General features: G+C 67.4%; 59 protein-coding genes and 3 pseudogenes (2 of these 62 only partly in view). 25 read left to right on the plus strand and 37 right to left on the minus strand.

Annotation, left to right across the window (positions count from 1 at the left end):
• Both ADBZ6K_RS06540 and ADBZ6K_RS06545 read right to left on the minus strand, forming a co-directional pair.
• Positions 1 to 1,366, minus strand: partial view of a putative bifunctional diguanylate cyclase/phosphodiesterase gene (locus ADBZ6K_RS06540; protein WP_526345270.1) — the 5' portion only. 467 nt of this gene lie to the left of the window's left edge; 1,366 of the gene's 1,833 nt are visible here — the first part of the coding sequence; the start codon lies at positions 1,364 to 1,366; the stop codon falls past the left edge of the window.
• Positions 1,367 to 1,677: 311 nt separating this feature from the next.
• Complete coding sequence (locus tag ADBZ6K_RS06545; RefSeq protein WP_526345072.1) at positions 1,678 to 2,286, minus strand: cysteine hydrolase family protein; 609 nt, start codon at positions 2,284 to 2,286, stop codon at positions 1,678 to 1,680.
• Between the two features lie 91 nt (positions 2,287 to 2,377).
• On the opposite strand from ADBZ6K_RS06545, the gene ADBZ6K_RS06550 reads away from it, so the two are divergent.
• The 6 genes from ADBZ6K_RS06550 (at position 2,378) to ADBZ6K_RS06575 (ending at position 6,090) form a co-directional block, all read left to right on the plus strand.
• Positions 2,378 to 2,602 carry a hypothetical protein gene (locus tag ADBZ6K_RS06550; RefSeq protein WP_526345073.1) on the plus strand — a complete coding sequence of 75 codons (225 nt, stop codon included), beginning with the start codon at positions 2,378 to 2,380 and terminating at the stop codon, positions 2,600 to 2,602.
• A gap of 60 nt (positions 2,603 to 2,662) precedes the next feature.
• Positions 2,663 to 4,045 (plus strand): pyridoxal phosphate-dependent decarboxylase family protein, encoded by a 1,383-nt coding sequence (locus ADBZ6K_RS06555; RefSeq protein WP_526345074.1) that lies wholly within the window; start codon positions 2,663 to 2,665, stop codon positions 4,043 to 4,045.
• Positions 4,046 to 4,095: 50 nt separating this feature from the next.
• Positions 4,096 to 4,347, plus strand: coding sequence for a hypothetical protein (locus ADBZ6K_RS06560; RefSeq protein ID WP_526345075.1), 252 nt, complete (start codon positions 4,096 to 4,098; stop codon positions 4,345 to 4,347).
• A gap of 118 nt (positions 4,348 to 4,465) precedes the next feature.
• A complete protein-coding gene (locus ADBZ6K_RS06565; protein WP_526345076.1) occupies positions 4,466 to 5,122 on the plus strand; it encodes an MBL fold metallo-hydrolase in 657 nt (218 codons plus the stop codon).
• An 84-nt stretch (positions 5,123 to 5,206) separates the two neighbouring features.
• A complete protein-coding gene (locus tag ADBZ6K_RS06570; protein WP_526345077.1) occupies positions 5,207 to 5,578 on the plus strand; it encodes an ACT domain-containing protein in 372 nt (123 codons plus the stop codon).
• Between the two features lie 35 nt (positions 5,579 to 5,613).
• Entirely contained in the window at positions 5,614 to 6,090 is a 477-nt protein-coding gene (locus ADBZ6K_RS06575) for a macro domain-containing protein (protein ID WP_526345271.1), read from the plus strand.
• Positions 6,091 to 6,123: 33 nt separating this feature from the next.
• On the opposite strand, the gene ADBZ6K_RS06580 is transcribed toward ADBZ6K_RS06575, so the two are convergent.
• The 13 genes from ADBZ6K_RS06580 to acuR form a co-directional block, all read right to left on the minus strand.
• Positions 6,124 to 7,467 carry a pyridoxal phosphate-dependent decarboxylase family protein gene (locus tag ADBZ6K_RS06580; RefSeq protein WP_526345078.1) on the minus strand — a complete coding sequence of 448 codons (1,344 nt, stop codon included), beginning with the start codon at positions 7,465 to 7,467 and terminating at the stop codon, positions 6,124 to 6,126.
• Positions 7,468 to 7,623: 156 nt separating this feature from the next.
• Positions 7,624 to 8,892, minus strand: coding sequence for a competence/damage-inducible protein A (locus ADBZ6K_RS06585; protein WP_526345079.1), 1,269 nt, complete (start codon positions 8,890 to 8,892; stop codon positions 7,624 to 7,626).
• A 56-nt stretch (positions 8,893 to 8,948) separates the two neighbouring features.
• Positions 8,949 to 10,160, minus strand: a complete 1,212-nt coding sequence (locus tag ADBZ6K_RS06590) for an enhanced intracellular survival protein Eis (protein WP_526345080.1) — start codon at positions 10,158 to 10,160, stop codon at positions 8,949 to 8,951.
• Between the two features lie 65 nt (positions 10,161 to 10,225).
• Positions 10,226 to 10,450: a hypothetical protein gene (locus tag ADBZ6K_RS06595; RefSeq protein WP_526345081.1), complete on the minus strand. Its 225-nt coding sequence runs from the start codon at positions 10,448 to 10,450 to the stop codon at positions 10,226 to 10,228.
• A gap of 90 nt (positions 10,451 to 10,540) precedes the next feature.
• Complete coding sequence (locus ADBZ6K_RS06600; protein WP_526345082.1) at positions 10,541 to 12,130, minus strand: hypothetical protein; 1,590 nt, start codon at positions 12,128 to 12,130, stop codon at positions 10,541 to 10,543.
• A gap of 35 nt (positions 12,131 to 12,165) precedes the next feature.
• Positions 12,166 to 12,456 carry a hypothetical protein gene (locus tag ADBZ6K_RS06605; RefSeq protein WP_526345083.1) on the minus strand — a complete coding sequence of 97 codons (291 nt, stop codon included), beginning with the start codon at positions 12,454 to 12,456 and terminating at the stop codon, positions 12,166 to 12,168.
• 52 nt (positions 12,457 to 12,508) lie between these two features.
• The gene (locus tag ADBZ6K_RS06610; RefSeq protein WP_526345084.1) at positions 12,509 to 13,003 is read right to left on the minus strand and encodes an ATP-binding protein; all 495 of its coding nucleotides are present in this window, start codon (positions 13,001 to 13,003) and stop codon (positions 12,509 to 12,511) included.
• A 75-nt stretch (positions 13,004 to 13,078) separates the two neighbouring features.
• Positions 13,079 to 13,420, minus strand: coding sequence for an STAS domain-containing protein (locus ADBZ6K_RS06615; protein ID WP_526345085.1), 342 nt, complete (start codon positions 13,418 to 13,420; stop codon positions 13,079 to 13,081).
• A gap of 282 nt (positions 13,421 to 13,702) precedes the next feature.
• Positions 13,703 to 14,446: an HAD family hydrolase gene (locus ADBZ6K_RS06620; RefSeq protein WP_526345272.1), complete on the minus strand. Its 744-nt coding sequence runs from the start codon at positions 14,444 to 14,446 to the stop codon at positions 13,703 to 13,705.
• A gap of 156 nt (positions 14,447 to 14,602) precedes the next feature.
• Positions 14,603 to 14,947 carry a ferredoxin gene (gene fdxA / locus ADBZ6K_RS06625; protein ID WP_526345086.1) on the minus strand — a complete coding sequence of 115 codons (345 nt, stop codon included), beginning with the start codon at positions 14,945 to 14,947 and terminating at the stop codon, positions 14,603 to 14,605.
• A 710-nt stretch (positions 14,948 to 15,657) separates the two neighbouring features.
• Entirely contained in the window at positions 15,658 to 15,870 is a 213-nt protein-coding gene (locus ADBZ6K_RS06630; RefSeq protein WP_526345087.1) for a hypothetical protein, read from the minus strand.
• A gap of 10 nt (positions 15,871 to 15,880) precedes the next feature.
• Positions 15,881 to 16,864, minus strand: coding sequence for an acrylyl-CoA reductase (NADPH) (acuI, locus tag ADBZ6K_RS06635; RefSeq protein ID WP_526345088.1), 984 nt, complete (start codon positions 16,862 to 16,864; stop codon positions 15,881 to 15,883).
• Between the two features lie 48 nt (positions 16,865 to 16,912).
• Positions 16,913 to 17,545 (minus strand): acrylate utilization transcriptional regulator AcuR, encoded by a 633-nt coding sequence (gene acuR / locus ADBZ6K_RS06640; protein ID WP_526345089.1) that lies wholly within the window; start codon positions 17,543 to 17,545, stop codon positions 16,913 to 16,915.
• Between the two features lie 371 nt (positions 17,546 to 17,916).
• Between acuR and ADBZ6K_RS06645 the strand changes: the two genes are divergently transcribed.
• Positions 17,917 to 18,255, plus strand: coding sequence for a transposase (locus ADBZ6K_RS06645; RefSeq protein ID WP_526345090.1), 339 nt, complete (start codon positions 17,917 to 17,919; stop codon positions 18,253 to 18,255).
• Between the two features lie 304 nt (positions 18,256 to 18,559).
• On the opposite strand, the gene ADBZ6K_RS06650 is transcribed toward ADBZ6K_RS06645, so the two are convergent.
• From ADBZ6K_RS06650 to ADBZ6K_RS06665, 4 genes and pseudogenes are all read right to left on the minus strand, one after another.
• Positions 18,560 to 18,820, minus strand: coding sequence for a hypothetical protein (locus ADBZ6K_RS06650; protein WP_526345292.1), 261 nt, complete (start codon positions 18,818 to 18,820; stop codon positions 18,560 to 18,562).
• Between the two features lie 13 nt (positions 18,821 to 18,833).
• Positions 18,834 to 19,031, minus strand: a pseudogene (locus ADBZ6K_RS06655) (transposase); the annotation flags it as partial.
• 280 nt (positions 19,032 to 19,311) lie between these two features.
• The gene (locus ADBZ6K_RS06660) at positions 19,312 to 19,476 is read right to left on the minus strand and encodes a hypothetical protein (protein WP_526345091.1); all 165 of its coding nucleotides are present in this window, start codon (positions 19,474 to 19,476) and stop codon (positions 19,312 to 19,314) included.
• Positions 19,477 to 19,553: 77 nt separating this feature from the next.
• Complete coding sequence (locus tag ADBZ6K_RS06665) at positions 19,554 to 20,198, minus strand: TetR/AcrR family transcriptional regulator (protein WP_526345092.1); 645 nt, start codon at positions 20,196 to 20,198, stop codon at positions 19,554 to 19,556.
• 196 nt (positions 20,199 to 20,394) lie between these two features.
• On the opposite strand from ADBZ6K_RS06665, the gene ADBZ6K_RS06670 reads away from it, so the two are divergent.
• The 3 genes from ADBZ6K_RS06670 (at position 20,395) to ADBZ6K_RS06680 (ending at position 25,727) form a co-directional block, all read left to right on the plus strand.
• Complete coding sequence (locus tag ADBZ6K_RS06670) at positions 20,395 to 21,555, plus strand: iron-containing alcohol dehydrogenase (protein ID WP_526345093.1); 1,161 nt, start codon at positions 20,395 to 20,397, stop codon at positions 21,553 to 21,555.
• 20 nt (positions 21,556 to 21,575) lie between these two features.
• Positions 21,576 to 23,123 (plus strand): CoA-acylating methylmalonate-semialdehyde dehydrogenase, encoded by a 1,548-nt coding sequence (locus ADBZ6K_RS06675; RefSeq protein WP_526345094.1) that lies wholly within the window; start codon positions 21,576 to 21,578, stop codon positions 23,121 to 23,123.
• A 174-nt stretch (positions 23,124 to 23,297) separates the two neighbouring features.
• Positions 23,298 to 25,727: a CoA transferase gene (locus ADBZ6K_RS06680; RefSeq protein WP_526345273.1), complete on the plus strand. Its 2,430-nt coding sequence runs from the start codon at positions 23,298 to 23,300 to the stop codon at positions 25,725 to 25,727.
• 169 nt (positions 25,728 to 25,896) lie between these two features.
• On the opposite strand, the pseudogene ADBZ6K_RS06685 reads toward ADBZ6K_RS06680, so the two are convergent.
• Positions 25,897 to 27,586 (minus strand): annotated as a pseudogene (locus ADBZ6K_RS06685) (IS1634 family transposase).
• A 136-nt stretch (positions 27,587 to 27,722) separates the two neighbouring features.
• Positions 27,723 to 28,628, minus strand: coding sequence for a LysR family transcriptional regulator (locus ADBZ6K_RS06690; protein ID WP_526345095.1), 906 nt, complete (start codon positions 28,626 to 28,628; stop codon positions 27,723 to 27,725).
• Between the two features lie 195 nt (positions 28,629 to 28,823).
• Between ADBZ6K_RS06690 and ADBZ6K_RS06695 the strand changes: the two genes are divergently transcribed.
• Genes ADBZ6K_RS06695 through ADBZ6K_RS06710 form a run of 4 tightly spaced genes read left to right on the plus strand, consistent with a single transcriptional unit; the run spans position 28,824 to position 31,557 of the window.
• Positions 28,824 to 30,653: an amino acid permease gene (locus ADBZ6K_RS06695; RefSeq protein WP_526345096.1), complete on the plus strand. Its 1,830-nt coding sequence runs from the start codon at positions 28,824 to 28,826 to the stop codon at positions 30,651 to 30,653.
• Complete coding sequence (locus tag ADBZ6K_RS06700; RefSeq protein ID WP_526345293.1) at positions 30,650 to 31,054, plus strand: putative universal stress family protein; 405 nt, start codon at positions 30,650 to 30,652, stop codon at positions 31,052 to 31,054. The genes ADBZ6K_RS06695 and ADBZ6K_RS06700 overlap by 4 nt, the downstream gene beginning before the upstream one ends.
• Positions 31,018 to 31,287 (plus strand): universal stress protein, encoded by a 270-nt coding sequence (locus ADBZ6K_RS06705; RefSeq protein WP_526345274.1) that lies wholly within the window; start codon positions 31,018 to 31,020, stop codon positions 31,285 to 31,287. Before ADBZ6K_RS06700 ends, ADBZ6K_RS06705 begins: the two co-directional genes overlap by 37 nt.
• 60 nt (positions 31,288 to 31,347) lie before the next feature.
• Complete coding sequence (locus tag ADBZ6K_RS06710) at positions 31,348 to 31,557, plus strand: hypothetical protein (RefSeq protein WP_526345097.1); 210 nt, start codon at positions 31,348 to 31,350, stop codon at positions 31,555 to 31,557.
• Positions 31,558 to 31,614: 57 nt separating this feature from the next.
• On the opposite strand, the gene ADBZ6K_RS06715 is transcribed toward ADBZ6K_RS06710, so the two are convergent.
• Positions 31,615 to 31,839 (minus strand): hypothetical protein, encoded by a 225-nt coding sequence (locus ADBZ6K_RS06715; protein WP_526345098.1) that lies wholly within the window; start codon positions 31,837 to 31,839, stop codon positions 31,615 to 31,617.
• A gap of 148 nt (positions 31,840 to 31,987) precedes the next feature.
• On the opposite strand from ADBZ6K_RS06715, the gene ADBZ6K_RS06720 reads away from it, so the two are divergent.
• The 3 genes from ADBZ6K_RS06720 (at position 31,988) to ADBZ6K_RS06730 (ending at position 35,512) form a co-directional block, all read left to right on the plus strand.
• A complete protein-coding gene (locus ADBZ6K_RS06720) occupies positions 31,988 to 32,284 on the plus strand; it encodes a hypothetical protein (protein ID WP_526345099.1) in 297 nt (98 codons plus the stop codon).
• A 401-nt stretch (positions 32,285 to 32,685) separates the two neighbouring features.
• Positions 32,686 to 33,288, plus strand: coding sequence for a TetR/AcrR family transcriptional regulator (locus ADBZ6K_RS06725; RefSeq protein ID WP_526345100.1), 603 nt, complete (start codon positions 32,686 to 32,688; stop codon positions 33,286 to 33,288).
• The gene (locus ADBZ6K_RS06730) at positions 33,272 to 35,512 is read left to right on the plus strand and encodes a molybdopterin-dependent oxidoreductase (RefSeq protein ID WP_526345101.1); all 2,241 of its coding nucleotides are present in this window, start codon (positions 33,272 to 33,274) and stop codon (positions 35,510 to 35,512) included. Before ADBZ6K_RS06725 ends, ADBZ6K_RS06730 begins: the two co-directional genes overlap by 17 nt.
• A 7-nt stretch (positions 35,513 to 35,519) precedes the next feature.
• Here ADBZ6K_RS06730 and ADBZ6K_RS06735 read toward each other — a convergent pair whose 3' ends face one another.
• Positions 35,520 to 36,008 (minus strand): hypothetical protein, encoded by a 489-nt coding sequence (locus ADBZ6K_RS06735; RefSeq protein WP_526345102.1) that lies wholly within the window; start codon positions 36,006 to 36,008, stop codon positions 35,520 to 35,522.
• 147 nt (positions 36,009 to 36,155) lie between these two features.
• Complete coding sequence (locus tag ADBZ6K_RS06740) at positions 36,156 to 36,449, minus strand: hypothetical protein (RefSeq protein ID WP_526345103.1); 294 nt, start codon at positions 36,447 to 36,449, stop codon at positions 36,156 to 36,158.
• A gap of 147 nt (positions 36,450 to 36,596) precedes the next feature.
• Between ADBZ6K_RS06740 and ADBZ6K_RS06745 the strand changes: the two genes are divergently transcribed.
• On the plus strand, positions 36,597 to 37,331 hold the full coding sequence (locus tag ADBZ6K_RS06745) for a helix-turn-helix transcriptional regulator (protein WP_526345275.1): 735 nt from the start codon (positions 36,597 to 36,599) through the stop codon (positions 37,329 to 37,331).
• 85 nt (positions 37,332 to 37,416) lie between these two features.
• A complete protein-coding gene (locus tag ADBZ6K_RS06750) occupies positions 37,417 to 37,860 on the plus strand; it encodes a lipoprotein LpqH (RefSeq protein WP_526345104.1) in 444 nt (147 codons plus the stop codon).
• Between the two features lie 157 nt (positions 37,861 to 38,017).
• Here ADBZ6K_RS06750 and ADBZ6K_RS06755 read toward each other — a convergent pair whose 3' ends face one another.
• From ADBZ6K_RS06755 to ADBZ6K_RS06765, 3 genes are all read right to left on the minus strand, one after another.
• Positions 38,018 to 38,773 carry a L,D-transpeptidase gene (locus ADBZ6K_RS06755; RefSeq protein WP_526345105.1) on the minus strand — a complete coding sequence of 252 codons (756 nt, stop codon included), beginning with the start codon at positions 38,771 to 38,773 and terminating at the stop codon, positions 38,018 to 38,020.
• A 148-nt stretch (positions 38,774 to 38,921) separates the two neighbouring features.
• On the minus strand, positions 38,922 to 39,536 hold the full coding sequence (locus ADBZ6K_RS06760; protein WP_526345106.1) for a Pr6Pr family membrane protein: 615 nt from the start codon (positions 39,534 to 39,536) through the stop codon (positions 38,922 to 38,924).
• A gap of 320 nt (positions 39,537 to 39,856) precedes the next feature.
• Positions 39,857 to 40,804 (minus strand): threonine ammonia-lyase, encoded by a 948-nt coding sequence (locus tag ADBZ6K_RS06765; protein ID WP_526345107.1) that lies wholly within the window; start codon positions 40,802 to 40,804, stop codon positions 39,857 to 39,859.
• A gap of 71 nt (positions 40,805 to 40,875) precedes the next feature.
• Between ADBZ6K_RS06765 and ADBZ6K_RS06770 the strand changes: the two genes are divergently transcribed.
• Together ADBZ6K_RS06770 and speB are read left to right on the plus strand one after the other, a co-directional pair.
• Entirely contained in the window at positions 40,876 to 41,331 is a 456-nt protein-coding gene (locus ADBZ6K_RS06770) for an acyl-CoA thioesterase (protein ID WP_526345108.1), read from the plus strand.
• Between the two features lie 11 nt (positions 41,332 to 41,342).
• On the plus strand, positions 41,343 to 42,380 hold the full coding sequence (speB, locus tag ADBZ6K_RS06775; RefSeq protein ID WP_526345109.1) for an agmatinase: 1,038 nt from the start codon (positions 41,343 to 41,345) through the stop codon (positions 42,378 to 42,380).
• A 9-nt stretch (positions 42,381 to 42,389) separates the two neighbouring features.
• Here the strand turns inward: speB and ADBZ6K_RS06780 are convergent, their stop codons facing one another.
• Both ADBZ6K_RS06780 and ADBZ6K_RS06785 read right to left on the minus strand, forming a co-directional pair.
• Positions 42,390 to 43,274 carry a cyclopropane mycolic acid synthase family methyltransferase gene (locus tag ADBZ6K_RS06780; protein WP_526345110.1) on the minus strand — a complete coding sequence of 295 codons (885 nt, stop codon included), beginning with the start codon at positions 43,272 to 43,274 and terminating at the stop codon, positions 42,390 to 42,392.
• A 140-nt stretch (positions 43,275 to 43,414) separates the two neighbouring features.
• Positions 43,415 to 44,398, minus strand: a complete 984-nt coding sequence (locus ADBZ6K_RS06785; RefSeq protein ID WP_526345111.1) for an alpha/beta hydrolase — start codon at positions 44,396 to 44,398, stop codon at positions 43,415 to 43,417.
• Between the two features lie 184 nt (positions 44,399 to 44,582).
• Between ADBZ6K_RS06785 and ADBZ6K_RS06790 the strand changes: the two genes are divergently transcribed.
• Positions 44,583 to 44,780: an Rv3202a family protein gene (locus ADBZ6K_RS06790; RefSeq protein WP_526345112.1), complete on the plus strand. Its 198-nt coding sequence runs from the start codon at positions 44,583 to 44,585 to the stop codon at positions 44,778 to 44,780.
• Positions 44,781 to 44,783: 3 nt separating this feature from the next.
• On the opposite strand, the gene ADBZ6K_RS06795 is transcribed toward ADBZ6K_RS06790, so the two are convergent.
• Together ADBZ6K_RS06795 and dsbE are read right to left on the minus strand one after the other, a co-directional pair.
• On the minus strand, positions 44,784 to 45,662 hold the full coding sequence (locus tag ADBZ6K_RS06795) for a cytochrome c biogenesis CcdA family protein (protein WP_526345113.1): 879 nt from the start codon (positions 45,660 to 45,662) through the stop codon (positions 44,784 to 44,786).
• A 7-nt stretch (positions 45,663 to 45,669) separates the two neighbouring features.
• On the minus strand, positions 45,670 to 46,143 hold the full coding sequence (gene dsbE / locus ADBZ6K_RS06800; RefSeq protein ID WP_526345276.1) for a disulfide bond-forming protein DsbE: 474 nt from the start codon (positions 46,141 to 46,143) through the stop codon (positions 45,670 to 45,672).
• Between the two features lie 182 nt (positions 46,144 to 46,325).
• Here dsbE and ADBZ6K_RS06805 point away from each other — a divergent pair, with 182 nt between their 5' ends.
• Entirely contained in the window at positions 46,326 to 47,591 is a 1,266-nt protein-coding gene (locus ADBZ6K_RS06805) for a serine hydrolase domain-containing protein (RefSeq protein WP_526345114.1), read from the plus strand.
• A gap of 44 nt (positions 47,592 to 47,635) precedes the next feature.
• Here the strand turns inward: ADBZ6K_RS06805 and ADBZ6K_RS06810 are convergent, their stop codons facing one another.
• On the minus strand, positions 47,636 to 48,943 hold the full coding sequence (locus ADBZ6K_RS06810; RefSeq protein ID WP_526345115.1) for an FAD-dependent oxidoreductase: 1,308 nt from the start codon (positions 48,941 to 48,943) through the stop codon (positions 47,636 to 47,638).
• Between the two features lie 58 nt (positions 48,944 to 49,001).
• Here ADBZ6K_RS06810 and ADBZ6K_RS06815 point away from each other — a divergent pair, with 58 nt between their 5' ends.
• Complete coding sequence (locus ADBZ6K_RS06815) at positions 49,002 to 49,646, plus strand: TetR/AcrR family transcriptional regulator (protein WP_526345116.1); 645 nt, start codon at positions 49,002 to 49,004, stop codon at positions 49,644 to 49,646.
• Here ADBZ6K_RS06815 and ADBZ6K_RS06820 read toward each other — a convergent pair.
• The 4 genes from ADBZ6K_RS06820 to ADBZ6K_RS06835 form a co-directional block, all read right to left on the minus strand.
• Positions 49,643 to 50,104: a hypothetical protein gene (locus ADBZ6K_RS06820; protein WP_526345117.1), complete on the minus strand. Its 462-nt coding sequence runs from the start codon at positions 50,102 to 50,104 to the stop codon at positions 49,643 to 49,645. The two genes, ADBZ6K_RS06815 and ADBZ6K_RS06820, sit on opposite strands and share 4 nt — an antisense overlap.
• A gap of 150 nt (positions 50,105 to 50,254) precedes the next feature.
• The gene (locus tag ADBZ6K_RS06825; RefSeq protein ID WP_526345118.1) at positions 50,255 to 50,941 is read right to left on the minus strand and encodes a YoaK family protein; all 687 of its coding nucleotides are present in this window, start codon (positions 50,939 to 50,941) and stop codon (positions 50,255 to 50,257) included.
• A 23-nt stretch (positions 50,942 to 50,964) separates the two neighbouring features.
• Entirely contained in the window at positions 50,965 to 52,071 is a 1,107-nt protein-coding gene (locus ADBZ6K_RS06830) for a glycosyltransferase (RefSeq protein ID WP_526345119.1), read from the minus strand.
• 106 nt (positions 52,072 to 52,177) lie between these two features.
• Complete coding sequence (locus tag ADBZ6K_RS06835) at positions 52,178 to 53,128, minus strand: dienelactone hydrolase family protein (RefSeq protein ID WP_526345120.1); 951 nt, start codon at positions 53,126 to 53,128, stop codon at positions 52,178 to 52,180.
• A gap of 66 nt (positions 53,129 to 53,194) precedes the next feature.
• On the opposite strand from ADBZ6K_RS06835, the gene ADBZ6K_RS06840 reads away from it, so the two are divergent.
• Positions 53,195 to 54,112 carry an SDR family oxidoreductase gene (locus tag ADBZ6K_RS06840; protein ID WP_526345121.1) on the plus strand — a complete coding sequence of 306 codons (918 nt, stop codon included), beginning with the start codon at positions 53,195 to 53,197 and terminating at the stop codon, positions 54,110 to 54,112.
• Between the two features lie 50 nt (positions 54,113 to 54,162).
• Here the strand turns inward: ADBZ6K_RS06840 and ADBZ6K_RS06845 are convergent.
• Positions 54,163 to 54,826, minus strand: a pseudogene (locus tag ADBZ6K_RS06845) (LacI family DNA-binding transcriptional regulator); it runs 530 nt beyond the window's last position.

The following is a 54,826-nucleotide window of genomic DNA, read 5'->3' on the forward strand; positions in this document are numbered from 1 at the left end:
CGAAGCTGGTCGACAGCAGCTGCACCGGCGAGACGTTGATGGACAACGTGATGTCGTGCCCGACGCCGGTGGAACGCCATTTCCTGAAGTCCGCGCACGCGGTGCGTATCACCAGTCTGCCAAGGGTGGCGGCCCGGTTGATCGACTCCGCGACGCCCATGAAGGACGCGGGCAGCAACAGGCCACGGGTCGGGTGGTGCCAGCGGGCCAGGGCCTCGACGCCGAGAATCCGCCCGGTGCGCATGTCGACCTCGGGTAGGTAATGCAGGACCAGTGCGCCGTCATTGCTGTCGAGGGTGTCCGCGAGATGCAGCGCGACGTCGTCGCGCGCGGCGTTCTCCGGCGATGCATCCAGGGTGAGCACCGCGATCTTGGAGCGGCCCGCCTGCTTGGCTGCCAGGCCCGCCTGGTCCGCCCGGCGCAGGAGGTCCGACGTGGTGTCGTGGCCGGGCACCCCCACTGCGACACCGATGCTGACGGTTCGGGCCAGCACGGCGGAGTCGATGACGACGTGCTCGTGCAGGCGCGTCTGCAGCCGGTGGGCGAATTCGCGGGCCGCTTCCACCCCCATCGCCGCGGCAGGCACGACGACGAACTCATCACCCCCGACGCGGGCGGCGAGCGCCTCCGTCGCGATGTCCTCGCGCAACCGCTGGGCGAACACCTTGATGAACCAGTCACCCGCGTCGTGGCCGAGATAGTCGTTGATCGCCTTCAACCGGTCCAGGTCGAGATAGAGCACCGACACCGGTCCGGGCTCGCCCTCGCGCAGCCGGTCGTCGAGGTGGGTGATCAACGCCCTGCGGTGCAGCAGGCCGGTGAGGTCATCGGTGATGAACCCGAGTTGCTCCTCGGCGGCGATGCGCGCCTGCAACTGGGCGAACAGCGCCGCGATGGTCTGTAGTGGATTCAGTTCGGCGGCGGTCCAGTCCCGGTCGCCGTATTTGACGAAGCCGAGCGTTCCGGTGGTGACATTTCCCGACAGCAGGGGCACGCAAGCCAGTGAGACCGCGATGACGCCGGTGGCCGCGTGGATGCGCCGCTGGAACCGTTCGTTCTCCGGGCCCGGGCGCAGCACCGTCGGTGCCTTGAGATGTTCGGCCATGGCGAAGACCTGGTCGGCTTCGGCGAAGTGCACGACGCCGATCGGATCCGGATCCGGCACATGATCCCGTGGAGGCCACTGCGCCACCAGCGTCGTCGTGCGCGTGACGTGGTCGTTGTAGCGGAGGAACCCGGTGTCGATGCCCAGCTGGTCAACGAGGTGAGCAAGCACCCGCTCGCAGACGGCGCTCGAATCCGCCTTCGTGGCCGCCATGAGCTCGGCGGCGGCCGCCATGACGACCGAGTCCAGGCTGGGTTCCATGGATGTGCTGTCCACCACCGTCACGCGCACCGACAGTGGTTCGCCGCGGCCACGGGTTGACCGACGCTACCCCCGTCGCACACCACTGCCGCCCGCATCGTCCACCCATCCCTGTCTTCGACGTAGCCGTCGTAATCATCCCTGCGAACGAACACCTGCCGAGCGCTGCTTCGACGACCTCTAGCTACCCGTGCTAAGCACACGCCACACCCATCAAACACCACCGGCGCGTGGCGCGCGCACACTTGGCAGTTTGCTGCCTCACAGAGCGGACGTGCCCTCGTCAACCATCGTGACGCGATGAGCGAGTGCTACGGCGACAGTTCGCGCACGAACTCGCCCGCTGTCATCGGGCGGGAGAACATCGGGTAGTCGTATTTCAGCGCGTTGTCGTGCTCCTCGATGGAGGTTGCCGCGACGCAATCGCTCAGGGTGATGACCTGGTAGCCGTTCTCGTATGCGCTGCGCATGGTCGATTCGACACAGCAGTTGGTGAGAAAACCGCCGAGGGCGATCGTCGTGATCCCCTTGCTGCGAAGAATGAAGTCGAGGTTGGTGCTGGCGAATGCATCGAGACCGCGCTTGCCCTCGATGACGATGTCGCCCTCGGCAGGCGTGAGGTCGTCGACGATGGCGGCGCCCCACGACCCCTTCACGAAAGCGTTGCCGTCGACGACGCCCTTGAGGATGCCGTACGGATGGCGGGTGATCTCCGCGTAGCCCTCGGCGAACGTGATCGGGGTGTGCATGACCGTCGCTCCGGCGTCGCGCGCCGCGTCGACGACCCCACGGGTGTTGGCCAGCATGTCGGTCTTGTCCATCACCTCCGACACCGCTTCATGCAGAACGCCGCCTTCGGTGGTGAAATCGTTCTGGTACTCGATGAGCACCACTGCCGTGGTCTTGGGGTCGATCGTCATGAGCGCAGGCTAGCCCCGCCCATCGGCCCGGGCAACGGTCCCGGCGCGAGTTGGGCTGACGGCCGATCGGAGCGGTTTGGGGACGGGGAGAATGTCGAGGTTCAAGCGGTATGTACGCATCCAGCTGATGACGTTCGCATTCGGCGCCGTCGGTCCGATCTTCCTGATCATTTTCTTTGCCGCCCAACCCGATCCGACGATCAAGTGGATGTACTGGTGGGGGCTGTTCATCACCGCGGCCGACGTGCTGATCGCTCTCGCGCTGACCGGTGACAGCGCACCCCCCGATGGGGAGGCCGAACGCCCTTCTAGCTGAGCGCGCCGCCCGGCTCCGACGGCCGGGTGCGCCCTCGACGTGCGGCGTAGGGTCGCGACCATGCCGGACCGCACCGCAGGCCTTCGCACCGCCGCTGACCATGCGGAGGCCTTCCTGGCCACTCTGCCCAGCCGACGCGTGGGGGCCGTCGTCGCGGCCGGCGTCGTCCTCGATGCCCTCGGCGGCACGCAGCCCGAGCACCGCGAGGACCCCGCCGCCGTCAGCGACGCGCTCGCGGCCGGCGCCGAACACGGACTGGTCGCCAGCGCGGGCCCGCGTCACTTCGGATTCGTGGTCGGTGGCGCACTGCCAGCGGCGCTGGCGGCGGACTGGCTGGTCTCGGCGTGGGACCAATGCGCGGCTTTTCACTCCCTGTCCCCCGCCGCGGCAGCGATCGAGGACGCCACCGCCGCGTGGGTCCTGGAGCTGCTCGGCCTGCCGGGCACGGCCAGCGTGGGGTTCGTCACCGGTGGGCAGGGCGCCAACACCACGTGTCTGGCCGCCGCCCGTCACGCCGTGCTGGCGCGGGCGGGCTGGGATGTCGGAACCGACGGCCTCGTCGGGGCTCCCCGACCGCGGATCTTCTGTGGCGCACAGGCACACGCGACGATCTACACGGCGTTGCGTCTCCTCGGCCTCGGTACGGGGACGGCGGTTCGGGTGCCCGCCGACGCTCAGGGCCGAATGGACCCCGGCGCACTGAGCGCGGCGATGGCCGTGGGCGACGGCCCGGCGATTGTGTGCGCCCAGGCGGGCAACGTGGCCACCGGCGCATTCGACGACCTCGAATCGGTCGCCGACGTGTGTGCGGCCCACGCCGCGTGGCTGCACGTCGACGGTGCCTTCGGCCTGTGGGCCGCGGCGGCGCCGGCCACCCGCCACCTCACCCGCGGCGTGCAGCGCGCCGACTCGTGGGCGGTGGACGCCCACAAGTGGCTCAACGTGCCCTACGACAGCGCGATGGCGATCGTCGCCGACCCACAAGCCCACCTCGCCGCCATGAGCCTGGCCGGTCCGTACCTCGTCGCCGATCCCGGACAGCGGGACAACACGAACTATGTGCCGGAAAGCTCGCGCCGGGCCAGGGCGGTACCCGTATACGCGGCGATCCGCTCCCTCGGGCGAGTCGGTGTCGCCTCGTTGATCGAACGCAACTGTGCGCAGGCCCGGCGAATGGCGGCCCTGCTGGTCGCCATCCCCGGCGCGGAGATCCTCAACGACGTCGTGCTCAACCAGGTACTGGTCCGGTTGCCCGGCGGCGACGACGCCAATCGGCGGGTGGTCGACGCCGTCCAGCGCGACGGCACCTGCTGGTTGGGCGGGACGACCTGGAACGACGAGTACGTGCTGCGGATCTCCGTGTCCAACTGGGCGACCATCGACGAGGACATCGACAGGTCGGCGGCGGCGATCGCGGCGGCAGCCCGAACGGGGTCGCAGTGAGCGAGCCAAACCAGCCCTCCGCAGGGCCGATATGGCCTACCGTTTGCGGCGTGGAGACGCACCAGGGCACGTCCAGTCAACATCCCCACGAACTCGTGCCGGTGGAATCACTGCGGTCGGGCGACCCGATCACCGACGTCAACGGCGGCGGCGAGCACTACATCGTGCTGGAGTCCAAGGCCGTCGGGGACACCTGCGTGGTGCTGGAACTGGAGTCCAAGGCGCACGACGTGCTCCGGGTGATCGAGAAATCCTTCCCGGCCGGCTACGAGGTGGGCAGGTCGGCCCGCCGGGTGGTGTGATGCTCGGTCGCTGACTGCGGCCGCGCGCATGCGACAGCTCGGCGCGGTGTGGAACCGCGACTCGGAGGTCTGAAAGCGTCCTTGACCTCAACCATGGTTGAGGCAGAACACTGCGGACATGACGAACTCCATTCGACAGATCCGCCCCGACCTCTGGGAAACCCGCACTGACAGCCCCTTTCCTGGATTGACCACCCATGCCTACTTGTGGACGCGACCGGGCGGCAACCTCCTTTTCTACTGCCCCGCCACCGATGCGGACTTCGACGCCATCGCCGCCCTCGGCGGTGTGGGAGATCAGTATCTGTCGCACCAGGACGAGGCAGGCCCGATGCTGACCCGCATCGCCGAGACGTTCGGATCGACGCTGCACGCGGGCGCCGCGGAACTGTTGACCATCGGTCGCCACGCCCACATCGATGTGCCGCTGGGCGGCAGACACGTCGACGCCAACGGGGTGGAGGTGATCCCGACACCGGGACATTCGCCGGGCAGCACGTCCTACCTGGTCGCGGGATCCGGCGGCGAAACCTACCTGTTCGTCGGCGACACCATGTTCGTCGGCGATGACGGGCGCTGGTCGACGTTCGTCATCCCCGGCGTCGGTGATCCGGCGCAGCTGACCGCCAGCCTGGAGGAACTGGCCACCCTGGATCCCGACCTGGTGATCTCCAGCGCATACGCCGGCGACTCCGCGGTGCACGGGGTCGGCGGCGGCCGCGGGTGGTCGGCCTGCATCGCGGAGGCCATGTCGAGTGTGCCGGTGAGCCGCTGAACCGTCGGGTCCGTCGCGGATTCCCGGCGGATACGCCCCGCAAAGCCGATACCGTGAGTGGGAGCGGCACGGAAGGGGCTCGCGATGGCCACCGATCTGACCCTGTACCTCGATGACGAGCCCGGTGAGTTGGCCCGGGTCGGTGACGTTCTTGGCCGCGCCGGAGCCAACATCTCGGGGCTCTGTGCGCTCAGCGCGGGCGGGCAGGCCGAGGTGCACATCCTCGTCGACGATCCGACCGCTGCGTTCGAAGCGCTGCAGGGCGCGGGCATCGCCATCGCCGCGGAGCAGGAGGTCATCGTGCTCCCCATCGCGGACAAGCCCGGAGCGCTCGGCGAGGTGGCCCACCGGCTCGGCGCGGCGAATGTCAATCTGACCACCGCCTACCTGGCCACCAGCACCCGTCTGGTACTGGCCGCCGACAATCTCGCCGCCGCGAAGGAGGCGCTGGCGTGAGCGGCGTTCAGATCGGCGGACTTCAGATCGAGGTGATGCAGGCCGACGTGACCCGGCTCGACGTCGACGCGATCACCAACGCGGCCAACACCGAGTTGCGCCACGGCGGCGGGGTCGCGGCAGCCATCGCCCGGGCGGGCGGGTCTGCGCTGCAACGCGAATCGGTGCAGAAGGCGCCGATCGGCCTCGGCGACGCGGTGGAGACGACGGCAGGCGACATGCCGGCGCGGTACGTGATCCACGCCGCGACGATGGAGTTGGGTGGGCCGACGTCGGGTGCGATCATCGAGCGCGCCACCCGGTCTGCCCTGCGCAAAGCCGACGACCTGGGTTGCCGATCGCTGGCGCTGGTGGCGTTCGGCACCGGCGTCGGCGGGTTTCCGCTCGATGAGGCGGCGGCGCTGATGGTCGCCGCGGTGCGCGATCATCGGCCGCGGACGTTGCAGCGCGTGGTGTTCGCGGTGCACGGCGACGCCGCCGAGCGGGCGTTCGCGGCGGCGCTCACGCCCTGACGCGGCAGGCGTGCGCTGGACGATCCCTGGCGGTCACTCCGTCCTGGCCAGCACTTCCTGCACCACGTCGAACGAGGTGTCCGGATGCAGGAACGCGAACCTGCCCACGGTTTCGCCCTCCCATTTGGTGGGCGGGATGAACGCGACCTGGTCCTCGTGCAGACGGGTGGCCCAGGCGTCGTAGTCCTCCGGCTTCCAGCCCAGCCTGCGGAACAGCACCACACCGAGGTCGGGTTCGCGGATGAGCTCCAGGTGGTGGCTGTCCTTGATCACCTCGGCGGTGCGTACGGCCAGTGACGCGGCCACCTCGATGGCCATCCGGTAGGCCTCCAGCCCGTACACCGCCAGCGAGAACCACAATGGCAGGCCACGTGCCCGCCGGGTCAGGTGGTAGGCGTAGTCGGACGGGTTCCACTCGCCGTCGGAGGTGTGGATGACGTCGAGGTACGACGCGTCCTGGGTGTGGGTCGTCCTGGCCAGCTGCGGATCGCGGTAGAGCAGCGCGCAACAGTCGAACGGCGTGAACAGCCACTTGTGTGGGTCCAGGATGAAGGAGTCGGCAAGTTCCAGCCCGTTGTACTTCGGCCGCAGCGACGGCGCGAAGATCCCGGACCCGCCGTAGGCCCCGTCGACGTGGAACCACCAGCCGCGCTCGCGGGCCAGCGCCCCGACGCCGGCCAGATCATCGATGATGCCGGCGTTCGTCGTCCCCGAGGTGCACACCACCGCGGCGATGTCGGGCTCCCCCTCCGGCACGGCCGCGCGGACGGTGTCGGCCGTCAGCCGGTGGTCGGGCGTCTCGACGACGATCGCGTCCATCTCCAGCAGCCGCATCGTGTTCACGATGGACGAGTGCGCGTCGGATCCCACCACCACCCGCTGGCGCCCGGTGGCGCCGCGCGCCTTGGCCGTCTCACGGGCCACCGCCAGCGCGGACAGATTGCCCGCCGAGCCCCCCGCCACGAAACATCCCCCCGCGGTGGGCGGCAACCCCGCCTCGTCGGCGATGACCCGCAGCACACTGTTCTCCGCGGCGATCGCGCCGGAGGCCTCCAACCAGGAGATGCCCTGGATCGAGGCGCAGGACACCAGCATGTCGAACAGGAGGGCGGCCTTGGTCGGTGCGGCCGGGATGAAACCGAGGAATCTCGGGCTGTCGGCCGAGATCACGCTGGGCGCGATCACCGACGTGTACACCCCGAGCACTTCGTCGGGCGGCCGCGGCGTTTCCCGGATCAGTCCGTCGAGGCGTTCGTGCAGATCCTCGGCGCTCAGGGTGCCCTTATCAAGCGGGACGGGGTTCATCCGCAGCCGGTTCTCCGCGTAGGCGAGCACACTGCGGACCATCTGCTCGGTGGTCTGGTCTACCTCATGCATGGCACGTCCCTTCCTCGGCGGTACCGGCCTCTTCGAGTCTGGCAGCACCGACCGCCGGGTTTTGGTGTTTTTAGGGTGTTTCGAGCCGGCGTTTCCAGCGGTGTTCGGCAGGCGTGTTCATCGGCAAACACCCTGCGGGACAGGGTCGTTGCGCAGCTATCCGACAGCGCCGAGAACCCGCCGCACCAGGTGCATCGCGACCGTCGTGGAGCGCTCACGAATGTCGGCGCGTTCGCCGGGCAGCCGGACGGTTCGCGTCAGTGGCGGACCGTCGGCGCGGGTGACGCAGAAGCACACAGTTCCCACCGGTTTTTCCTCCGAGCCCCCGCCGGGACCCGCGACGCCGGTGATCGCGACCGCCGTATCGGCGCCGAACCTGCGCATGGCGCCCTGCGCCATCGCCAGGGCCACTCGCTCGGACACCGCGCCGTTGGCGGCGATGAGCTCCGGCTCCACGCCAAGCAGATCGGTTTTCGCATCGTTGGCGTAGGCGACCACCCCGCCGGCGACATACGCCGAGGCCCCTGCGCGCTCGGTCAGCCGAGCCGCCAGCAAGCCCCCCGTGCACGACTCCGCGGTCGCGATCCGGCGCCCGGTCAACAGCCCGGCGACCTGGTCGTCGACGAGCGCACCATCCTCCGAGAAGAGTTCAGGTCCGTGCCGGTCGCGCAGCAGATCGACCAGCCGGGTGTAGACCTCCTCGGCGTGCGGCTCGTAGCGGGTCACCACCTCGAGCTCCCCGCGCCGAAGGCACGTGGTGATCTCGAGGCGGTCAAAGCCCTCGATCTGCTTTTCGGCGGTCCGCAAGGTGTCGGCCAGCCCCGACTCGGGCAGACCGAATATCCGCACCGTGTCCTGCCGGTAGATCGTGCGCCCGGCCAGCGCCTCCACGACCGGCTCCGTCGCGACCGCCGCCGACCACATCGGCTGCAGTTCGCGCGGCGGGCCGGGCAGGACGACCACGGTCGGACGTCCGGGGATGACGACACCCGGTGCGGTGCCGACGGGTTCGAGGACCACCGCGCCGTCTGGCACCAGGGCCTGCTTGCGGTTGGCGGCGCGCACCGTCTCGAAATCGACCCCGCTGAAGCGCGCCATCAGGCGCCGCAGGATGGCCGCGATCCGATCCTCGAGCGCGGTGTCAAGGATCAGCTCACGGCCGCAGAACCGCGCGACGGTGGCTACGGTCATATCGTCGGCGGTCGGGCCGAGACCACCGCTGGTGATGATGAGGTCCATGCCCTGGGCGGCCAGGAAGTGCAGCTGCGCTTCGATGTCGGCGGCCCGATCGGCGCACATGGTGATGTGCGCGAGCTCGACGCCCAGTTCGAGCAGCCGGTCGGCCAGCCACGGACCATTGCGGTCCTGGACCCGGCCGGTCAGCACTTCGGTTCCCGTGACCACGATGCCCGCGCGCGCACTCACGACGTGAAGCCTACGGCCCGCGCGGCACCACCCGCGGTGGTGCCGGGCGGGCCGGGTCAGAACCCGAAGCCCAGCTCCGCGGGCACCTCAGTGGCGAAGGCCGCGTCCAGCACACCCAGGAGCTCCGCGTCCGCGCCGCGGATCCGGCCCGCGGCCGCCATGACGGATGCGCGATGCCCACCCAGGTAGAGGCTGCCGAGGACGTCGATGCCCATGCGCAGGCGGGCGGGCGCGTCGGTCGGCGCGCACCGCGCCCGCCCTTCGCGCACGTCCAGCGCGAATCGTCCACCGTCCCTGCGGAACCCGTCGGTGATCTCGACGACGGTGGACAGGTCGCAGCGATAGCGGCGGGCCTGCAGCGCAGTGGGGACGTCGAGGATCCGCAACCACAGGTCATCGCGGCTCGACGTGGTGCGGACGACCCTTGCGTCGGTCAGCAGGTATGGCAGCGGATCGGCAGGGTGGGTGGCGATGACCACCTTCTCGATCAGGTCGAGGCCGAGGATCGCCCGCCACAGCGCGGCGTGGGCATCCGCGGTTGCGGCGGTGAGTTCGTCGATCCGCACCGTTCGCACGTCGTCGCGGTGCACCCGGTACACGACGAACCCGTCGGGGTGCAACAGGGCGTGCAGTGCGCTACCGCCGCCGCGCTGGCTCTCCCGGTCGGCCAGGTGATCGTCGAGCAGCGCCCGGGGACGCAGCAGCCCGCCCGGCGTACTCCGTCGCCACTGGTCGTAGATGGCGGCGAAGTCCTCGTGGTGCGCAGCCGCGGCCACCATCCGCACCCCGCCGGGATCGGGCGCGTCGGCGTGGAATCGCGCGAATCGACGATCGATCTCCAGCTGGTGCTCGACGGTCGCCGGGCCGTAGCCGAAACGCCCGTAGATGCCGCCTTCGCTCGCGGTCAGCGCCGCCACCGGGTAGGCGCCGCCGGCGATCCGCGCATGCAGCTCGGTGAACATCGCGCGTAGCAGCCCGCGTCTGCGGTGTGTCGGTGCCACGGCCACCAGCGTCACACCCGCAACGGGCAGTACCGCGCCGCCCGGGACCGTCATCTGCAGGTCCAGGAACATCGCCACACCCACGATGTCGTCGCCGTCGCGGGCCACCACCCCGCTGCCGGGCGGCATCATCGTGCGCAGTGCGGGCAGCGCCTCCGAAAGTTCGAAGGAGCCGAAACAGGTGGCGTCGAGTAACTCGACCGCAGGCCAGTCGTCGTCGTCGACGCCGCGTACGTCCGGAATTCGTGGGGTGACCGGCGCGCTCACGGGATCGAGGCTGCCACAGCACCCCGGCCGTGCGCACCCGGTTTTCTCACGGGTGCGCGGGGCGGTCAGCGCCGCAGCCAGCCGGTCACGGTCGAGATGTCCCGGGTGTAGGACGCGAGGATGTCGTCGGTGTACATCGACGCTCCGCTGATGGCTTCGCTCCCGCGCCAGATCACCCTGATGCGGCTGGCGCCGCGGGCGAAGACGTCGACGCGATCGAGGTCTCGGCGCTCCCACCCGGACTCCTCGGCGGCCTGGTTCAGACCCTGCCGCTCGTCGACTGTGTCCATGCGGATTACCTCCTGTGATGAAGCCGCTGCGACAGTACCAACCGCCGCGCAACCTCGCGGCGCCCGCGGGGGTCTCCCCGGGCCGGCCGGTCAGCGGACCCCGGGATCGATCGGGACCGTGACCGGTGCTGTGTTGTACCCCGTGACCCGCACGAAGTGCGGTGCCATCGGTGAGTCGGCCAGGTCGGCCTCGAGGTCGACGGTCTCACCGGGGAACACGGTGACGTAGTTGTCGGTGTATTCGATCGGCAGGATCTCGTCGCCGTCGCGTGTGGCGGTGACCTCGGCTCGTGTGAAGAAGGCGATGGCGCGAGTGGTGTTGTGCAGGCCGATCGTGACGCGGTCGCGATCGGCGGTGACGCGGGCGCTGACTTGCAGCGCCGCCGGGCGCATGCTGTTCAGCGCCGTAACGTCGGCCCAGCTGACCTGCCTGAGTTCGAATGCTGTGTCGTTGAGCGGATCGCCGACATCGTCGCGGCGCTGCGACTGCCAGTAGACGTTGTCGGCGAGGAGGCGTCCCGCGCCGTCGTACAGGTCGCAGCGCACGAAGAAGACCGGCGAATCGTCGGCCGGCCGCGGCACGGTCATCGCCTGGACCGCTCCCCCGGCGGGAACGCTGATCGCGTCAGCGGTGTGGTCGTCGCGTAGCCTTCCGCGCAGGTCATAGGCACGCACGCGGACCCGCAGATCCCTTGTGTCCGAAGGGGTCTGGTTCACCACCGTGACGTAGGCCCGCTGATGGTCGCCCGTCGCGTAGCTGTCGAATACGACCGACACAGGGCGCAGGCCCTTTTTGGCGCCGACGTAGGCCCCGCCGGGTCGCAGGTAGTAGTCGAAGAGGTGGCCGAAGAACGACGGCCAGTGGTTGTTGAGCATCCAGTAGATGGTCATCTTGTGCGTGGGCCAACCCAGTGCCGCGAACGCTTCGAACTGCGCCCGGGTCGATTCGTAGTGCGCCAGTTGGGCTTTGCGCGCGAACTGCTCGGCGCTTCCGGACGGACCGTAGCGGCGGTCGACGGCCCGGCGGATGCTGATGAGCGCCGCGTTGCTTGCGTTCGAACCGGCGTGGAAGGACCAGTCATCGTTGATCGGCCACAGTTTGTCGGGCGGAATGAACTGGCGCAGGCTGGCGAACGGGGGGATGTGCTCGTTGTCGCCCTGCTCGGCCGTCGACCCCTGCGCGGCACCGTAGCGTCCGCTGAACCAGTAGCTAGGCGGTCGCCAGCTGTACGGGCCTGCCATGTGGATGCCGTCCCAGTCGGGGCGGCCTTCGGCATCACGGGCAAAGGAGGAGACGGTGTCGACGACGGCGTTCTGCCAGCGCAGTTCGGACAGGATCGCGCGGTACGCGCCGAGCACTGCGGGCGGCGGTTTGCCGTCGCTGGCGTTGGCCCAGATGAAGGCCGACGGGTGGGACCGTAGCGCCAGGATCTGCGAGCGCAGGCTGTCCTGCGCAACGCGGTTGTCCTCGTCGTCCCACTGCGTCCACTTCTCCCACTGGTTGCAGCACATCCAGCCGTACATCAGCGGGATGCCGACCGCGTCGGCCTCCTCGACGAGGTGGTCGCCGGGGAACTTGCCCTCCAGTCGCACCATGTTCAGCCCGAGATCCCTGACATAGTGCAGGATCGTGCTCTCGCGTTCGGGGTCATAGCGATACAGCAGATCCGGTGTGTACACCGCGCCACGGACCGGAAAGTTCCTGCCGTTGACCGTCAGGTAGAAGTTGCCGCCGGTGCCCAGATACGGGAACCGGTCGTCGTCGTCGCGGTGCGCGGTGACGGAGCGGATCCCGAACCGGAGAGATCGGTGGCCGCCGTCACCCGATTGAACTCCAGGAACTCCAGACTCAGGTGGTACAGGTCGGATCCGCCGTCGGGCACGTCCCGCGCCGAGCTCAGCCGCCACCCGTCGGCCAGTTCGACGGTGGCAGGCCGCGGCTCGGGGCGAGCGGGTCCGGCGATGTCCCCTGCGCCCACCGCGACGAGCAGCAGTGTCGACAGCACGACGGCGACCGCCGCTCTGGCCCGTCCGCCGATCGAGATGGGTGGCCCCCTTCTATCGGTCTATCGGTCCGGCAAACGCGGATTGCATCGAGCCATCATCGTGCCGGCGCGGCACATCCGACCACTCCAGGCACACCCGCGTCCCCTCGGGTGTCCGCTCGATCGTCGTCCGGTCGGTCAGTGCCTGCATCAGCGGAATCCCCCGCCCGCGCAAACGGGTGGCCGGGTTGGGGTCGGGCACCCGCCACGCCCCCTGATCGACGATCGTCACCGTCAGAGTCCCGTCCTGGGCGCGATAGTGTGCCAGCAGGTCCATGGTCCCAGGCCGGTCGGCCGAGACGTACGCGAACTCCGCCGCGTTGGCCAGCGCCTCGTTGGTTGCCAGGACTAGATCGCTGGACCGGGTCGGGTCGAGGACGAAGAAGTCCGCCAGCCACCGGGCGAATGCCTCACGTGTGCGTCCGGCGCCCTCCGCGTCCGCGGCTACCCCGGTCCGCTCGAAACGCTCCGGATCGGCGACGTCGGTGGAGGGCACGGAATCGATCATGGCATCTCGCGGCATACCCCATCACGCCGCTTCCCATGCCCTTTTCCTGCGCCTTCCCGCGGCCTTCTGCCGGTCTTACGCGCGCAGCGCGGCGACGGCCTCATCGACGGTGGAGTACAGCGGAATGATGTCCGCGATACCCAACAGCTTCAGCGGGCGGCTGGTCGCCGGTCCCTCGGCGACGACGGCCAGCCTGACCTCCGGGCTGACCTCGTCGTGGACGGCCACCAGGATGCCCATACCCGCGGAGGCCAGGAACTCGACCTCGCTGAGGTCGATGACAAGACCCACCGGATCCTTGCCGAGCGCAGTGCGGATGGCGTCTTCCAGCACCGGGGCGGTGAGCATGTCTACGACACCGGTCACCGCGACGACGCCGACCCGGTCGCTCCACTGCTCACTCGTCACACAGGTCATCGCCCCGGCGCCCGACGGGGTCGTAGTCGAGCCATCGCTCTGTTCCTCCAAGGTGCACCTCCCGCGTGGGCAGCAATCATGTGATGCGCAGCCCAACGCCAGCTCGTGCTCGCTAGGCTGCAGGCTGAACCTGGCAAGACTTCCCACGGCGACCGATTCTCACATTCTTGAGTCGCCGGGCAGCGCCGATGATGACCTCAGCGTACGCAACCGGGAACCCATTAAACCAGGTCCGGTGGACAGGCGGACGCGTGGCGAACGCAGCGAGTCGCTCAGGGGCAGTCAGGGTCCGCGCGTGCCGCGGCCCGCGCCGCTGACCTGCAGCACCGGCCAGCCCCGTTCAGCGGCGACGGCGGCCAGCCCGGACCGGGGATTGACCGGCCGCGGATACCCGACCAGCCGCATCAGGGCGGCGTCCTCGTCTCCGTCGGCATAGAAATAACTGCCGCCCAGCGCCACGTCGTGGGCCAGGCAGAATTCCTGCACCGCCGCAGCCTTCTGCGGGCCCCAGACGACGGGCTTCACGACGCTTCCGGTCAGCCGGCCCACGTCGTCGAGCTCGAAGCGATTGCACAGCACATGGTCGATGCCGAGAAATCTGGCGACGGGTTCGGCGTGAATGGTCAGCGCCGACGAGCTGAGCGCCACCGTGTGGCCGCGGTCCTGATGGGCTCGCACGACGTCGCGCATGCGTGGGTACACGCGAGCCGCTACCCGCTCCACGAACAGGCGCTCGCCCAGCTCGTCGAGTTCGGTCAGCGATTCGCCCGCAAGATATCCGGCGGCGCGGCCGATGAGCCGTTCAAACTGCATGCGGCCGAGCCGATATCGCACCGAGGCCTCGACCACGCCGAGGATCTCGCCGATCCCGGCCTGCCTGCGGCGGATCCGGTCGCCGGCATGTGCGGTGGCGGTAAACCCGTCCACCAGCGTGCCGTCGAGGTCGAAGAACGCCCCGACGCCGGGCCCGCCTGCACCCGATCCGATCTCGTCGACCGAATCGCCGGGTGTGCGCAGCCGACTGATCCGCCTCCACCCACGATCGCCGGCCGCAGTCCCCACCGCTGCGATGCTATCCGTGACGCCGCCCGCATCGCACACCGAGGAAACCCTGGTTTGGGCTTCGGAGCGCGAACCCCTCGCTACGCGACGGCGTCAGGGACGCCACCAGGACGTTGGGGGTCAGGCCGTTCTGAGCGGCATCGCAGCTACCAGCGGCGTGTCCACGCCGACCGGTCCGAGACCGGCGGCGCCGCCCGGCTCCCCCAAGGGAGCGTCGTGACCGGGGAGGATGCCGGTGAAGAACGCGGCGTTGTCGGCCAGATGCCGCAGCTCGTCGTCGGGCAGGTCGGTCTCGTAGTAGATGGCGTCGACCTTGCAGATCAGCCTGCACGCGCCGCAATCAACGCATTCGTCGGGATTGATGTACAGCGACCGACGGCCCTCGTAGATGCAGTCCACCGGGCACTCCTGGACACAGGACTTGTCGACGACGTCGACACACCCGCTACCGATCACATAGGTCATGGGCGCAGCGTATTGGCCTGGCGAGTCCTGGGATGGGGCCGAAAGTCCCCTCGGCGGGGGCCGTTGGCCACGTTACGGGTGCGCGGAAATGCCCCTGGCCATGACCGCCGCTGACTATGTAGAGTGACATACATAACCCCTGGCGACCGGCCCGAAGGAGCAAGGCATGGTCAGTTGTCGGTTCCCATTGAAGGTGGCGGCACGGATAGCCTTGGACTTGGGTCGCGCCTGATCGGTCGGTGTTCTCACCGGCCGTCGTGTCTCAATGAAAGTGGCGGTTTGTTGGCGCCATGGCCCGCACCCAGGCCGCGCCTGGCGCTGCAAGTGTCAAAAAGCAATTCGGATGTGCGGCAGCGGAATTCTCATTTGAAGAGCGGGACCAGCATCATCCGCGATTTCAGATGAGTAGCCGCCCACGTGTCGTGTCGAGCGTGGTGGCATTCAGGCGTCGCCCCCGCGGTGCGTAGCCGGCAGTACTACGCTTTGCCGACCCGGCCAGGCGCCACAGCGCGGCGCCTGGCGATAAGACGCGTACCGGTCGCGTCCATACGCCAGCGCGCCATATCAAGGCGCTACCCGTGCCCGCCGAGAAGCGCACCTACCTTTCAGAGCACGGCGCACCACTGCTCGTCGACGGCAGCTACGCCGACGGTGCGATGCCGACCGACTGACCCCAGGACTCCTGACATAGCTCGGTTATCGGTGTGCGGTCATCGGTGGGATTTGATGCTGTAGCGCAGGGTCAGTCCGGTGCCGGGGTTGCTCCGTAGGTCTTCCGGCGGCACAGTGTCGGTGTTGGTCAGGAAGCGAAGCGTGCATCCTGTGCGCCGCAGCTCCGCGACCGCCGACGGGGCACCGTCGACTACTTCGTCACCGATGCAGAGAGTCCCGTCCACGTCGCTGAATACCGTTGGCATCGCCATGACAACCCGCTCACCGGTTGACGTCGACCACAATGCGGCCTCGGACGCTGCCGGCCAGCAGGTCGAGTGCCGCCGGGATCGCCGCACTCAAGCCGATGGACTGGCTGATCTCCCGCAGCTGCGCGAGGTCGAGTTCGTCGCACAGCCGTTTCCAGGCCGTCACCCGCTTGGCATAGGGCTGGGTCACGCTGTTGATGCCGAGCAGACTCACACCGCGCAGGATGAACGGCGCCACCGTGGCCGGTAGGTCCATGCCTTGAGCCAGACCACATGCCGCCACGGCGCCTTCCGACTTGGTGGCGGCGCACACGTTGGCCAGCGTATGGCTGCCCACAGAATCGACGGCCCCGGCCCAGCGTTCCTTGGCTAGCGGACGCCCTGGTTCGGACAGCTCGGAGCGATGGATGATGGACTGTGCCCCTAGGTGTTTCAGATAGTCGGCTTCGTCCGTCCGCCCGGTGGCCGCAATCACCGAATAGCCGCGTCCGGCCAGCAGTGAGATCGCGAAGCTCCCGACACCGCCGCTGGCTCCGGTCACCAGGACGTCGCCCTGCCCGGGTGTCAGACCGTGATCCTCCAGGGCCATCAGGCACAGCATGGCCGTGTAGCCCGCGGTGCCGATCGCCATGGCTTGGTCTTCGCTCATGCCGGCCGGTAGGGGAATAAGCCAATCGCCCCGCAACCGGGCACGTTGCGCCAATCCGCCCCAATGGGTTTCGCCGACACCCCATCCGTTGAGCAGCACGCGGTCGCCGACTGCGTAGGCGGGATGGCTGCTAGATTCCACGGTTCCGGACAGGTCGATCCCGGGCACCATCGGGAACTTGCGCACGACGGGGCTCTTCCCGCTGATGGCCAGACCGTCTTTGTAGTTGAGGGTGCTGTAGGCGACACGCACGGTGACGTCACCCTCTGGCAGTTGGGACTCATCGAGTTCACGGACCTCCGCGTGATAGCCGGCGGCGTCGTCGTCGATCAGGATCGCATTGAACATTTCACTCCCTTAATTTAGACCGATCGTCTAGCGATCGGCACAACAAAATCACGCTGCGACACGTGCGATAAATCCATCGAAGAAGACATCGAGGGGCTGCAGGTCGCGCACCAGCTTGGTCCGCAGAACGGCGCCCTCCCAGCCGATCCAGAAAAATGCGGCGACGGCGTCGCAATCCGTTTTGGCCGGCAGCTGCCCCGATTCCACGGCGAGGCGGAGGCAGGCCGCCAACCGGCGCTCCCAATCGAGCAGCACCTCCTCGAGGCGCAGCCGAAAACTCTCGGGCAGCACCACGATCTCCTGGCCGAGATTGCCGGCCAAGCAACCTCGCCGGAACTCATATTTGACCATGCCGTCCTTGGCATCCTCGACGAAATTGCTCACGCGCTGTAACGGCAACGTGTGCTCATCGAGCAACCAGCGATCCAGCTTGCGTGCGAAATAGACTGCGTAGCAATCCAATACCGCGAGACCGAAGTCTTCCTTGCTGTCGAAGTAGTGGTAGAAGGACCCCTTGGGGACGCCGACTCGCTTGAGTACCGTGTCAATGCCCGTGGCGCTGAAACCCTGTTCGGTCAGGATCTCCATGCCGCAGGAAAGTAACGCGGCCCGGGTGTCCGAGTACCCACGGTCAGCCCTCGGCGGGCGCCCCCGACGGGCTGGGCGCCGGGTACTGGTCATGGAACGATAATTTAGACCGATCGTCTAGTGAAGTCAATCGGTGCGGCTTGACTCACGAAAACTGCCCGCGAAACTCCCTCGGTGCCTCAGATAAGAATGCCCGCGAAATGGTGACCGAGGGTCAGGCATGGGAAGTTGGCTGTCGATGGGGTCACGGGCCGAGATCACGACGAGGTTCGCCAAGGCGTATGTGAAGGCGTCGACGAAAGACAAGGGCGGGCAAGGGTATCTACTTCACCCGCTCACGCCCGTACAAGAAGAACGACCAGGACCAGGCCACTATCGAGTCCAAGAACCACCACCACCTGGTCTGCAATTACGCGTTCTACTACCGCTACGACACCGCCGAGGAACGGGCCGCGCTCAATCGAATGTGGAAACTGGTCAACGACCGGCTCAACTACCTCACCCCGACCATCAAACCGATCGGGTATGCCAAGCAGTGCCGACGGCCGGCGCCGGCGCCTCTACGACGCCCCACAAACCCGTTACAACGACTGCTGGCCGCCCGGGTACTGGCCGCCACACAGCAGGGCGATCTCATCACCTACCGAGACAGCCTCAACCCCGCCAAGATCGGCCGTGAAATCGCCGACCTGCAGAACAGGCTCCTGCTGCTGGCCAAGGAGAAAACCGAACAGCTCTACCTCGCCAGCATCCCGACCGCCCTCCCCGACGTCCGCAAAGGCATCCGGACCAAGACCGTCTGACCCGGGGCCCGTTTCGCGGGCGTCCCTACTTGAGGCATCGATCACCTTTCGCGGGCATCTTGACTTGAGGCATTACGACGGTCGTACCGTTCAGATCTGTGCGTGCAGTGCTTCCAAGAAGGCGGAGATGTACTCCTCGTGACGGTTGTAGTAGTTCCATGGACCGATACGTTGCGAAGTGACCACTTGGGCTCGTTGCAATGCCGCCAGGTACAGCGGAACTGTCGATTGCGACAGGCCCGCGCGCCTGAATGATGCTGACCTGACGAGAAGGTTGACGTTAGGTGCCTTCGGTGTTGAGCGGTCAGGACCGCTCCTCGAGGGTGACGTGGTAGCCCATGGCTTCGAGTTGGCGGACGGCGTCGTTTCGCGCTTTCTGGGGCTTGAGCCGGGTGAAGTAGTCCCTGCCGGGATCGCGGTAGCCGGTGTTGGTGGTGGCGATGTTCCAGATCGCGACCAGGAGGGCGCGTTGCACGGCGGCGTTGGCCCGCAGGGGGCCGCGGCGGGCAACGATGCGGCAATACTTGGCCGCCAGGTAGGTGTCGCGGGTGTGCGAGATCGACATCACCGCAGTGCCCCAGTGCTCCTTGGAGGTAGGGATTGCCGGGTCGGGTGCGCCGCGATTTCACCTTGCCGGCCGATTCGTTGTTGCCCGGCGTCGTGCCCGCCCACGACGCAAGATGTTGGGCGGTAGGAAATTTGGTCATGTCGGCTCCGGTCTCGGCGACCACTACGCCGGCGGTGAATCCGCCGATGCCGGGGATGGTGGAGATCACATGCGGTACTGGATTCGCAGCTTATTGGTCACCTGCCGCACGGCAGCCATGTCGATCTTGCCTTCCACATCCGGCAAGCCTTCCGGGCCACGCGCTCAAAATAGGCGAGGCACCACCACCGGCCACGCGCTCAAAGTAGGTGAGGCACGTCGGACACTTTCACCTGTGATGCAACCGCGATATTCTTCACTGGCGAAGTGCCTTCCCGTAGGAATATTTGAACCCTAGAGAAGTCCAATTATCCCTTGCAGGACAGGCACTTTCGCTTATCTACACGCCATCACCGGCGACATTCAACGAAAAATCCGGGGTAGCGCTCGAGCACTTCCACGACGTCGACGTGGTAGGTGAGGATGGGCCGCCCGGCGATCTGAGTCTGCGGTGTGTGACGGGCAGCACTGATCTGCGTGCGGGTGAGCAGCACATTGCCCAGTAGGCTGCGCATCCTTGGTGAGGGTCAGGATCCTTCTCGACTCGGCAGTGCGGCAGGGCGAGCCGCCGGAAAACGGAGGTGCGTGCGGATCAGGGCTGCGTCTGGTCGAGCGAGGTGCCCAGCAGCAGTCCTGCGGTATGGCGCAACAGGTGTGAATTCCGTTCAGTGGTATAGCCATTCAGATCGACCGCTACCGTCGTCATCAGGCCGTCGATGACGCAGATGATCGCATCGGCGACGTCGTGCACTGCGGCGGTTGGGGCGAAGACGCCTGCAGTCACCCCGGATTCGATCACCTCGGTGAGGGTGGCTCGCCAGGTGTCGTATGTGTGCGACACATTGGGCAGGTATTGCTGTTGGCGGCTGGCCAACGACAGTGTCGCCAGCCATATGAGGCATCGTTCACGTTCTGCCACAGCTTGTTCGAGTAGTGAGGTCATCCTCGCGCGGGGGTCGTCGATGCGGTCGGCGACACGTGACCACTCGGCTGCGCGGCGTTCGCTCATGGTTCTGAGCAGCTCGTCGATCACAACGTCGCGGGTGTCGAACAGATGCTGGATCTTGCCGATCGACACCCCCGCCTCCTGGGCGATGTCGCGTAGGCGAACTTTCTCGATACCATGTACGGCGATCAACCGCTGTGCAGCCTCCAGGATGGAGGCGCGGTTGGCTGCGACGACGGGATCCTCCTCGGCCGCTGCAGCGGCGGTGCTGACATCCTCGTCGATTGGCATTCGCCCTCCATTCTCGGGAATACCAGCATATCGGTGGCCAGTAGGCGCCCGCGGTGACTGGGATTGCGCTCGCCGTCCGGTCGTATCGAAGTGTGAATCGCCCATTGACAAGCCAATAATGCCATATTATTGTACACAATCGAGGTTGCGGCCGGCGACCTCCGCATCGTCGAGATGATCCCTAGGAGAACCCCTTATGGTTGCACCCATTGCACTGCCTCGGATGATGCGCGTCGGCGCAGGCTCCGTCGATCAGATCGGCGAAGTCGTCGCCAGTCTCGGACTGTCGCGGCCGCTGGTCGTCACGGACGCGTTCCTCGTGGGTACCGGCGCCGCCGAACAGATGATCAAGACATTGCAGGCGGCCGGATCGTCGCCGCGACTGTTCGACGGCACCGTGCCCGACCCCACTACCGACTCGCTGCACGCCGGGCTGGCCGCGATCGCCGAACACGGCTCCGACGCGGTCATTGGTTTCGGCGGTGGCAGTCCGATGGATACCGCCAAGGCTTTGGGGCTGTTGGCACGCCAAGGCGGTCAGATGCGGGACTACAAGGCGCCGCGGAACAACGTCGGACCCGCCCTGCCGGTGATCGCGGTGCCGACCACCGCGGGAAGCGGTTCGGAAGCAACGCAGTTCACGGTAATCAGCGACAGCGTCAGCGACGAAAAGATGCTCTGCCCGGGTCTGGCGTTCCTCCCGGTCGCAGCGATCATCGACTACGAGCTGACGGTGTCGATGCCCGCGCGGCTGACCGCCGACACCGGCGTGGACGCCCTCACCCACGCCATCGAGGCCTACGTCAGCCGCAAGGCCAACCCGTTCGCCGACAGCATGGCCCTGGTCGCCGTCACCACGATCGGCAAATATCTGCGCAGGGCCTACCGCGACGGCAACGACGCCAAAGCACGTGAGCACATGATGCTCGCGGCCACCCAGGCGGGCATCGCCTTCTCCAACTCCAGCGTGGCACTGGTGCACGGGATGAGCCGACCCATCGGGGCGCACTTTCACGTGGCGCACGGCTTGTCGAACGCAATGCTGCTTCCAGCGATCACCGCGTTCTCGGTGCGTGCCGGTGAAGCCCGCTACGCCGACTGCGCCCGCGCGCTGGGGGTCGCCACCGACGGCGACACCGACGCCACCGCGGCCGACAATCTTGTGGCCGCGCTGAGCGAATTGTGCGCTGACGTGCACGTGCCCACCCCGAAGGCCTATGGCATCGATAAGTCCCATTGGGACAGCCTCATACCGCTGATGGCCCAGCAGGCCCTGGCTTCCGGCTCACCCGACAACAACCCCCTGGTCCCCACCGAAGAACAGATCCGCGACCTCTACGCCCAGATCTACCGCTGATACCGAAAGGCACCGACATCATGAGCACCACCACCGATACCACGGCACCGACCGCCACCACGGCCGGCCGCATTGCCGACATCAACCACTACATCGACGGCCGCAGCGATGCCCGTGACACGGCCCGCCGCGCTGAGGTCTTCAACCCCGCCACCGGACAGGTCACCGGCCGAGTCGCCCTCGGCACGGTCGAAGACGTCGACGCCGCCGTCGCTGCCGCCGCACGCGCTTTCCCGAGTTGGTCCACGACCCCGCCCCATGTGCGGGCACGGGTGATGTTCCGGTTCCGCGACCTCGTCGAGCAGCACGCCGACCGGCTCGCCGCCATCATCACCGCCGAACACGGCAAAGTGCTCTCCGACGCCCGCGGCGAAGTGACCCGCGGCCTGGAGGTTGTCGAATTCGCCTGCGGCATACCGCAAATGCTCAAAGGGGAATTCTCCGAGAACGTCGGGCGCGCCATCGACGGCGTCACCTTCCGCCAACCGCTGGGCGTCGTGGCCGGGATCTCCCCGTTCAACTTCCCCGCGATGGTCCCGATGTGGATGTTCCCCGTCGCCCTGGCGTGCGGCAACACCTTCGTCATGAAGCCCAGCGAGAAGGACCCCACGCTGTCGGTGGAACTGGCCGCGCTGCTCAGCCAGGCCGGACTGCCCGACGGCGCCTTCAACGTCGTCCACGGGGACAAGATCGCCGTCGACGCACTGTTGGCCCACCCCGATGTCGAAGCCATCAGCTTTGTCGGATCCACCCCGATCGCCGAGTACATCCACACCACCGCCTCGGCCTGCGGCAAGCGCGTCCAAGCGCTGGGCGGCGCCAAGAACCACATGGTCATCATGCCCGACGCCGACCTGGACCAGGCCGTGGCCGCATTGATGGGGGCAGCCTACGGCTCGGCCGGTGAGCGCTGCATGGCCATATCCGTGGCTGTGCCAGTCGGACAGGCCACCGCCGACGCACTGCGCGAACGACTGGTCGCCGCGCTGGCCGACCTCAAGGTCGGGCCCGGCGTCGACCCCGACGTCGAGATGGGCCCGCTGGTCACCGGAGCCCACCGCGACAAAGTCGCCTCCTACATCGGCCTCGGCTTAGAGGAAGGCGCCGAACTGGTCGTCGACGGCCGCCAGCACATCCCCGCCACGGCCGGCGAGGGATTCTTCCTCGGCGGCACCTTGTTCGATCACGTCACCGCCCAGATGCGCATCTACCTCGAGGAGATCTTCGGGCCCGTCCTGTCGATCGTGCGCACTGAATCCTTCGAGGAAGCGCTCACCCTGGTGAACGACCACGAATTCGGCAACGGCACAGCAATCTTCACCGCCGACGGTAACACCGCACACACCTACATGTCCCGGGTCAAGGCCGGCATGGTCGGAATCAACGTGCCGATCCCCGTCCCGATGGCATTCCACTCCTTCGGCGGCTGGAAGCGATCGCTGTTCGGCGATCACCACATCCACGGTCCCGAAGGCGTGCGCTTCTATACCCGCAACAAGACCGCCACCACCCGCTGGCCCAACGACACCCAGGTCCGCGCTGACTTCGCCATGCCCACCCATGAGTGACATCACCGCAGAAGCCGCTCGGGGCAAGAATCTGCTGCATACGATCGTGGTGAAGGGACGATTTCAATGACTGATTCCGAATACCTTTCCTCGGCACCGGAGCGAGTGAACCTGCCTTTGGCCGGGGTCAACGTTCTCGATTTCGGGCAGTACGTCGCGGGGCCGGCGGTCGCGATGATCCTCGGCGACCTCGGTGCGCGGGTCGTTCGGGTCGAACACCCGAACGGCCCGCTGTGGGACAGTCCCGCCAACGCCGTACTCAATCGCAACAAACTCATCGTCCCGCTTGACCTCAAGACCGGTGAAGGACTCGCCGAGGCCCATCGCCTCATCGCCGAAACGGACGTGATCATCGAGAACTTCCGGCCCGGCGTGATATCACGGCTCGGCATCGACTTCGAGAAGACGCGTTCAGTCATGCCGCATCTGATCACCGTCTCCCTGCCCGGATTCGCCTCCGATGACCAACTCCGACGCGATTGGCGCGCTTTCGAATCCGTTATCGCCGCGGCCTCGGGCGTGTTCACCGACATGGGCTTGAACCGCGTGCTGATGGGGGTCAACCCGTCGTTTTCCCCACTTCCACTGGCGTCGGCGTACGCGACAACCATGGCCGCCGCAGCGGTATCAATCGCTCTGTTCTCGCGTCAGCGCACCGGACACGGGGATCACATCGAGGTGCCTTTGGCCAGTGCGGTCATGGAGGGCCTGGCCTACAATTCGCTGCACGTCGACAACTACCCCGATCGGTACAAGACGCAACGGGAACTGGAGATCGAGCGTCGACGCAAGGAACAACTTCCCTTCGATGTCAGTTATGGCGATCTGCAAGAACTGCTCGACCCGTTTTACCGCAACTACGAATGCGCCGACGGCCGGATGTTCTACGTCGTATGCCCCAGCCATCGATACCACGCCAAGCGATGCCTTCAGGCGCTGGGAATCTACGACGAACTCATTGCTGAGGGTCTTGAAGAAGAGGACGACGTCTACCTTCCACGGTCGCAGTGGACAACCGGCGCATCGCTGGGGTCCTACCCGCTTCCGAAGGAATGGGCAGACAAGATCGCCGCGCGGATGAAGTCGGTGTTCCTCACCAAGACCGCCGACGAGTGGGAGCGCATCTTCGGCGAGGGCAAGTTCCCCGGCGCGGCGCAGCGATGGCTCAGGGAATGGATCAACGACCCGCATGTACGTCAATCCCGACTGGCGGTCGACCTGGTCGACCCGGAGTACGGGCAGATGACGCAGCCCGGACCCATCGCATGGCTCACCGACAGCGCGCTGGGCAGCTCATGCCCGTTGCCGCGGCGATGGACGACGGTGGCCGACGCTCTACACGCACTCCGGCAGAGCCCGCGGCCGCCGCGTCCCGGCGCCGACGACGGCCGCGGTCAGCCGTGGCTGACCGGAGTCAAAGTACTCGACCTCTGCAACGTCATCGCCGGCCCTCACTCCGCAGGGTTCCTCACGCGGTTCGGTGCAGAAGTCATCAAGATCGATCCTGCCCGCCCGCTCTATGACCCGTGGAACACCGTCGTATTCGGGATGACGCATATGCGTGGCAAGCACTCCGCACTCGTGGACCTCACCACGACAAGCGGAAAGCGGGTGTTGGAAGACCTGATTCGCGCCGTCGACGTCGTGGTCTGGAACGCCACGGACAATCAGGTGAAAAATCTTGGCCTGGACCGCGACAGCATCCAGAAGATCAACCCCCAGGTCATCTTCTGCCAACTCGATTGCTTCAGTGGCGTGCTTGCAGGGCCACGGACCAACTACCTGGGCTATGACGACCTCATCCAAGCGGCCACGGGCATCATGCTGCGCTTCGGCGGCGCAATGCACACCCCAGAAGAGCACGCACACGTCGGGACCATCGACGTCATGTGCGGGTTCGCGGCGGCATTGGGAATCGGGGTCGCCCTCTATCGCCGACAGGTCACCGGACGGGCCGACCGGCCGCGGACGTCTTTGGCGGCGCTGACGGGCCTCGCACAAATCCCCTTCTTCTTCGACTTCGACGGGCGTTCCCCCTTCGATGAGCCGAGCGGACCCATTACTCGCGGTTACGGAGCGCTGGAACGGCTTTACGAGGCCAGGGACGGTGAAACCGTCATGCTCGCTGCCGAAGAGGGGGATCTCGCGCGGCTAGCCAAGATCACGGAACTGGCTGAATTGGATACCGTTGCGGTCAAGGACCGCGAGGAATTCCTGACAGCGGCGTTCCTGGCCCAGGATGCAAGGTGGTGGGAAGATGCACTGCACTCGGCTGACGTCAGCGCCGCACGATGTGTTGACATCGGCTGGCTGCGGGAAACGTACTGCCGAGAGGCAGATGGCGAAACCGGTGTCGCCAACGGCGCCAGCTATTCGTTCTCCCGGTTCGAGCACCACCCTAGCGGTCACACGGTGATACAGCTCGACCCCATCGCTGTGCGCCCTTCTCACGCCTCGATAGTCGCCCCTGCCCCGTCTGAAAAGTACGGTAACTCAACTACGGAAATACTTGCTGCTCTGCAGTATTCCGACGCAGACGTGTCCCAGATGATTGAGGCCGGCGAGGTAAGTCTGAGCTGGAGCAGTGAATACCTGCCGTCGTGACGTGCTCGACCCCAGTAGCGCGCGTCCGACAAAAGTCAGCCGGTGCGACTGACCCGACTTCCGCAGATGGTGGGCACACGGTTCGCCGGATTTGGGCGTTGATCAGCGCAAACGTGGAATGAGCCGGTTTGGGTCGTGTGACTATACGACTCGGTGCTGCGGCGGGCGGTTACTTGGTGTTGTTGTTTGGTGTCGATGTCGATGTCGATGTCGATGTCGAAGTCGGGTGTGAAGTCGAGGTATTTTGGGGGGGTTCGGGCAGGTCGAGGGCGGCCAGGATGGTTTTCTGACCGCCAGTGAGGGCCGAGCGTTGGGCGACGCGGCCGTCGGCGGTGGCCAGGTGCATGCGGTCGAGTTCGTGGCGCAGGTTGCGCCAGGTTTCACCGATGCGGGTTTCGGCGACCCGGATGAGCAGCAGTGCCAGCCAACATAGTTGGACGTGGGCGTGGATGCGGTCCTCGCGGTGAGGGTAGACCGGGCGCAGCCCGAGGCTCGTTTTGCAGTCCCGCCAGCCGCGTTCGACGGCGAGCAGCTGTTTGTAGGCGGCGGCCAGATCCTCGCCGGTGAGGGTGAGATCGGAGGTGCGTAGCAGCCAGTTGCCGTCATAGTGGGTCTCGCGTGCCGCGGCGGCGCGGTCGATGCGCAGCAGCCCGGCCTTGGTGCGCCGCAACAACCGGCGCAGCCCCGGCTTGGCTTTCAGCGAGCCGACCAGTTCGTCACGGCGGCGTCACGGGCAGCGGCCTCGGGGTTGTGGCACACCACGAGCCGCTCGGCGCGGGCGCCGTCATGCCCACCGCCGCCCGGGCTGACCCGGACCTCCTTGACGCGCAGGTTGTCGGCCACGGTGTGGTAGCGGCCGGGGCGGGCCAACGCGGCGGCGGCACCGGCATTGGTGCGGCGGCGCTTCTCGGCGTGAAGGTAGTGCCCGCCGCCGCGGGTCAGATAGGCGTGGTTGGCCGCCGAGGCGAACCCGGCATCGGCCACCCACACCAGCCGGCGCAGGTTCCACGATCCCAGGTCGTCTTTGACGGTGCGGATGATCTTCTGATCACCGGTGTCACCGGGAAAGGTCCAGCAGCGCACCGGGATCCCATCGCGGGTGACCGCCATCGCGATCACCACTGCGGCAGGTCCTCGCGGCGGTCGGTGGACAGCCCGAACCGGCGCGCCCCACCCTCGACCGCGGTGCCCAACCCGTCGTCGGGTTCGGGTTCGGACTGCAACTCGGCCAGCTCGTCGGCGCCGTCGACCTCCCAGTAAGTGGAGTTCGAATCCACGAACACGATGTCCACATCGAGGTTCAAAAGGTGCGCCACCGAGTCGAAGATCCGCGCCGCGATCTCGGGCAGGGCCGCCAGCAGGAAGTCCATCGCCCGATACGCCGCATCGTCGGAGAACCCGGGCAAGTCGGTGACCGCGGTTCGTTCGGCCACCCACCGGGTGGCGGCCAGCTTGGAGCCCGGTTCCAGCGCCCGCTGCGCCACCAGCGCGAACAGCACCCGTTCCACGGTCGCGGCCTCGAGGCGCCGGTCGGCGGCAACCCGGCGCAACGCCGCGCCGACGCCCAGCCGTGCCCACAGTTGATCCAGCAGCCACGCCCCGCCGAAGCGACGCGCCTCCAGGACCTCGATCACACCGGCGTGCGCAGCCGCGATCGCCTGCTGAGGATCCCAAAAACCGCGAGATCGAGGCGACCAGCCGGGCCAGCGCGTCGCGGTCCACCGCCTCGGCGCGCCCGAAGTTGTGGATCACCTTCGCCGAGGGCACCCCGGTGACCGGGTGTCGTTCGCTGTGCGCCAACTGCAGATACGACACGTCGACCCGTCGCGGTTGCGCCGCTTGGTCTCCCGCAGGTACACCCCTACACGGTTAACACATATCCGCTGGTACAGTGCAGCGACACACGCGGTGTCGTGTGCCTACGCGAACTTGCCTATTCGGTGACCCCGAAAGCCCCCGACCAGCACATTTCAGTCTGCGCGAACCCGAAAATGCCTACGAACTGCGGAAGTCGGGACTGATCAATCCGCGGTGTTCGGCGCAGATCTGGCGCAGCGTGGCGACGGCTGCGCGCACTCGTGCTAGGCGCTGCAACTCGCAGGGGACGACGAGCCAGTATCTGCGTTGCACGCTGACCTCGTCGGCCAGCACCCGCACCAGGCGCGGATCGAGATCCCCGATGTACTGCGGCAGGGCGGAGATCCCCAATCCAGCCGCGGTCGCATTCCATTGGCCGGTGATGTTGTTCGTTTGCAGGTGCGTGCGGTGTCCCGGCAGGACCTCGTCTAGGAAGCGCAACGCCGGAACGTCGAGGACGGAATCGACGTAGCCGATCAGCGTGTGGTGATGCAGGTCCGCGACGTGGTTGATGCGGGGGTGGTCCTGTAGGTATCCGGGTGTGGCGTAGAGGCCCAGGCGGTAGTCGGCAAGGGCGGAGATGTCCACCGAACGCGGGCTCGGCCGCTCCAGCGTGACCGCGACGTCGAACCCACGGGTGGCGAGCATGTCATGTCTTGTCGCGGTGACGATTTCGATGTCGAGTTCTGGGTTCTGGTGGGCGAGATCGGCGAGATTGGGTGCCAGGATGAACGCACCGAATCCATCGGGGGTGGCGATGCGCACCGTGCCCGATAGGCGTCCGCCGCCTGCCGCCGCGCCCTCCATCGCGGCCAACAACGCGGATTCGATCGTTTCGGCGTGGACCAGCAACGCATGTCCCGCGTCGGTCAGGACCCACCCGGAGGGGTCGCGGTCGAACAGGCGGCTGCCGAGTGCTCGCTCGAGTGCGTTGATGCGTCGGCCGACGGTGGTGTGGGTGACGCCGAGGCTTTTCGCGGTCGCGACCAGCCGCCGAGTTCGGGCCACGTCGAGGAAGTATCGAAGGTCATCGGGATCAAGCATCGTTCACCCTAACCATCCATGTGCGCCGAGCGCACATGGATGTGCCGAAATAACTCTTGTCTACACGCCCTGCGCGCACCACAGTGATGTGAAGCTCATGTGCGTGTCCTGGCTCACAGTCGGGGGCGCGGGTGGGCGGGATCCACCTCACCGGCGCCGCGCGGCGCCAAACCAGCGTCAGCACTGGAGGGTGCGATGAGTGCACAACCTGCCCTGAAGAAAGGGCTCAGCGACCGACAGCTGACCATGATCACGATCGGCGGAATGATCGGCGCCGGCCTGTTCGTCGGTTCCGGTGTCGTCATTCAGACGACGGGTCCGGGCGCATTTCTCTCGTATGCGCTCAGTGGCCTGCTGGTCTTCTTGGTCATGCGCATGCTGGCGGAGATGGCGGTGGCCAATCCGTCCACCGGATCGTTCGCCGACTATTCCCGCAATGCGCTCGGGAACTGGGCGGGGTTCTCCGTAGGTTGGCTCTACTGGTACTACTGGGTGATCATCGTGGGCTTCGAAGCCATCGCCGGGGCCAAGATCCTCCAATACTGGATACCGGGCATTCCGCTGTGGCTGGGCGGATTGATACTTCTCGTCGCAATGACGGCGAGCAATCTGCTGTCCGTCTCATCATTCGGAGAATTCGAGTTCTGGTTCGCCGGAATCAAGGTCGCCGCGATCATCACGTTCTTGGTCATCGGCACCGCCTTCGTCTTCGGACTGTGGCCGCACCGGGCGATGGACTTTTCGAACCTGACCGCCCACGGCGGGTTCTTCCCGAATGGGTCCGGCGTCATCATCGGCGGGATCCTCGCCGTGATCTTCTCGATGACCGGGGCGGAGGTCGCGACCATCGCCGCCGCCGAATCGCCAAACCCCCAGAAAGCCGTGACTAAAGCGGCCAATGCCGTCGTCGTGCGAATCGTCATCTTCTTCGTCGGCTCGATCTTCCTGCTGGCGGTGATCCTGCCGTGGAACGACAAGACCAGCGCGGCTTCACCGTTCGTCGCCGCGTTCACCAAGATGGGCATTCCGTATGCGGACCATCTGATGAACGCGGTGGTGTTGACGGCGGTGCTCAGCTGCCTGAATGCGGGCATGTACACCGCGTCGCGGATGTTGTTCGTCCTGGCTGCGCGGCGCGAGGCGCCACCGTCGCTGGTACGGGTGACCAAACGGGGCGTACCAGCGGTCGCGATCCTGGCCTCCTCGGTGGTCGGTTTCGTGTGCATCATCGCTGCGGCGGTATCGCCGAACACAATCTTTGCTTTCCTGGTGAATTCCAGCGGTGCGCTCATCCTGATCATCTACTTGTTGATCGCCATCTCGCAGATCGTGTTGCGCTACCGGACTGGTTCTCAACACCTGACGGTGAAGATGTGGCTGTTCCCGGTGCTGTCGATCGTTACGGCGCTCGGCATAGCAGGAATCCTGTTGCAGATGTTGATCGAGAAGGATCAGCGCTCTCAATTGGTGCTCGGGATGGTGTCCTGGGCGGTGGTGATCGCGCTCTACCTGGCCAACAAGTGGTTCATCAATCGCCGTCCGGTGGTTGCAGAAACAGTCGCGACGGTGAAGCCGAACCGGGTTCTCGTGTTGGCCAACGAGACTGCCGATTCCACCGAGTTGCTCGACGAACTGCACCGGACCGGTGCCGACGGTGCGGCGAGTTACTACGTCGTTGTGCCGGCCAGCTCGATCGAGACCGGGGTAGCGGCCACGCATGGCCCCTATGACGTCCTGGAGGCCACTCAGCGGGCGGCCCGGGACAGGCTCGAACGCACCCTTTCGACGCTGCGGGGGCACAACCTCCAGGCCGACGGGGTGCTCGGCGACTACCGGCCCATGCGGGCCCTCGCAGATGCCGTCGACACGTTCCATCCGGATCAGATCGTCATCGCCACGCTGCCACCCGAGGAATCCCTGTGGCACCGCTTCGAGGTGGTCGACCGCGCCCGGTCCGAATACAGCAACATTCCCGTGAAACATGTGGTGGCCACCCCGGTGGCCGCAGAACAGATCGTGCCATGACCGTCATCGTGGGGTTCAGCGCCAGCAGGCAGGGCAGCGCACCACTGAACCTGGCGGCCCAACTCGCTCGTTCCCGCGGCGAGAAGATCGTCGCTGCGGTCATCGTGGAGCGCGTACCGGCCGCCCGCGTCAGCCCCATCGAAGAAGAGTTCCAGAACCAGGTGGCCGCGCAGGCGAGGAAGTCGCTCGAGCAAGTGATAGATCCCATTTCGCGCAACCTCGACATATCGATAGTGGCACACGAATCATCCTCGATCCCAACGGGTTTGATGGAGCTAGTGGACCAGCACGGATCGCCTCGTTCACTGTGCGGGCGTTCGCCACCTTCGGTGGCGCTGTTGCGCATGCGGCCGAAGACGTCGTCGTGCAGCAGTGGGCGCAAAAGACAGAGCAGTCGATAGTCAGCCAACTCGACTCGCTCGCGGCCCATGTCCCGTTTTCCGATGTGGACGTCAGGGTCGGTGCGGGTACGGACTGGCGCCAGGCCGTGGACAGCATCGGCTGGGAGCACGGTGACATCCTCTTGCTCGGTTCCGGCGCGGCGGGGCCGGTCGCCCAGGTGTTCGTCGGTTCGGCGGCGTCGAAGATCGTTCGCCACGCACCGGTGCCGGTAACGATCATGCCGCGCCGTTGATCTTCTGCAACTGCTTGTCCACCAGTACGTTCCATAATTCCCACCGAAAGGCCAACCCACATGCTCGCCGCGTATGCCAGCACGATCAATCCCGAAGACCCGCTTGCCGGCCTGGCCGTCGGCGAGCATTCCGAACCGGTGGCACCGGAGGGCTGGACCACCGTGACGGTCAGGGCCGCCACCCTCAACCACCACGACCTCTGGACGCTGCGCGGGGTGGGCACCCGTTCCGAGCAGTTGTGTGGGTTCTCACTGGACCTGGCGGACTGATGGGGGTGGACATTGCTTGCACCAGGTCGGGTCGGTGTGGTCCCTGGTCATCGTCTCTTACTTGACGTGGCGGATTGTTGGAAGGATGGCGAAGGGAAACCGTGGGTTGTAGAGCCGGTGAGTACGTGATCGACTCCAGTACTGGTCGCGGATGGTTCGGAACTGTCTGCGGTACTCGATAACCCACCTCTTGAGCGGGTCGAGCCGGTAGGAGTAGGCGAGCCGGTCGCCGATTTTCGCCGGCCGTCCGAGGCGCCGGGCGACCAGCCGGTAGAACTGCACCCAGGTCGTAGTCGTTGGCCTTGGCGACGTGTCGCCGCCATTCGAGGTCGCAGAGGATTTCCGCGACTGCGACAGCCTCGGGCATCGCTAATAGCGATGTGGCCGAACCGGCCGAGGGCAGGGTTTCGGCTCGCTTGTCCCAGCGGGCATGGAGCTCTTCGACGATGGCATGGGAGACGCTGTGTCGGTCCCGGCAGTAATGCCAGTCGGTGACGATCCCCGTTGTACGCCAAAGCTGTTGGCGCGCCCACGTGGGGTCGTCGACGGTACAGAGCAACCGCTGGAATCGACGGTGAGCGGTGATTATCTCGATGTTGTTGGCGAGATCAACCTGATTATCTGGCGGGTGGTGTCGACCCAGCGGTGGTGGCGACCGCAGATCGCCGGGGCGGATCGGCGGTGGACCCTGATGTTGGGACGACCGGGAATCTGGGCGATGCAGTGATCGCAGTGCCCCCTGATGGCCGCACTGCTGAACGCGTTGAGCAGCGGCTCTGTGGTGCTGGACAGGCGGCGGTCGGTGCAGGTGATGTCGTGGTGCTCCAGTATCCCGGCACGGATATTGTTGCCGATCGGCTCGCCGATAGCGGGTAACAACAGGGTCGGCCGGGCAAACCCGTTGGCGTCGGCCACGCGTCGAGGTGGGCTTTGGTGATCTTCTCGGCGCCGTCGGTGATGGCGTCGTTGGCGGCGTCATAAATGAGCTGATCCAGGCTGCCGATCATGCCGCCGGTGCGGGGCCGTTGGCCACGTTACGGGTGCGCGGAAATGCCCCTGGTCATGACCGCCGCTGACTATGTAGAGTGACATACATAACCCCTGGCGACCGGCCCGAAGGAGCAAGGCATGGTCAGTCCCCGCGAGCGCATGGTGGTCTCGGCGGCATTGCTGATCAGGGAGCGCGGCGCGCACCGGACGGCCATCGCCGACGTCCTCGAGCACAGCGGCGCGCCGCGCGGCTCGGCGTATCACTACTTTCCCGGCGGTCGTAACCAGCTGCTGTGCGAGGCGATCGATTACGCCGGCGAGTATCTCGCGCAGCGAATAGAGAAGGCGGACAGTGGGGTTGAGGTGCTCGACGGGTTGGTCGGGCGGTACCGCGCCCGACTGATCGACAGCGGGTTCCGCGCCGGATGCCCGCTCGTGGCGGTGACCATAGAGGCTGAGGAAGCCGACGAAGCCAGTGCGGGCGGCTCCTCGGTGGTAATCGACCGTGCGGCCGCGGCATTCGCGCGCTGGAACGAACTGATCGCCCAACTGCTGGTCGCCGACGGCGTCGCGCCGGCCAGGGCGGGCGAACTGGCGACATTGATCACTGCCTCGATCGAGGGGGCGATCGTGCTGGCGCGGGCCGCACGCGACGTCGCCCCGCTCGACCAGGTGCACCGCTCACTGCGGGCCCTCATCGAAGCCGAGACGCCCAAGAAAGGTGATGACCGTGACTGCTGAGTGGACGCCGACTGCGTGCATCCTGTGCGAATGCAACTGCGGCATCGTGGTTCAGGCCGAGGGCCACACGCTGACCAAGATCCGCGGTGACAAGGCGCACCCGGCGTCTCAGGGTTATACGTGCAACAAGGCGCTGCGGCTCGACCATTACCAGAACAACGGAAACCGGCTGACCTCGCCGCTTCGGCGCCGGCCCGACGGGAGCTATGAACCGATCGACTGGGATACCGCGATCAGCGAGATCGCCGCGGGGTTTCAGAGGATCAGTGCCACCTATGGCGGGCAGACGATTTTCTACTACGGCGGCGGCGGGCAGGGTAACCACCTAGGCGGCGCCTACAGCAGCTCCTTCCTCAAAGCGCTCGGCTCGCGGTATCGGTCCGGCGCGCTCGCCCAGGAGAAGACCGGCGAGGCCTGGGTGGACGCGCAGCTCTACGGCGGGCACACCCGCGGCGAGTTCGAACACGCCGAGGTCTCGGTCTTCATCGGCAAAAACCCCTGGATGTCGCAGAGCTTTCCCCGCGCCAGGGTGGTGCTCAACGAGATCGCCAAGGATCCCCGCCGCTCGATGATCGTCATCGACCCGGTCCTCACCGACACGGCGAAGATGGCCGACTACCACCTGCGAACGCGGCCGGGGACCGACGCCTGGTGCCTGGCCGCCATGGCGGCGGTGCTGGTGCAGGAGAACCGTTGCGACGAAACCTTTCTCGCCGAGCATGTCACCGGGGTGCAGGAGGTGAGGGATGCGCTGGCCACCGTACCGATCGGCGACTACGCCCTGCGCTGCGGTGTCGACGAGGACCTGCTGCGCGCGGCGGCGCGGCGGATCGCGGACGCCGCGAGCGTGGCGGTATTCGAGGATCTCGGTGTGCAGCAGGCGCCCAACAGCACGTTGTGCTCGTATCTGAACAAGCTGCTGTGGGTACTGACGGGAAGTTTCGCGAAGCGAGGCGGCCAGCATCTGCATTCGTCGTTCGCTCCGCTATTCAGCCGTGGCGGTGTCGGGCGCACACCGGTGACCGGCGCGCCGATCATCGGCGGTCTCGTGCCCAGTAATGTTGTGCCGCAGGAGATTCTGTCCGATCATCCGGATCGGCTCCGGGCGATGATCGTCGAGAGCAGCAACCCGGCGCATTCGATCGCCGACAGTGCCGCCTGCCGTGAGGCCTTCGCCGCGCTGGAACTGCTCGTCGTCATCGACGTCGCGATGACTGAAACCGCGCGGCTGGCGCACTACGTGCTTCCCGCGGCCAGCCAGTTCGAGAAGGCCGAAGCCACCTTCTTCAATCTCGAGTTCCCGCACAACACCTTTCATCTGCGGCACCGGCTGTTCGAACCGCTGCAGGGCACGCTGCCCGAACCCGAGATCTGGGCACGTCTGGTCCGCGCACTCGACATCGTCGACGAGGCGGAGCTGCGGCCGCTGCACAGGGCGGCAGAAGAGGGCTTGGACGCCTACGCCGCCGCGTTCGCCCAGACGGTCGCGGCGAATCCGAACCTGCGCACGGTGCTGCCGTTCGTGCTCTACGAGACGCTGGGCCCGAGGCTGCCTGACGGGCTCGCCGGTGCTGCGGCGTTGTGGGGATTGGCCCAGAAGGCGGCGCTGACCTATCCCGATGCGGTCCGTCGTGCGGGCCACGCCGACGGCAACGCGCTGTTCGCCGCGATCCTCAACAGCCCCTCGGGGGTGACGTTCACCGTCCACCAGTACGAGGACGATTTCGGTCTGATCGCCCACCCCGACCACAAGATCGCGCTGGCCATTCCCGAACTGCTCGAGGAGATCGCGGCACTGCGCGCCGAGCGGGCACCGTTGACCACCTCGGAGTTTCCCATCGTGCTGTCCGCGGGTGAACGCAGGGCCTACACCGCCAACGACATCCTGCGCGATCCGGCCTGGCGCAAACGCGACGCCGACGGAGCGTTGCGCGTCAGCGTCGAGGATGCCGATACGCTCGGCCTCGTCGACGGCGGCCGCGCCCGGATCACGACTGCGGCGGGCAGCGCCGAGGCCAGTGTGGAGATCAGTGAGGCTATGCTGCCCGGGCATGCGTCCCTGCCCAACGGCTTCGGCCTCGACTACACCGATGCCGGCGGCACGGTCCGGATCCCCGGCGTGGCAACCAATTCGCTGACGTCCACCGGTTGGCGCGACGAATTCGCGGGCACACCGTGGCACAAACACGTGCCCGCGCGCATCGAGGCGGTGGTGGCGTCGTGAGTCGCCGTCAGGGCGCCGGCGCTGGACCTGGAACCGGTGCGGGAACCGGTTCGACGGGCAGCGGCGCCTGAGGGCCGGCGGGCATTCCGGGCGGCGGGGCGGCGTTCGCGTCCAGCGGGCGCTGGGTGAGCAGGAAGATCGCCTCGTTCATCGTGACGTCCTGCGTCTGCACGGCGTGCCACAACTCACGCAGGTAGGACATGCCGCGTCCCTGCGGGGGCCCGACCGGCACCGCGCTCGTCCCCGGCGGGAGGTTCTCCGGGCTGGACAGATGCTGGACCGGCTGCGGCAGGGCCATCGGGTCGACTGTGGCGGCGGCCGGATCGGCCGGTGGCGGTGGGAGTCCCGGGTCGCCGGGAGGTGGCGGGATTGCCGCGTCCTGCACGGGCGGCAGCGGGACCAGGGGTAATGCGGGGTCGGCAAGCGCCGACGGCGCCGAGGCGATGGCCGCAGCACCCACGGCGGCCGCGAAGGCCCCAGAAATGGCCCCAGTCATCGTCAATCGTCGTGGTGTCCTCACCCATGCCCCCTTTCCGGAGCCGCATGATCGCCGCGTCAATCTGTCCTTCTCCGCAGGCAGCACAATTGTTACAGCTGTGGCAGATGGTTCGTGACGAAACCGAACGATCGGTGACCGCGAAGTTCACGGGTAGTCGATGATCGAGCGCCAGTAGTCCTCGGATATCTCGGCATTCGACCGCAGCACCATGGCCAGCCCGGTGGCCATCGCGATACCGAGCAACCCCAGCCACAGCCCCGCCAGGGCGATCAGCAGCCACAGCACGGTGCTCACCGTCGGCCATGGTGACACCACAACAAGGACCGGCGCGAAGAAGAAGCCCGCGCCGATGTACCACGCCGAGCCGGCGCGATCGCAGGCCAGCACGAAGCGCAGCCATCCGGGTATCTGGGGTTTGGCTTGCGAGGCAACGGCCATGGTCTTCTCCCTCTGAGTGTCAGTACCCTCAACGCTGCCGCCGGAGGCGTAGGTAAAGCAATTACCTGAGGAGTAGTGGCCGCCGGTCGGCTGACCCGCGACACTGGATCGGTGACCACCGCCGAGCGCAAGCCCTTCGGTGCGTTGATGCGCGACTGGCGGCTGCGCCGCCGGATCAGCCAACTCGACCTCGCGATCGCCGCGGACGTCTCGGCGCGGCACGTCAGCTTCATCGAGACGGGGCGATCGACGCCCAGCCGCGCGATGGTGCTGCGCCTGGCGCACGCCCTGGAAGTGCCGCTGCGCGAACAGAACTGGCTGCTGCTGGCGGCGGGCCTGGCACCGGTCTACGGCGAACGCGCTCTCGACGATCCCGACATGGCGGCCGTTCGGGACGGAGTGGAGACGGTGCTCAAGGCGTATCACCCGTTTCCGTGTGTGGCGGTCGATCGGGGGTGGAATGTCGTGCGGGCCAACGACGCCGCGGCGATCCTGCTCGACGGCGTCGCCCCTGAACTCCTGAACCCGCCCAACGCGCTGCGTATCGCACTGCACCCGCACGGGTTGGCACCGCGGATCCGCAATCTCGGGCAGTGGCGCCACCATCTGGTCGGCCGGTTGCGCCGCGAGGCCGCGGTCAGCGGCTCGACCGAGCTGGCGTCGTTACTCGCCGAGATTGATTCCTACCCGGGAGCGCCCGGTCAGGCCCCCGACCTCGGCGGTGTCGCGGTACCTCTCGAGCTCTACACCAACGACGGGCGGCTGCTGAAATTCCTGAGCACCGTGACGACGTTCGGTACGGCCCTTGATCTCACGGCCGCCGAGCTGAGCATCGAGGCGTTCCTTCCCGCCGACGATGCGACCGCCGCCGCACTGCGCTGAATCCGGTTTGTCCGCCCGTGGGCTGCGGAACGAGGTACAAATGTGCACACGTCATGACGTAACGGCCGGACAGGGGTGGGCTCACGTGAAGACCGCGGACGCGAGGAGCGCAAGTACCACTCGACGCGCCGCTGTCACCGCGGCGATGGTGGCCGTCGCCTGTGGGTGTGCGGCACCGCCCGCCGCGCTTGGCACCCGCACCGCGCAGGTCCTGATCAACGGTGAGAGCACCGGGATCGTGCATCCCGTCGAGTGCTCGCAATCCGGATGGTCCTGGCTGATCGACAGCCCCGGGGAGAAGTCCGGCTTCAACGCCGCCTTCCAGACCGGTCCGTCGATGGCCGCGCAGTCGGTGCAGATCCGGGACCTCGACGGCTTCACCGGCGGGTTCTGGCTGGGCACCGTCGGCGACGGCCGCGTCAGCGTCCAGAACCAGAAGTTCACGATCAGCGGCACCGCCCACGGCTTCTTCGCCGACAACCCGACCGGCGATGCCAGCGCGAAGTTCGAGATCACCACGGCCTGCTGAGCAGGCCCATTATGCGAGCCTGCTGAGCAGGCCCATTATGCGAGCCTGCTGAGCCGGTTTGCGCCGGTTGCTGCGTGAGGGCTGTCCCGCCGCGGAGGTGACGACCGGGGTGCAGAAGGCGGCGCGGACGATGGGGCGGCGCGGACGGTGGGCTCGCCTACGCCTGGATGATGATCGGGTCCCCCACCCGCACCGTGTCGAAGTACCACGCCGCGTTGTCGGGGCTGAGGTTGATGCAGCCATGGCTGACATTCGCGTAGCCCTGCGATCCCACCGACCAGGGCGCGGAGTGCACGTAGACCCCGCCCCAGGTCACCCGGACGCCGTACTCCCCCTTGATGAGATAGCCCTCGGGGTCGTCGAGCGGGATGCCGATGGTGCGGGAATCGAACGTGACATTGCGTTGCTTCTGCAGCGCGGTGAAATAGCCGGTGGGGGTGGGGAACTTAGGCTTGCCCATCGACGCGGGCATCTCACGGGCGACCTCGCCGTCGATGCTGACGGTGAAGGTGTGCGCGCCGATATCGGCGACCGAGACCACCGACGAGCCGGTTCCGAAGTTCGTGGACAGGCCGCCCACCGACACCGAGATCGGGGTGTGCGCGGGCCAGAAGCGGGCCGGCTGCCATTCCATGACGCGGTCGGACAGCCAGGTGAAGCTGCCATCCGGGGCGTCGGAGGCGGTGATCTGCAGACTTCGCTCGGCCGCGGTGCGGTTGCCCACCGCAGTGGTGAAGGTGACCACCACGGGATGGCCGACCCCGACCACGTCGCCGGTGGCCGGCTCGATGGATGCGACCGCGGCCGGTGTGGTGACCGCCGCCAGTGCCGGATGCACCGATCCCATCATGGCGAGCGCTGCGACCGCCGCCGCCACAAGGACATACCGAATGGCTTCACGCACGGTGTCCATCCCTTCCAGATGGTGTGGCCAGCACGGTCCAGTGTAGTTCGTTATGGTTGCTGACGGTCGGGAAATTGCTGGTGCAACCGTTGGGCGGCTATCTCGCTTCGCGGGGTGTCATCCACAACTGTTCATCGACAGCGCACGTCAGAACATTTCACCCGGCGTCGACTCGCACGGGCGCCGTCGTCCGGCCAACTGCCATGAGACCGTAGCTCAGCACGAGGAAGATTGCCGCGAGCAGGCAGATGTTGCCCGCGACCGCGGCCGCCCCGACGATGTGAGGATCGAGGAAGTAGTACGGGGCCCGGCGGCCGATGCGGTTGAGCACCACCAGCGCCAGCGTCAGGTAGGCCGCCGGGTAGATCAGCCAGATGAGCGGCTGCCACCAGCGGATCGGGTTCTGGATGCGGCTCACCAGGAACCACTCGGCAACCGCCAGCGCGGGCACCATGACATGCAGCAGGAAGTTCGCGAGCGTGTAGCCCATGCTGTAGCCGGTCAGGAACAGGTTCCAGACCAGCCCCGCCACCACGACGTAGACCACGACCGCGCCGCGCAGCCCGGCGCGGGCGTCGGCGCGCGGGGACACCAGCGTCCAGACGTAGTACGCGGCCGCCAGCACGTTGACCTGATACGTGAAGGTGATGAGCCGCCAGAGCACACCCGATCGCGATGTCAGTTCCACGGCCACCATCGCCAGCAGCACCACCGCCACGATCGCCACGCGAAGCGACGCCCTGGCAACGGGAAGCGTCGCGAAATCTCTCACGAGAATGAGGGTAGGCGGTCGTCAGGGCGCAGGCAGCGCTGTCCTGGCGCGTCGCGCGAAGGATCGATCCGCCCGGTCAATTCCCGGATTGCGGCGGCGCGATGCGGCCTACCATGGGGACATGGCCGATCAGAAGAAGACAGATTCGCGTGGTCCCAACAAGGCAGAACCGCAGACCAAGGCCAAGCCCGCGCCCAACGCGGTACCCGGCTCGAACAAGAAGAAGTAATACCTCCCGGCCGGCCATGGCCTGAGCCAACGGCACGGGCTCGGTCGCGCCGTTCAGCTCGCAGCGCGGGTGAATCACGCCGTGTGAGCCGTCAGCCCGCCAGTATGTCGGCGAGCATCTGCGGCTCGATGTTGCCTCCCGAGACGATCACGACGGTGTCGCCGGGTGGGATGGCGCCCTGCCGGTAGGCCGCCAACGCGACGGCGCCGCTGGGCTCGCTGACGAGGTGCCCGCGAAAAGCCAACTCCCGCACCGCCGCCCGGATCTCATCCTCGGTGACGGTGAGGACGTCGTCGAGCACCCGGCGCAGGTGGGCAAAGGTCAGCTCCGAGGGTTGCGACCGCAGTCCGTCGGCGATGGTGCGGTCTCGATCGGCGACCGGCCAGTCGACTCGATGGCCTGCGCGCATCCCCTCCGCGGTGTCCGCCGCCAGTTCCGGTTCGACCCCAAACACGTTGGCGCCCGGGCAAAGTGCCTTGACCGCCGTGCCGATACCCGAGGCCAGTCCCCCGCCGCTGACCGGGACGAGGACGTTGCGCACGCCGGGCAAGTCCCTTGCGATCTCAGCGCCGATCGTGCCCTGGCCGGCGATGATGTCCGGGTGATCGAACGGCGGCACCAACACGCCGCCGGTGCTGTCGACCAGTTCGGCGGCGACCCGTTCCCGTTGACCCGCACCGCACAACACGACCTGCGCGCCGTGGCCGCGGGTCGCCCGCACCTTGACGTCGGGGGTTCCCTCGGGCATCACGATGTGCGCCGGGATGCCGAACGTCGCCGCGGCATACGCCACCGCTTGCGCGTGGTTGCCGCTGGAATACGCGACGACGCCGCGGGCGCGCACCGCCGGGTCCAGCCGCACGATGGCGTTGAATGCGCCCCGCACCTTGAACGCGCCGATCGCCTGAAGGTTCTCCGGCTTGAGCCACAGCGGGCGGCGGCCGTCGGCCCAGATGGCAGGCACCAGCGGGGTGCGCACCACATACTCGCCGATCCGCTCTGCCGCGGCGTCGATGTCGTCGATGTCGACCAGTTGCACGCAGTCAGTCTGCACCCGGGCACCCGAACTACTGTGAAGCACCCTTGGTGAATCCGACCGGAGGTGGGCAGGTGAGCGAGTCTGGCTTCGCGTTGCCGATCGTGCCGCGCTACGCCGAGATCGACCAACAGGGCGTCGTGTTCAACGGCCACTACCTCACCTGGTTCGACGAAGCATGCGACGGCTTCCTCGAGCACCTTGGCGTGACCTATCCCGCGTTGATCGACGACGGCCACGACATCCAGGTGGTGCATGCCGAACTCGATTTCGCCGCACCGATCCGCTGGCGCGACAAGGTTCGGGTGGCGGTGGCGTGCGAACGCGTCGGAACCACGAGCTTCACGCTCGGGTTCGCCGTCCTGCGGGCCGATGCGACGACGCCGGAGCGCGTTGCGGTGCGCGGCAGGAACGTCTACGTCGTCGTCGACACCACCGAGTGGCGTAAGCGGCACCTGCCCGCGGCCCTTCGGGAAGCTCTCAGTTCGGTTGCGGCTCAAGCCGCTAACAGCAATGAGCAGCCGGGGTAGGGTCACCGTTCATGGGTAACGACCATGGCCATGAGCCGCAGCGCGAACTTCCGCCCGGGATGGCCGAGCAGCTGGATCTGCCGTATTCGGGTTTGGTGTCGTTCGGGCACCGGCCGTTTCTCACCGAGGTGGATCAACTCGAGTCGTGGCGGCCCGATGTGGCGATCCTCGGTGCGCCGTTCGACATCGGCACGACCAACCGGCCCGGCGCCCGGTTCGGGCCGCGGGCGATCCGGGCCACCGCCTACGAGCCCGGCACCTATCACCTCGACCTCGGGCTGGAGATCTTCGACTGGCTCGAGGTGGTCGACTTCGGCGACGCCTACTGTCCGCACGGGCAGACGGAGGTGTCGCACGCCAACATCCGCGAGCGAGTGCATGCGGTGGCGTCGCGCGGCATCGTGCCGGTGATCCTCGGCGGCGACCACTCCATCACCTGGCCGGCGGCGACCGCCGTCGCCGACGTGCACGGCTACGGCAACGTCGGCATCGTGCACTTCGATGCGCACGCCGACACCGCCGACGAGATCGAGGGAAACCTCGCCAGCCACGGCACCCCGATGCGCAGGCTCATCGAGTCCGGCGCGGTCCCCGGCACGCATTTCGTTCAGGTCGGGCTGCGCGGCTACTGGCCCCCGCAGGACACCTTCGAGTGGATGCTCGAACAGGGCATGACCTGGCACACCATGCAGGAGATCTGGGACCGCGGGTTCAAGGAGGTCATGCGCGACGCCGTGGCCGAGGCGTTGGCCAAGGCCGACAAACTGTACGTGTCGGTCGACGTCGACGTGATGGACCCGGCCCACGCCCCCGGCACGGGAACACCGGAGCCCGGCGGCATCACCAGCGCCGACCTGCTGCGGATGGTGCGCCAGCTCTGCTACGAACACGATGTGGCCGGAGTGGACGTCGTCGAGGTCTCCCCCGCATACGACCACGCCGAACTGACCGTCAACGCCGCGCACCGGGTGGTGTTCGAAGCGCTCGCCGGGATGGCCGCGCGCCGGCGCGACGCCGCCAACGCCAAGCCGGGACCCCCGTCGCGGTAACGGCGAGCGTCAGTTCTTGACGAGCGTGAACTGGCAGACGTCGGTGTAGCCCTCGCGGAACAGGTCGGCGCACCCGGTCAGGTACTTCATGTAGCGCTCATAGACCTCGGGGGACTGCAGCGCGATGGCTTCGTCTTTGCGGGCCTCCAGCGCGCCGGCCCAGATGTCCAGCGTGCGGGCGTAATGCAGGCGCAGCGGCTGCACTCTGCTGACCTGAAAGCCTGCCTTCTCGGCGTGCTCCTCCACGACGGCCCCGTAGGGCAGTTCACCGCCGGGGAAGATCTCGTCCATGATGAACTTGAAGAACCGGATCTTCGTCATCGTCAGCGGCAGGCCGCGGTCCTTCATCTGCTCACCACTCGGCTTGATGATGGTGTGCAGCAACATCTTGCCGTCGCGCGGTAGCGCGTTGTAGGCCATCTTGAAGAAGTCCTCGTAACGGTCCGACCCGAAGTGTTCGAACGCTCCGACGGACACGATCCGGTCCACCTGTCCGTGGAACTGCTCCCATCCCTGCAGCAACGCACGGTGCGACCGCGTGGTGTCCAGCCGGGACAGCATCTGCTCGACGTGGGCCTGCTGGTTGCGGCTGAGGGTCAGGCCGACGACGTTGACGTCGTACCTCTCCAGGGCCCGCCGCAGTACCGCGCCCCATCCGCAGCCGATGTCCAGCAGCGTCATACCCGGCTCGAGGTCGAGTTTGCCCAGTGACAGGTCGATCTTGGCGAGCTGGGCTTCCTCGAGCGTCATGTCGTCGCGTTCGAAGTAGGCGCAGCTGTAGGTCTGTGTGGGGTCGAGGAACAGACGAAAAAACTCGTCCGAGAGGTCGTAGTGCGCTTGCACATTCTCGAAGTGCGGCTTGAGTCCCTGGGTATTGCTGGGTGTTTCTGGCAAAGTACGGCCTCTGACGTTGTCCTGTGTTCTCACGACGCTCCGCACTGTTTGAGAGCTCCGACCATCGACTGGGCAGTTTACGCACACTACACAAGAAGAAGCTGGAACTGTGGCGGCATCCGAGAAGGCCCAGGGATGATCTAGCCCGCTCGGCCCGCGCCGAGCACACGCTGGATGTCCGGTTTCATCGCCTGCAGCTGGCCGCCCCAGTATCCCCAGCTGTGGGTGCCGTTGGGCGGGAAGTTGAAGACCCCGTTCGTTCCGCCCGCTGCCTCGTAGCGGTTCTGGAACTCCTTGTTGGTGCGGATGGTCAGCCCCTCGAGGAATTGTGCGGGGATCTGCGCGTTTCCCAGCCCGGCGTCCAGGTCGGTCGGGTTGCCGTTGCCGCTATACACCCAGATCCGGGTCGCGTTGGCCACCAGCTTGCCGATCTGCAGCATCGGGTCGTTGCGCTGCCACGCCCCGCCGCCGTAGGCGCCCCACATGTCGAGTGCGTTGAACCCGCCTGCGTCGGCCATCGCGATCCCGACCAGCACCGGCCACAGCCCGGCGGACAGGTTGAGGAAGCCCGACAGCGCACCCGCGTAGCTGAACTGGCCCGGGTGGTGGGCGGCCAGGATCAGCGCCGAGCTGCCCGACATCGACAGCCCCACGACGGCGTTGCCGGTGGGGCTGACACCGCGGTTGGCGGCCAGCCAGCCCGGCAGCTCGGAGGTCAGGAAGGTCTCCCACTTGTAGGTCTGGGTGCGGCCGTTGCCGACCGCGGGGCGGTACCAGTTCGTATAGAAGCTGGACATGCCGCCGACCGGCATCACCACGGACAGTCCTGAACCGTCGAACCACGCGAACGCGCCGGTTTCGATATCCCAGCCGTTGCGGTCGTCCCGGGCACGCAAACCGTCGAGCAGATACACGGCATGCGGGCCGCCGCCCTGGAACTGGACCGGGATGTCGCGGCCCATCGACGGTGAGGGCACCATCGCGACCTCGACCGCGGCGTTGGCCCGCGGCGGGTCCCCGGCGATGCCGACCAAGACGGGCAGAATCGCGGCAACCAGCGCCGCCAGCGACAGCCTGCGGATTCGGGTCCTGATCGTCGTGTCGAACACGAGCCACTCCTTCATCCCCGACCCGCGTCTGTTGGGTTCATCGCCCGCGCAGAGGGCCGGGTTACACCGCACAGGGCCTGCAAGCGCCCGGGGGCGGGGTCCGAAAGCGCCCGGGGCGGGACCCCGCACCGGCACTATCGTGGACATCGCAGGCGGGCACGATGGCCGCACCCGATCGAGGGGGAGGAACGTGATCATGATGAGTTCGGGCCCTGTGTTCGACGACGTGCCGGAGGCCGACGTGGCCGAACAGCTGATTCCCGTCGACGCCAGCGAAGAGGACAACGAGCTGGACTTCGCGCGGGTGCGGGTATCCGGGGAGTTGGACGCCAACGAGGCCGACCTCCTCGAGCAGGCGATCGCCGTCCCGGATGACGACGAGGATTTCGACCGCTGACTTTCAGCGTCGGTTTCGGCCGGCCGGTCGCCGCCGCAGGGCTGCCCAGCCAATCGCGGCGGTAGCGAGGACGACCAGCGCGATGACCCACGGTAGCGCGCCGCCGTCGTGGACCCACCGCGCCAGCGTCCCCTGAACCCGGCCGGCTGCCGCGATGACCGGGTCGCGCGGATCGCCGTCGGCGAAGAACAGCCGAATCTCGTACAGGCCGTAGTACGCGACGTACAGGCCGACCGCGATCAGCAGCACACCGCCCAGCCGGTGCACGTACGGGATGATTCGCCGGACCCGATCGGCCACCACCGTGCTGGCCAGCGCGGCCGCGACCGCGAGCGCGCCGACGATCAGCGTGAACCCGGCCGCGTAGGCGGCGAACACCGCAAGGCCCTGCCCCACCGTCCCGCCCCGAAAGCTCGCACCGATGACCGCGAGGAACGGGCCGACGGTGCACGACAGGGAGGCCACGGCGTAACCGACCCCGTAGCCGACCATGGAGCTCAGCTGCGCCGACGGCTTGGCGATGGTCCCTGCCGTCACGCGCGCGGCCAGTTGGCGCCCCGAGACCAGCCACCCGCCGAGGAGGGTCAGCCCTATGCCGATGAGCACGGTGGCGAACGGCAGATACCGCTGCACGGCCGCCGCGGCGGACACGGTCAACACCGCGAACACCGCGAATACCAGCACAAACCCGGTCGCCATCGCGGCGGTGGCGGTCAGGGCTCGCACGACCGGGATCACCGGGCCGTTGCGGTCGTCGGGTCTGCGTGTCACCCCGCCATTCACGACCAGGGCAAGGTATCCGGGCAGCATGGCGAAACCGCACGGGTTCAGCGCGGCGATGAGTCCAGCGGCGAAGCCGAGGCCGACCAGATCCGCGTTCACCGACCGGCTATGCGTTCAGCGCCGCCACCCGGTTCGCGAGTTCCTGCTCGGGCATTGCCGAGGTGGGGTTGTTCACGAAGGTCGACGAACCGTCGGGCCGATAGAAGACATATGCGGGCTGCCACGGCACGTTGTAGCGCGCCCAGATGGAACCGTCGGCGTCGTTGAGGTTGGTGAAGTTCAGGTGGTACTTGTCGACGAACGCCTGCATCGCGGCGACCTCCGAACGGGCGGCGATGCCGACGAACGTCACCCCCGGGTTGGCGGCCGCCACCTGGCTGACACCGGGTGCCTCGGCGTTGCAGAACGGGCACCACGGGGTCCAGAACCACAGCACGGCGGGTTTTCCGCTGAGGCTGGACCCGTCGAAGGGCGCTCCCGACAGGGTGGTCCCGGCGAACTGCAGGCGATCGTCGGCGATGGCGGCCGGCGGCCGGACGACGGCCACGATCAGGGCCGCGGCGAGTACGGCCAGCGCCATCGATGTGCCCACCCGCGACACTCGCATCCTCATCACACCGTCTCCCTCCGCTCGGACCGCACCATGGATGACCCCGATCACCCACCGGTAAACACGACTTCGGGGCGGACGGGGTTCACCCGGTCCGGTGCGGCATAGTCTTGGCACGCGACGACCGACCGATATCGACCGTGGGGCGGCACATGATCGAACCGAAACGCAGGACGACCTCACTTCGGCTGACGGCGTTCGCCGCCTGCGCCGCGGCGGTGATGGCCACCGCGGGCTGCGCAGCCGATGCCGGATCGGGTCGATCCACCGGGTCCGGGGATCCGTCGCCGACCAGCCAGGCAGCCTCCGCCGCCGACCCTGCGCTGGCCGGGCGGCTCGACGCCGCGATCCAAGGGGCCATGACCACCGCCGCGGTCCCCGGTGCGGTGGTCGGCATCTGGGGTCCGCAAGGTGATTACGTGCGCGCGTTCGGTGTCGCGGACAAGGCCACCGGCGCCCCGATGGTGACCGATTTTTACCACCGGATCGGCAGTGTGACAAAGACATTCACCGTTACTGGGGTATTGCAGCTGGCCGACGAAGGCACGCTGGGACTTGACGACCCGGTCGCGAAGTTCGTCGACGGGGTACCGAACGGTGAGTCGATCACGCTGCGGCAGCTGGCCAGGATGCAGAGCGGGTTGTTCAATTACAGTGCGGACGAATCGTTTCAGCGGGCGCTTCTCGACGACCCCGATCGCACGTTCACCCCGCGGGAGTTGCTCGACTTCGCGTTCGCCCACCCCCCGGGCTTCCCGCCGGGCGAGGGTTTCGAGTACAGCAACACCAATACGGTTCTGCTCGGCCTGGTGGTCGAGAAGGTCAGCGGCACGCCGCTGCACGAGTACGTCACCGACCACATAATCACCCCATTGGGGTTGAGCCACACGATCTTTCCGACGGATGGCGCCCTTCCTCAGCCGCATGCCCAGGGCTACAGCCACGGCGCGGACGACACCGAGATCGTTGCCACCGACTGGAATCCGTCCTGGGCGTGGGCGGCGGGGGCGATGATCTCGACCCTCGACGATATGCGGACCTGGGCGCCCGCATTGGCCACCGGAAAGCTGCTGACCCCGGCGATGCAGGCGCAGCGCCTGGAGACGGTGGCGACCCCCGGTCTGCCGCGACAGGATGGCTACGGCATGGGCGTCTTCGACCTCGGCGGGTGGATCGGGCACAACGGCAGCCTGCCCGGATACCAGACCGTCGCGGCGTATCTGCCCGAGCGTGAGACCACGCTGGTGATCATGCTCAACACCGACGTCGGGGTGCAGGGCTCCGAGCCGAGCACCATCCTGGCGACCGCGATCACCAAGGAGCTCACGCCCGATCACGTCTACACGCTTGATGCCAACGTCCAGGCACCGGAGGTGAGCCCGGGCCCTGCGGCGCCGACCGCCACGCCGACCCGGTGAGTGTGCGCCCTTGGTTCGACGGTGCCTGCCCGAAGGGAGCCGTTTCAGGCGGCCCCGCGGCCGGCCGTCGCACACATCCGTGCCAGCTCCGCGCGGGTCGGCCCCGGCGCGATCTGAGGCCGCCAGCCCCCGGCGAAGAGCGCGTGGGCCGTCGCCCTGGCCGGCGCCAGGCTGGCGGGCGGCGCGTCCATTCTGGCGTAGGGCCCGACGATGGGCTGCAGGTCTGGATCCGCCTCGGCGGCCGCGACGACGAGGTCGGAGGGTAGCGGTCTGCCCAGGTCGACGTCCCCGCCCGACCAGCGGCGAATGCGGTCTGCGTCGGTGTACCGGTGGTCGTCGAACCACGGCCGGATGTGCTCGGCGCACCATTCATCGAAATGCCTTGTGGCGCCTGGCAGATCATTGGCGTACCGGTCAAGGGTGCGGACCATTGCTCGCGCCTGCGTCAGCGCGAGCGCGACCCCCCGGCCCGCCAGCGGTGTCGTCGTGCACACGGCGTCTCCGACCGAGATCAGCCCGACCACGTCGCGGCATTGGCCGCGGTAGGAGTTGTACAGTCGCCCGCCGGGGATGACCGGTGAGATCGGTTGCGCGCGTGTGGGTTCGGCCCAGTCAGCCAGTCGCGGTATCGCACCGACGGCCGCGTCGAAGACGTCGGCGTCGCGCAGCAGGCGCAGCCGGTTGTCGGATCCGTCGTGGATCAGGGTGACGGAGAAGGTGCGGTCGTCGTGCAGAAATGCGATGGCGGCGTACCCGGCCAGGCTCAACGACAGCCCGATCGGCGAATTCGACTGCGCCGCAGGCGCACCGTCACGAAGTTTGTACTGCCGGGTGATATACACGGCGCCGCAGTCGCTGACCTCGGCGGCCGGGCGAACGGATTCGCCGAACCGCCCCGCGCGCCCCGATGCGTCGATGACGAGGTCCGCGCCCAGCGCACTCCCCCCGACGTCGACCCGGCGAACACGGTCTTGGTCGAGCGGCAACAGCTCGGCATGGCCCGTCGCGAAGGTGACACCGCTCTGCCGCAGGGCCACCGCGCGCAGTACCCGCTCGAATACGGAACGCCGGCACAGCAGCGCGGCGACTCTGCCGTCGGGTGACGTCGGCAGCGCCGCGCCGACGGCCACGAGACGGTCGAGCACATCGGGCATCTCGGCCAGCAGGGCGTCGACGACCTGCGGCCGGAAGGTGTGTGCGTGATGGAACTGCATGAGTCCGCGGCGTGGCCAGACGCCGCCGGGCGAAGGTCCGGGATCGCGATCGACGACGACCACCGGGTGCCCGCGGCGGGCCAGCGCGATGGCGGAGAACAGTCCGGCCGGGCCCGCCCCGACGATGACAATGCGCACGATGACTCCTCAATTGAGGTAACATATGGTGTGATGAATACATCAAGGGTTACCTGAAATGTCGGAAGCTGTCAAACGTGGCTATCGCTCCGCCCTTCGCACCGCGCAGGCCAGAGAGACCCGGCAGGCGATCGTGTCAGCTGCGGCGCGGTTGTTCGAGGAGACCGGATACGGGGCGACGACCATCGATGCCGTCGCCCAGGCGGCCGGAGTCAGCCGCAAGACCGTGTTCACTGCGGTCGGCGGGAAGGTCGCATTGCTGCAGACGGCACTCGAATGGGCGGTCGCCGGTGACGACAAGCCGGTGGCGCTGGCCGAACGGGAACCGCTGCGGACCCTGCTCGGCGGGCGCGACTCCGGCGCCTTGATTGAGGGATGGGCGCGGATGCTGGTCGAGGTGGACGGCCGCGTCGCTCCGCTCTACCGCGCGCTCGAGAGCGCCGCCGAGGCCGACGACGAGGCACGGGCGCTATTGGAGCAGGTGCGAAGCCAGCGCCTCGACGGCGCGCAACGGATCATCGAGGCGCTGGCGGGCATGGGTGCCCTGGGCACGCGCGTGACGCAGAGTGAGGCGGTTGACCTGGCGTGGCTGGCCGCCGATCCGCTGCTGTTCGACCGACTGGCCGGGCAGCGCGGGTGGACCGCGGATCGCGTGGGACGGTGGCTGTCGGCTTCACTCGGCGTGTGGTTGCTCGAACGCTAGCGACGGGGCGGATGCTCGGCGGGCGCGCGATGGCGGGAATTCTCTGCGCGCGGGTCGCGCGGGTCCATGACTCGCGGGTCCAGCGACCTGTCGTCGCGGACGGTGTCGTCGGTCTCGCGGTCGGTCTCGCGCACGCGGGGGTCGATCTCGTCGGCGTGCTCGCGTCGGGCGTCGAGTTCCTCACGCGACGAGCTGACAGCATCACGATGCGATGACGCGGTTTGCTGCAACCGTGCCGCCTCTGCGGCTTTCGCCTCCGCCTCTGCTCGGGCCGCACGGGCTTTCGCCTCGGCCTCGTGGGCGATCGCCTCGCGCTTGTCAATCCGCTCGGCCTGCTGGCTGACTTCTTCGCGGATCTGCTCGGCCTGCGCGTGCCGACGCCGATCCCGCATGGATCGGGCGAGCAAGGCCACCACCGCGATGACGACAATCACCGCGACCGCGACGATGATCCACACAACGGTTGTATCCACGTCGGCTCCTTTGCCTCGGTCGGGTTGGGGCCAACCCGCTGCTTGGGGCGGATGCCCGGATCGGCGCGTTGCTAAACCAACCGGGCGCGGAGAGTAGGGCGTCTCCGGGACCGTGACCGATACCGTGACCGCCTGTCAGCGAAGAACGCGTTCGTCGACGACGAACAGTACGAGCGTCACGGCCAGGAACGCCGAGGGCAGCCAGATCGCGTGAGTCCCCCCGGCGTCGGTGGCCATCGCGCCGAACAGCGCGCCACCGGCGAAGGTGGCGATGAGCGATCCGTAGACGCCGAAGGCCCGCCGCGACGCGGGATCCCGCTCCACGAAGCCGTCATATCCGGACTCCATGAGCCGCATCAGGTTCCCGGTGGTGGCGACCGGTAGATAGACCAGGTGGCCGACCTTGCGGAACAGGCCGATCTGCATCGCGGCCAGGAACGAGATCGGCACGGTGGCGAAGCTGTGCGGTACCGACGCCGGCACGAACCCGATGATGCCGAGGGCGATCGACTGGACGGCCATGGTCCACAGCAGCGGGCGCGCCACGATGCGATCGACCCTGCCGGACTTGATATGCGAGGCCAACAGCATGCCGGCGATGAAGGCGAACAGCGGCCATACGTGCGCCATCGCCGCGGCGATCTCGTCCTGTGAGATGTCGATCGCGAACAGGATCACGTTCGCGGTCTGCACGTTGGCGAACACCCCGCCTCTGGCGAGGTAGGTGTGCGCGTCGAGAAAGCCGTTGGCCAGCGTGAGCAGCAGGGCGAACCACAGCGTCCCGGTGCGTTCGGTGTCATCGGTGTCCCCGGGACCGGCCATCCGCACACGGTAACGCCCAGCAGCTATCCCGCGCCCAACGCGTTCAGCATCCCCGCCGCCGACCGCGGCCACGGGAATTGCTCGGCGCGCCTGCGGGCCTGGACCCGGCGCACCGACTCCGGGCGCTCGATGATCGAGGCGACCGCGTCGGCGATCGCCTCGGGATGGTTGTCGGCGGCCGCCCCGCTATCGGTGGTGAGGATTTCGGCCAGCGCCGACGTGCGCGACACCACCACGGGTGTACCGCAGGCAAGCGCCTCGAGGGCGGCCAGCCCGAAGGTCTCGTGCGGTCCGGGCGCCAGGGCCACGTCGGCCGAGGCGAGGATGCCTGCCACCGTGTCCCTGCATCCGACGAAGCCCGTGAAGTGCACGGGAAGCCCGGCCGCCTGACGTTCCAGCCGCTGCCGCAGCGGCCCCGCGCCCACCACGACGAGCCGGGCGTCGACGCCCGAGTCACGAAGCCACCCAACGGTATCGATGCTGCGATGGGCATGCTTCTCGATGGAGAGCCGCCCGCAGTGCACCAGCAGCGTCTGGTCCGGGCGGGCCCAGCGCTGCCGCATCGTCGCCGAGCGCCGGTCGGGGTGAAACTGGTCGAGGTCGACCCCCAGCGGCACAGTGTGGACGTTCGGCGCGTGTATCCGGTCGAACTCCTCGCGCGCAAACGCCGTCGTGCACACCACAGCGTCGTAGCCGGCGGCGGTCCTCCGGTTGGCGAGGTCAGCGACAGTGCGTGCCATCCGATGCGGAAGTATCTGCCCGACAAGGCGATCGAGCCGTTCGTGAGAGATCATCACGGTCGCCACACCATGCCTGCGGCCCCACCCGCCCAGCGAACGCAGGGTCAACCTGTCGGAAACCTCCAACGCGTCCGGTCGCAGCTGCTCCAGCAGCCCGGTCACCGGTCCGGGCAGTACCGCACGATAGCCGCCGGTGAAGGGAATGCGCCTGGCAGGCAGGGAGATTCGCACCACACCGGACGCAAGCCGGTGCAGCGCTCCGGTTGGGCCGGGCACCACGAGGTATACCTCGTGGCCCGCGGCGCAGTACTCAGCGCCGAGGCGGTCCACGGCGGTGCGCAGACCACCCGAACGTGGGCCGTAGAAGTTGGCGACCTGGACAACCCGCATACGCCTGATGAGAACCGCACGGCGTGTGCGGTCAACAACGGCACCGCAACGGCTGTTTGAATGTGCCGTGAACTCCGCGGATCGAGCTGCCGTTCAGGTCCGCCGATCAGATCAGGTGTTGGCTGAACCAGTCCTGGACGCGCTGCCAGGCATCGGCGGCCGCCGCGGCGTCGTAGCGATCCCCGGTGTCGTTGAAGAACGCGTGGTTCGCGTCGGGTTCGGTGACCAGTTCGTGCACCAGCCCGGCCCGTTCCAGCGCGGCTCGTGCCACCGGCTCGGTCGCGTTGACGCGCTGGTCGAGCGCACCGTAGAAGCCAAGCACGGCAACGTCTTTGGACCCTGAGAAGTCCGGATCGTCCGGGGTGGGGCCGTAGAACGGCACCGCCGCAGCCAACTGCGGCTCGCCGGCGGCCAGCAGCCGCCACACCAGGCCGCCGCCCATGCAGAACCCGACGGCGGCGATCTTCTTGTCGGGCACCCGCCGCTGCAGTTCGGCGATCCCGGACTGCAGATTGGCCACGAACTCCTCCGGCGGGATCTTGCTCAATGCGGCGGTCGCTTCGGCCGGGTCGGCGAACGTCGCGGTGCCGCCCTGGCCGGAGAGCAGGTCGATGGCCAGCGCCGAGTAGCCGATGCCCGCGAATCGGCCGGCCACCGAGCGCACCCAGTCGTTGAGTCCCTTGTTCTCGTGGATCACGAGCACCGCGCCGCGTGGCTCCTGCGCCTGTGCCCACGCTCCCTGCAGTTCGCCCTGCGGTCCGGCCCAGGTCACCGGGGAGGTCGGCACGGCGGTATCCATACCCGGCGGCGGTCCTGCCGCGGTCGGCGTGGACCCCGAAGTTTCCGACGTTCCCGACGGGGATGTCGGCTCGGTCGTTGTCGTCGTCGTTTCGGACGCCGACTGCTGCGCCTGCTGGCAGGCGGTGATCAGTGCGCCCGCGGCGGTCGCCCCCAAGCCGAGCAGCGCCAGCCTGCGCATGGCTTCGCGTCTGGACAACAGCCCGTCGACGTGGTCGGTGGCGATCTCTTCTGCGATGTAACGCTGCAACGGGGTCACTTCGCGAGTATGCGCCCGAACGCCGAAGACGGTAGAAAGGTTGCGCCAGGCCGCCATAATTCACCTATGCAGCCCGCCGCCCACCCGCCGCTCACGGGCAGGCTCGCCGTGGTCGCAGGCGCGACACGCGGGGCGGGCCGGGGAATCGCCGCGGGGCTCGGCGAAGCGGGCGCGACCGTCATCTGCACCGGGCGCAGCAGCGTGGCGGGCAACGGCGCCTCCGACTACGACCGACCCGAGACCATCGAAGAGACCGCCGAGCTGGTGTCGCAGCTCGGCGGGGTGGGCGTCGCGGTCCAGGCCGACCACCTCGACGTAGGCCAGGTCCGCGACCTCGCCGCGCGGATCGACAGGGAGTACGGCGGCATCGACATCCTGGTCAACGACATCTGGGGCGGTGAGATCCTCAAGGGCCCGCCACCGACGTGGGGCAGGCCGATGTGGGATCACGATCTCGACGACGGCCTGCGCATCCTGCGCCTCGCCATCGACACCCACCTGATCACCTCGCACTGTCTGCTGCCGATGCTGGTCGCCCGGCCGGGTGGACTGTTGGTGGAGATCACCGACGGCACAACCGCTTTCAATGCGGAGAACTACCGCCTGTCGGTGTTCTACGACCTTGCCAAGATCTCGGTGAACCGGCTGGCGTTCAGCCAGGGCCACGAGCTGGCGGTGTACGGCGCCACGGCCGTCGCGGTCACCCCGGGCTGGCTGCGCTCGGAGATGATGCTCGACAACTACGGGGTCACCGAGGACACCTGGCGTGACGCGCTGCTGCCGGGCCGTTCCGACGGTTTCCCGACCGCTCCGCCCGCGTTCGTCGAGTCGGAGACGCCCCGGTTCGTCGGGCGCGGCGTCGCCGCGATCGCCGCCGACAGCGACCGGATGCGCTGGAATCAGTGCTCGGTCAGCTCGGCGCAGCTGGCCAGGGAATACGGCTTCACCGACATCGACGGGCGCATCCCCGACGCCTGGGCGTAGCGCGAGACGATGCGGGGTGCGGATGCCGCGACGCGACGGACATCCGTCCCCTACCGCATTGATCGGCGGTCCGCCGCATCCACGGTTTGCGCGCTGGGCGAACTCGTCGTTGCGCGCACCACGAGCGTGGTGTGGACGGTGACCGCTGCGGAGCCGCCGTCGGCGTCGACGGAAGCGGTGTCGGTGCCGTCGAGTTCATCGAGCACCAGCCGGGCCGCGATCGCACCTTGCTCGCGCACCGGTTGCCGCACGGTGGTGAGGTCGACGAGTTCCGCATGCGGGTGGTCGTCGATTCCGACGACGGAGACGTCGTCGGGTATCTGCAGTCCGCGGCGGTGCAGGGTGCGCATGACACCGAGGGCAAGTTCGTCGCTGTGCGCATAGACCGCGGTGGGCGGGTCGCCGGCGTCGAGGATGCCGTCCATCGCGGTGGCCGCGTTCGTGCCGCCCTAGTTCACGTCGCGAACGAGCTCGTTGCGCAGCGGAACACCGATCTCCGCGAGCGCGTGGAGGTATGCCTCGGATCGCCCGGAGCGGGCTGGCCAGCCGGGTTGGTCCGGGTCGCGCGCGGCGATCATGGCGATTCGGCGGTGGCCGAGCGCAACAAGGTGATCGACCGCTTGCCGGCCGGCGCGGTAGTCATCGATACAGACGTACGGGTATTCCACGCTTTGCCCGCCGGCGGCGATGATGCTCACGCCCAGCAGGGCGAGT

Source organism: Mycobacterium sp. (assembly GCF_044223235.1).
Taxonomy (GTDB): Bacteria; Actinomycetota; Actinomycetes; order Mycobacteriales; family Mycobacteriaceae; genus Mycobacterium.

Excerpts from the sequence above, each read along its gene's own strand:
- ADBZ6K_RS06545 (WP_526345072.1), bottom strand. The coding sequence starts at position 2,286 with ATGACGATCGACCCCAAGACCACGGCAGTGGTGCTCATCGAGTACCAG.
- ADBZ6K_RS06550 (WP_526345073.1), top strand. The coding sequence starts at position 2,378 with ATGTCGAGGTTCAAGCGGTATGTACGCATCCAGCTGATGACGTTCGCA.
- ADBZ6K_RS06555 (WP_526345074.1), top strand. The coding sequence starts at position 2,663 with ATGCCGGACCGCACCGCAGGCCTTCGCACCGCCGCTGACCATGCGGAG.
- ADBZ6K_RS06565 (WP_526345076.1), top strand. The coding sequence starts at position 4,466 with ATGACGAACTCCATTCGACAGATCCGCCCCGACCTCTGGGAAACCCGC.
- ADBZ6K_RS06570 (WP_526345077.1), top strand. The coding sequence starts at position 5,207 with ATGGCCACCGATCTGACCCTGTACCTCGATGACGAGCCCGGTGAGTTG.
- ADBZ6K_RS06575 (WP_526345271.1), top strand. The coding sequence starts at position 5,614 with ATGCAGGCCGACGTGACCCGGCTCGACGTCGACGCGATCACCAACGCG.
- ADBZ6K_RS06580 (WP_526345078.1), bottom strand. The coding sequence starts at position 7,467 with ATGCATGAGGTAGACCAGACCACCGAGCAGATGGTCCGCAGTGTGCTC.
- ADBZ6K_RS06595 (WP_526345081.1), bottom strand. The coding sequence starts at position 10,450 with ATGGACACAGTCGACGAGCGGCAGGGTCTGAACCAGGCCGCCGAGGAG.
- ADBZ6K_RS06610 (WP_526345084.1), bottom strand. The coding sequence starts at position 13,003 with ATGATCGATTCCGTGCCCTCCACCGACGTCGCCGATCCGGAGCGTTTC.
- ADBZ6K_RS06615 (WP_526345085.1), bottom strand. The coding sequence starts at position 13,420 with ATGACCTGTGTGACGAGTGAGCAGTGGAGCGACCGGGTCGGCGTCGTC.
- fdxA (WP_526345086.1), bottom strand. The coding sequence starts at position 14,947 with ATGACCTATGTGATCGGTAGCGGGTGTGTCGACGTCGTCGACAAGTCC.
- ADBZ6K_RS06630 (WP_526345087.1), bottom strand. The coding sequence starts at position 15,870 with ATGGCGATGCCAACGGTATTCAGCGACGTGGACGGGACTCTCTGCATC.
- acuI (WP_526345088.1), bottom strand. The coding sequence starts at position 16,864 with ATGTTCAATGCGATCCTGATCGACGACGACGCCGCCGGCTATCACGCG.
- acuR (WP_526345089.1), bottom strand. The coding sequence starts at position 17,545 with ATGACCAGTACCCGGCGCCCAGCCCGTCGGGGGCGCCCGCCGAGGGCT.
- ADBZ6K_RS06645 (WP_526345090.1), top strand. The coding sequence starts at position 17,917 with ATGTGGAAACTGGTCAACGACCGGCTCAACTACCTCACCCCGACCATC.
- ADBZ6K_RS06650 (WP_526345292.1), bottom strand. The coding sequence starts at position 18,820 with ATGTCGATCTCGCACACCCGCGACACCTACCTGGCGGCCAAGTATTGC.
- ADBZ6K_RS06660 (WP_526345091.1), bottom strand. The coding sequence starts at position 19,476 with ATGCGCAGCCTACTGGGCAATGTGCTGCTCACCCGCACGCAGATCAGT.
- ADBZ6K_RS06665 (WP_526345092.1), bottom strand. The coding sequence starts at position 20,198 with ATGCCAATCGACGAGGATGTCAGCACCGCCGCTGCAGCGGCCGAGGAG.
- ADBZ6K_RS06670 (WP_526345093.1), top strand. The coding sequence starts at position 20,395 with ATGGTTGCACCCATTGCACTGCCTCGGATGATGCGCGTCGGCGCAGGC.
- ADBZ6K_RS06675 (WP_526345094.1), top strand. The coding sequence starts at position 21,576 with ATGAGCACCACCACCGATACCACGGCACCGACCGCCACCACGGCCGGC.
- ADBZ6K_RS06680 (WP_526345273.1), top strand. The coding sequence starts at position 23,298 with ATGATCCTCGGCGACCTCGGTGCGCGGGTCGTTCGGGTCGAACACCCG.
- ADBZ6K_RS06690 (WP_526345095.1), bottom strand. The coding sequence starts at position 28,628 with ATGCTTGATCCCGATGACCTTCGATACTTCCTCGACGTGGCCCGAACT.
- ADBZ6K_RS06695 (WP_526345096.1), top strand. The coding sequence starts at position 28,824 with ATGAGTGCACAACCTGCCCTGAAGAAAGGGCTCAGCGACCGACAGCTG.
- ADBZ6K_RS06700 (WP_526345293.1), top strand. The coding sequence starts at position 30,650 with ATGACCGTCATCGTGGGGTTCAGCGCCAGCAGGCAGGGCAGCGCACCA.
- ADBZ6K_RS06710 (WP_526345097.1), top strand. The coding sequence starts at position 31,348 with ATGCTCGCCGCGTATGCCAGCACGATCAATCCCGAAGACCCGCTTGCC.
- ADBZ6K_RS06720 (WP_526345099.1), top strand. The coding sequence starts at position 31,988 with ATGGAGCTCTTCGACGATGGCATGGGAGACGCTGTGTCGGTCCCGGCA.
- ADBZ6K_RS06725 (WP_526345100.1), top strand. The coding sequence starts at position 32,686 with ATGGTCAGTCCCCGCGAGCGCATGGTGGTCTCGGCGGCATTGCTGATC.
- ADBZ6K_RS06730 (WP_526345101.1), top strand. The coding sequence starts at position 33,272 with ATGACCGTGACTGCTGAGTGGACGCCGACTGCGTGCATCCTGTGCGAA.
- ADBZ6K_RS06735 (WP_526345102.1), bottom strand. The coding sequence starts at position 36,008 with ATGACTGGGGCCATTTCTGGGGCCTTCGCGGCCGCCGTGGGTGCTGCG.
- ADBZ6K_RS06740 (WP_526345103.1), bottom strand. The coding sequence starts at position 36,449 with ATGGCCGTTGCCTCGCAAGCCAAACCCCAGATACCCGGATGGCTGCGC.
- ADBZ6K_RS06745 (WP_526345275.1), top strand. The coding sequence starts at position 36,597 with ATGCGCGACTGGCGGCTGCGCCGCCGGATCAGCCAACTCGACCTCGCG.
- ADBZ6K_RS06755 (WP_526345105.1), bottom strand. The coding sequence starts at position 38,773 with ATGGACACCGTGCGTGAAGCCATTCGGTATGTCCTTGTGGCGGCGGCG.
- speB (WP_526345109.1), top strand. The coding sequence starts at position 41,343 with ATGGGTAACGACCATGGCCATGAGCCGCAGCGCGAACTTCCGCCCGGG.
- ADBZ6K_RS06785 (WP_526345111.1), bottom strand. The coding sequence starts at position 44,398 with ATGAAGGAGTGGCTCGTGTTCGACACGACGATCAGGACCCGAATCCGC.
- ADBZ6K_RS06790 (WP_526345112.1), top strand. The coding sequence starts at position 44,583 with ATGAGTTCGGGCCCTGTGTTCGACGACGTGCCGGAGGCCGACGTGGCC.
- dsbE (WP_526345276.1), bottom strand. The coding sequence starts at position 46,143 with ATGGCGCTGGCCGTACTCGCCGCGGCCCTGATCGTGGCCGTCGTCCGG.
- ADBZ6K_RS06805 (WP_526345114.1), top strand. The coding sequence starts at position 46,326 with ATGATCGAACCGAAACGCAGGACGACCTCACTTCGGCTGACGGCGTTC.
- ADBZ6K_RS06815 (WP_526345116.1), top strand. The coding sequence starts at position 49,002 with ATGTCGGAAGCTGTCAAACGTGGCTATCGCTCCGCCCTTCGCACCGCG.
- ADBZ6K_RS06825 (WP_526345118.1), bottom strand. The coding sequence starts at position 50,941 with ATGGCCGGTCCCGGGGACACCGATGACACCGAACGCACCGGGACGCTG.
- ADBZ6K_RS06830 (WP_526345119.1), bottom strand. The coding sequence starts at position 52,071 with ATGCGGGTTGTCCAGGTCGCCAACTTCTACGGCCCACGTTCGGGTGGT.
- ADBZ6K_RS06840 (WP_526345121.1), top strand. The coding sequence starts at position 53,195 with ATGCAGCCCGCCGCCCACCCGCCGCTCACGGGCAGGCTCGCCGTGGTC.